The 57671-nt window shown below is 43.6% G+C and carries 44 protein-coding genes (1 of these 44 only partly in view); 14 read left to right on the top strand and 30 right to left on the bottom strand.

Annotated elements, in window-relative coordinates; genetic code table 11:
• Positions 1-89: 89 nt before the first annotated feature.
• Entirely contained in the window at positions 90-1544 is a 1455-nt protein-coding gene (locus BLP92_RS10295) for a phospholipase D family protein (protein WP_090842874.1), read from the top strand.
• A 461-nt stretch (positions 1545-2005) separates the two neighbouring features.
• Here the strand turns inward: BLP92_RS10295 and BLP92_RS10285 are convergent, their stop codons facing one another.
• The gene (locus tag BLP92_RS10285) at positions 2006-2920 is read right to left on the bottom strand and encodes a phosphotransferase family protein (protein WP_175444247.1); all 915 of its coding nucleotides are present in this window, start codon (positions 2918-2920) and stop codon (positions 2006-2008) included.
• A 171-nt stretch (positions 2921-3091) separates the two neighbouring features.
• Positions 3092-3823, bottom strand: a complete 732-nt coding sequence (locus tag BLP92_RS10280; RefSeq protein WP_090842871.1) for a YqcI/YcgG family protein — start codon at positions 3821-3823, stop codon at positions 3092-3094.
• Between the two features lie 102 nt (positions 3824-3925).
• On the opposite strand from BLP92_RS10280, the gene BLP92_RS10275 reads away from it, so the two are divergent.
• Positions 3926-4975, top strand: a complete 1050-nt coding sequence (locus BLP92_RS10275) for an AbrB family transcriptional regulator (protein ID WP_090842870.1) — start codon at positions 3926-3928, stop codon at positions 4973-4975.
• Positions 4976-5001: 26 nt separating this feature from the next.
• On the opposite strand, the gene BLP92_RS10270 is transcribed toward BLP92_RS10275, so the two are convergent.
• On the bottom strand, positions 5002-5610 hold the full coding sequence (locus BLP92_RS10270) for a serine/threonine protein kinase (protein WP_090842869.1): 609 nt from the start codon (positions 5608-5610) through the stop codon (positions 5002-5004).
• Positions 5611-6047: 437 nt separating this feature from the next.
• Here BLP92_RS10270 and cypC point away from each other — a divergent pair, with 437 nt between their 5' ends.
• Positions 6048-7316: a CYP152 family fatty-acid peroxygenase CypC gene (cypC, locus tag BLP92_RS10265; RefSeq protein WP_090842868.1), complete on the top strand. Its 1269-nt coding sequence runs from the start codon at positions 6048-6050 to the stop codon at positions 7314-7316.
• A gap of 38 nt (positions 7317-7354) precedes the next feature.
• Here the strand turns inward: cypC and BLP92_RS10260 are convergent, their stop codons facing one another.
• Positions 7355-7936 carry a YusW family protein gene (locus tag BLP92_RS10260; protein ID WP_090842867.1) on the bottom strand — a complete coding sequence of 194 codons (582 nt, stop codon included), beginning with the start codon at positions 7934-7936 and terminating at the stop codon, positions 7355-7357.
• 308 nt (positions 7937-8244) lie between these two features.
• On the opposite strand from BLP92_RS10260, the gene BLP92_RS10255 reads away from it, so the two are divergent.
• From BLP92_RS10255 to BLP92_RS10240, 4 genes are all read left to right on the top strand, one after another.
• Positions 8245-9282, top strand: a complete 1038-nt coding sequence (locus BLP92_RS10255) for an arabinan endo-1,5-alpha-L-arabinosidase (protein ID WP_090842866.1) — start codon at positions 8245-8247, stop codon at positions 9280-9282.
• A 137-nt stretch (positions 9283-9419) separates the two neighbouring features.
• Positions 9420-10622, top strand: coding sequence for an iron-containing alcohol dehydrogenase (locus BLP92_RS10250; RefSeq protein WP_342028387.1), 1203 nt, complete (start codon positions 9420-9422; stop codon positions 10620-10622).
• A 113-nt stretch (positions 10623-10735) separates the two neighbouring features.
• Positions 10736-12064, top strand: a complete 1329-nt coding sequence (locus tag BLP92_RS10245) for an FAD-dependent oxidoreductase (protein WP_090842865.1) — start codon at positions 10736-10738, stop codon at positions 12062-12064.
• Positions 12065-12812: 748 nt separating this feature from the next.
• Positions 12813-13568 carry a GTP pyrophosphokinase gene (locus BLP92_RS10240; protein WP_090842864.1) on the top strand — a complete coding sequence of 252 codons (756 nt, stop codon included), beginning with the start codon at positions 12813-12815 and terminating at the stop codon, positions 13566-13568.
• A 312-nt stretch (positions 13569-13880) separates the two neighbouring features.
• Here the strand turns inward: BLP92_RS10240 and BLP92_RS10235 are convergent, their stop codons facing one another.
• Genes BLP92_RS10235 through cobA form a run of 5 tightly spaced genes read right to left on the bottom strand, consistent with a single transcriptional unit; the run spans position 13881 to position 19275 of the window.
• The gene (locus tag BLP92_RS10235) at positions 13881-14621 is read right to left on the bottom strand and encodes a sirohydrochlorin chelatase (protein WP_090842863.1); all 741 of its coding nucleotides are present in this window, start codon (positions 14619-14621) and stop codon (positions 13881-13883) included.
• Positions 14590-15648, bottom strand: coding sequence for an anthranilate phosphoribosyltransferase (locus BLP92_RS10230; RefSeq protein ID WP_090842862.1), 1059 nt, complete (start codon positions 15646-15648; stop codon positions 14590-14592). The genes BLP92_RS10235 and BLP92_RS10230 overlap by 32 nt, the downstream gene beginning before the upstream one ends.
• 17 nt (positions 15649-15665) lie before the next feature.
• Entirely contained in the window at positions 15666-15986 is a 321-nt protein-coding gene (gene nirD, locus BLP92_RS10225) for a nitrite reductase small subunit NirD (protein WP_090842861.1), read from the bottom strand.
• Between the two features lie 28 nt (positions 15987-16014).
• Entirely contained in the window at positions 16015-18438 is a 2424-nt protein-coding gene (nirB, locus tag BLP92_RS10220; protein ID WP_090842860.1) for a nitrite reductase large subunit NirB, read from the bottom strand.
• A 33-nt stretch (positions 18439-18471) separates the two neighbouring features.
• Positions 18472-19275: a uroporphyrinogen-III C-methyltransferase gene (gene cobA, locus BLP92_RS10215; protein ID WP_090842859.1), complete on the bottom strand. Its 804-nt coding sequence runs from the start codon at positions 19273-19275 to the stop codon at positions 18472-18474.
• A gap of 507 nt (positions 19276-19782) precedes the next feature.
• Here cobA and BLP92_RS10210 point away from each other — a divergent pair.
• Positions 19783-21219: a phospholipase D-like domain-containing protein gene (locus BLP92_RS10210; protein WP_090842858.1), complete on the top strand. Its 1437-nt coding sequence runs from the start codon at positions 19783-19785 to the stop codon at positions 21217-21219.
• A gap of 382 nt (positions 21220-21601) precedes the next feature.
• Here BLP92_RS10210 and BLP92_RS10205 read toward each other — a convergent pair whose 3' ends face one another.
• Positions 21602-22633, bottom strand: a complete 1032-nt coding sequence (locus BLP92_RS10205; protein WP_090842857.1) for an arabinan endo-1,5-alpha-L-arabinosidase — start codon at positions 22631-22633, stop codon at positions 21602-21604.
• A 263-nt stretch (positions 22634-22896) separates the two neighbouring features.
• On the opposite strand from BLP92_RS10205, the gene BLP92_RS10200 reads away from it, so the two are divergent.
• Positions 22897-24243 (top strand): ABC transporter substrate-binding protein, encoded by a 1347-nt coding sequence (locus BLP92_RS10200; RefSeq protein ID WP_090842856.1) that lies wholly within the window; start codon positions 22897-22899, stop codon positions 24241-24243.
• 62 nt (positions 24244-24305) lie between these two features.
• Positions 24306-25796, top strand: a complete 1491-nt coding sequence (locus BLP92_RS10195; RefSeq protein ID WP_090842855.1) for an alpha-N-arabinofuranosidase — start codon at positions 24306-24308, stop codon at positions 25794-25796.
• Positions 25797-26340: 544 nt separating this feature from the next.
• Here the strand turns inward: BLP92_RS10195 and BLP92_RS10185 are convergent.
• From BLP92_RS10185 to BLP92_RS10170, 4 genes are all read right to left on the bottom strand, one after another.
• Complete coding sequence (locus BLP92_RS10185) at positions 26341-27813, bottom strand: methyl-accepting chemotaxis protein (protein WP_175444246.1); 1473 nt, start codon at positions 27811-27813, stop codon at positions 26341-26343.
• A gap of 272 nt (positions 27814-28085) precedes the next feature.
• Entirely contained in the window at positions 28086-29510 is a 1425-nt protein-coding gene (locus BLP92_RS10180; RefSeq protein ID WP_090842852.1) for an ABC transporter substrate-binding protein, read from the bottom strand.
• Between the two features lie 285 nt (positions 29511-29795).
• Positions 29796-31241, bottom strand: a complete 1446-nt coding sequence (gucD, locus tag BLP92_RS10175) for an alpha-ketoglutaric semialdehyde dehydrogenase GucD (RefSeq protein WP_090842851.1) — start codon at positions 31239-31241, stop codon at positions 29796-29798.
• A gap of 56 nt (positions 31242-31297) precedes the next feature.
• Positions 31298-32452 (bottom strand): mandelate racemase/muconate lactonizing enzyme family protein, encoded by a 1155-nt coding sequence (locus BLP92_RS10170; protein WP_175444245.1) that lies wholly within the window; start codon positions 32450-32452, stop codon positions 31298-31300.
• Positions 32453-33410: 958 nt separating this feature from the next.
• Between BLP92_RS10170 and BLP92_RS10160 the strand changes: the two genes are divergently transcribed.
• A complete protein-coding gene (locus BLP92_RS10160; RefSeq protein ID WP_090842848.1) occupies positions 33411-34073 on the top strand; it encodes a FadR/GntR family transcriptional regulator in 663 nt (220 codons plus the stop codon).
• Between the two features lie 93 nt (positions 34074-34166).
• Complete coding sequence (locus tag BLP92_RS10155) at positions 34167-35078, top strand: hypothetical protein (RefSeq protein ID WP_090842847.1); 912 nt, start codon at positions 34167-34169, stop codon at positions 35076-35078.
• Between the two features lie 49 nt (positions 35079-35127).
• Here the strand turns inward: BLP92_RS10155 and BLP92_RS10150 are convergent, their stop codons facing one another.
• The 15 genes from BLP92_RS10150 to cysQ form a co-directional block, all read right to left on the bottom strand.
• Complete coding sequence (locus BLP92_RS10150) at positions 35128-36303, bottom strand: sn-glycerol-1-phosphate dehydrogenase (RefSeq protein WP_090842846.1); 1176 nt, start codon at positions 36301-36303, stop codon at positions 35128-35130.
• Complete coding sequence (locus tag BLP92_RS10145) at positions 36304-37422, bottom strand: GntR family transcriptional regulator (RefSeq protein ID WP_090842845.1); 1119 nt, start codon at positions 37420-37422, stop codon at positions 36304-36306.
• 116 nt (positions 37423-37538) lie between these two features.
• On the bottom strand, positions 37539-39026 hold the full coding sequence (gene araA, locus BLP92_RS10140; protein ID WP_090842844.1) for an L-arabinose isomerase: 1488 nt from the start codon (positions 39024-39026) through the stop codon (positions 37539-37541).
• A gap of 27 nt (positions 39027-39053) precedes the next feature.
• Positions 39054-40715 carry a ribulokinase gene (locus BLP92_RS10135; RefSeq protein WP_090842843.1) on the bottom strand — a complete coding sequence of 554 codons (1662 nt, stop codon included), beginning with the start codon at positions 40713-40715 and terminating at the stop codon, positions 39054-39056.
• Between the two features lie 22 nt (positions 40716-40737).
• Positions 40738-41436, bottom strand: a complete 699-nt coding sequence (araD, locus tag BLP92_RS10130) for an L-ribulose-5-phosphate 4-epimerase (RefSeq protein WP_090842842.1) — start codon at positions 41434-41436, stop codon at positions 40738-40740.
• Positions 41437-41628: 192 nt separating this feature from the next.
• Positions 41629-42591 (bottom strand): glycoside hydrolase family 43 protein, encoded by a 963-nt coding sequence (locus BLP92_RS10125; protein ID WP_090842841.1) that lies wholly within the window; start codon positions 42589-42591, stop codon positions 41629-41631.
• A 20-nt stretch (positions 42592-42611) separates the two neighbouring features.
• The gene (gene arfA, locus BLP92_RS10120) at positions 42612-44111 is read right to left on the bottom strand and encodes an arabinosylfuranosidase ArfA (protein ID WP_090842840.1); all 1500 of its coding nucleotides are present in this window, start codon (positions 44109-44111) and stop codon (positions 42612-42614) included.
• Between the two features lie 7 nt (positions 44112-44118).
• Complete coding sequence (locus BLP92_RS10115; protein ID WP_090842839.1) at positions 44119-44754, bottom strand: YesL family protein; 636 nt, start codon at positions 44752-44754, stop codon at positions 44119-44121.
• A 43-nt stretch (positions 44755-44797) separates the two neighbouring features.
• Positions 44798-45649 (bottom strand): carbohydrate ABC transporter permease, encoded by an 852-nt coding sequence (locus tag BLP92_RS10110; protein ID WP_090842838.1) that lies wholly within the window; start codon positions 45647-45649, stop codon positions 44798-44800.
• A complete protein-coding gene (locus BLP92_RS10105; RefSeq protein ID WP_244516764.1) occupies positions 45649-46572 on the bottom strand; it encodes a carbohydrate ABC transporter permease in 924 nt (307 codons plus the stop codon). The genes BLP92_RS10110 and BLP92_RS10105 overlap by 1 nt, the downstream gene beginning before the upstream one ends.
• A gap of 71 nt (positions 46573-46643) precedes the next feature.
• Positions 46644-48053, bottom strand: a complete 1410-nt coding sequence (locus BLP92_RS10100) for an ABC transporter substrate-binding protein (RefSeq protein ID WP_090842836.1) — start codon at positions 48051-48053, stop codon at positions 46644-46646.
• Positions 48054-48678: 625 nt separating this feature from the next.
• Entirely contained in the window at positions 48679-49488 is an 810-nt protein-coding gene (locus BLP92_RS10095; protein WP_090842835.1) for a Cof-type HAD-IIB family hydrolase, read from the bottom strand.
• Between the two features lie 20 nt (positions 49489-49508).
• Positions 49509-50531 carry a zinc-binding alcohol dehydrogenase family protein gene (locus BLP92_RS10090; RefSeq protein WP_090842834.1) on the bottom strand — a complete coding sequence of 341 codons (1023 nt, stop codon included), beginning with the start codon at positions 50529-50531 and terminating at the stop codon, positions 49509-49511.
• A 992-nt stretch (positions 50532-51523) separates the two neighbouring features.
• Complete coding sequence (locus BLP92_RS10080) at positions 51524-52237, bottom strand: Na-translocating system protein MpsC family protein (protein ID WP_090842832.1); 714 nt, start codon at positions 52235-52237, stop codon at positions 51524-51526.
• 216 nt (positions 52238-52453) lie between these two features.
• Positions 52454-53275 (bottom strand): 3'(2'),5'-bisphosphate nucleotidase CysQ, encoded by an 822-nt coding sequence (gene cysQ, locus BLP92_RS10075; RefSeq protein WP_090842831.1) that lies wholly within the window; start codon positions 53273-53275, stop codon positions 52454-52456.
• Between the two features lie 454 nt (positions 53276-53729).
• On the opposite strand from cysQ, the gene mgtE reads away from it, so the two are divergent.
• Both mgtE and BLP92_RS10065 read left to right on the top strand, forming a co-directional pair.
• Positions 53730-55088, top strand: coding sequence for a magnesium transporter (gene mgtE / locus BLP92_RS10070; protein WP_090842830.1), 1359 nt, complete (start codon positions 53730-53732; stop codon positions 55086-55088).
• Between the two features lie 219 nt (positions 55089-55307).
• The gene (locus BLP92_RS10065) at positions 55308-56537 is read left to right on the top strand and encodes a nitrate/nitrite transporter (protein ID WP_090842829.1); all 1230 of its coding nucleotides are present in this window, start codon (positions 55308-55310) and stop codon (positions 56535-56537) included.
• A 201-nt stretch (positions 56538-56738) separates the two neighbouring features.
• Here BLP92_RS10065 and nasC read toward each other — a convergent pair whose 3' ends face one another.
• Positions 56739-57671, bottom strand: the end of a protein-coding gene (gene nasC, locus BLP92_RS10060; RefSeq protein WP_090842828.1) for an assimilatory nitrate reductase catalytic subunit NasC. Its footprint extends 1215 nt past the window's final position; the window shows 933 of its 2148 coding nt (coding positions 1216-2148); its start codon lies beyond the right edge, outside the window; the stop codon is at positions 56739-56741.

Here is a 57671-nt window from a genome sequence, read left to right as displayed (position 1 = left end):
GTATTTCCAGCTGTTCAAGTATAAATTACCCCCTTTCTCTAAGACAAAAACGCTATAATATAATCAGCTTATAAAAGAAGGAGAATTTTATGCGGAAAACAGTATGGATTATGATCGCAGCCATGGTTGGCCTGCTGTATTTAGGAGTCATTACATATCATCAGTTAAAACCCCTGCCGGAAGGTACAGCCTTTGTAGGGGAATCTTATATGCTGGCGGAAGAGGAAATTTCTTTTCTGACAGATGTGACTTACGGAACGGAGATAGAAGATGAAGTATATGAACACGAAATATTTGATGAAATTTTTTCACTTATTGAGGAAGCGGAGCACTTTCTTGTAATAGATATGTTTATGGTCAATGAATTTTCCAATGAAGACCGGGACTACCCGGAATTAAGCAGTGAATTTACGAGACGCATAAAAAATCAGATGGAAGAATACCCAGAGCTGAAGGTAGTGTTTATTACTGACCCTATTAATACCACCTACTATTCTCATGATGCCCAGCACATAGACCCGCTGAAGGAAGCTGGTGCAGAAGTAGTTTATACGGACCTTACCCGCCTCCGGGATCCAAACCCTATTTACAGCGGCTTCTGGCGTATCGGTCTGCAGTGGTTCGGCCAGCGCGGATTCACCTGGCTGCCGAATGCATTTGGGGAAACTGCTCCTGATGTGACGGTACGCTCTTATTTAAAGCTGGCAAATATTAAGGCAAATCACCGAAAAACAATTATGAGTGAGAACACAGGAATCATTACTTCCGCAAACCCTCATGATGCCAGCGGCTTTCATTCCAATGTTGGAGTAAAAGTACATGGAGAAATTATAAAAGATATGGTCAAAGCAGAAAGAGCAGTCGCTGCTTTTTCCGGAGGAGACCTCAGCCGTTTCCCGACGGAAGCTGAATTAGAGGAATGGATAGAATCTGCTGACACTGAAAACCGTCCGCTGCAGGCGCAGATATTAACGGAACGAAGAATTGAACAGGCAGCTATTAAAATTATGAATGAAGCAGAAGCAGGAGATATTATCTGGTGCGGAATGTTTTACTTATCTGACCGTTACATTATTGAGGCAATGCAGGAGGCAGAGGCGCGGGGCGTAGAGATTCGGCTTATTTTAGATCCGAACCAAAATGCGTTTGGCCAGGAAAAAATCGGCCTGCCAAACATTCCTGTTGCAAGAGAACTCCTGCTTCGAACAGATGGAAATCTGACTGTCCGCTGGTATGACACTCAGGAGGAACAGTATCACTCCAAAATTCTTTATGCAGACCGCGGTGATGTCCGTAACGTTATCACCGGAGCCGCGAATTACACTACAAGAAATCTGGGCAACTATAACCTTGAAAATAATATAAGTATTACAGCTCCTGCTGATACTGCTTTCATGCAGGAGGTTGATGATTATTTTATGAGGATGTGGGAAAATGAAGACGCCCATTTTACTGTAGAGTACGAAGTATACTCCGACGCGATTACGCCTTTTAAATATGTACTTTATACCCTGCAAAAATCCTTAAGGTTTACGACTTATTAAATAAAACAGATGGAAGGTCTCTGCAGATAATTGCAGAGACCTTTCAGCATGCTTATAAAGTAAGAAATTTCTTATATTTACAATTTGCTATGTATAAGGTTCTCCTCCGCTTTCCGACGGAAGCTTGCCGTGGGGTTTGTCTTCAGCTATTTGCAATGCCTGCCGGCATTGCAAAGGATCTCAGCCTGCACTTAAATCCCGCTGTCCCCGCCGGGCGCTATGGAGAAAAGTTATTACCGGAGAAAAAGCATTCTCTTCTCTGCGGTTTCGTATAAAAACCATTGTCTCCCTTAATTATGCTGCAGTCGCAGAAGAGTCGACTCCTGGAGGATTTGAACTCTCTCCGGAAAGCGCCCCTTCGGAGACAAAAGCATAAAATCGTATACTTATACAAAAATAGTACTTTTTCAACAGCCTGGAAAGGTCTCTGCAGGTAATTGCAGAGACCTTTCCATTGTTAATTAATCTTTGAACCAGGTTTCCAAAGACCGCTTTAATCCAGCATGACACCAGCGAATCACGTGAGTCTCTCCCTTATACATAGCATATCTGCCGACAGCTGCACTCAGGAATACTGCTTTAAAGATTGCCAGCTTTCTCGTTTCCTCGTTTATCGGACCGTAAATATCAAAAAAATTACGGTGAAACTCCTGGGGAACTGCCTGATACAACAGCGCCAGATCCGAAGCAGGATGGCCAAAATGTGCATCTCCCCAGTCGATAATACCTGATATTCTATTTTCTGCAGCGATGATGTTTTTAGGATGCAGGTCTCCGTGCACAAAGTGTGTACTCTCCGGATTTTCCCACTCCGGAATTTCTTTTAAATAAAAATGCGCCATATCTATTGTACTTTTATCACATATCGAAGCAATTTCTGTAAAAATTTCTTCCAGCATCGGTTTACGCTTCTGCGAAGACAGTCTTTTCAGTTCATCTGGGATCAGAGACATTTCTGCAGCTGGCAGCTGATGGAGACTGCTTAAAAATGCTGCAAGGTTATTTACTTCCTTTGAAAGCAGATTTACATCATGTTCTTCTGCCAGTTCTTTACCCGAAACAAAGGAAAAGCCTACAAACGGAAAGTCCTCTCCTTCCTGCTGCCCGTAAAATAAAGGGGCAGGCACCTCATAGGGAGATGAAAAAAAATTCTTTTGAAGATAAGTAAGTACTTTATTTTCATTTTCCATCGCATGCAGTCCTTTTTCCTGCCGTGGAAACCTAAAGACGAGCTCTTTGTTTACACGGTAGACGGTAGTATCAAACCCCGTTCCTGCATGCTCAATAGAAATCGGTTTTAATTCGGGAAAAAACCTTTCTATTTTTTCCTGCGCTTTCTCGATAGATACTGGGTGGGTTTCTTCCCAATCTTTCATAAAATTGCTCCTCTTCATTCAATTTATCCTATGTATTTTAAATGCAGCCGTCCCTATGCATGGAACGACGAGTAATAATTAAAGAACCGTTCCCGATTATCATACAGGAACGGTTCTTCATTATGGTTTTCAACAGCCATACCTGGAAATTCCTCCTGCAGCTTCTCCGACTTATTTTTCTACACGGAAAGGACATTTCCCTTGAACAGGCTCTGCATCGTCTCCAATGAAAAATTGTTTCCATTCATTATGTGTCGGATCTCCATAATGACTAATGTCCGGATGTTTGGGGAGCTGATCCCATACTTCCACTCGTTCTCTTACCTTTTCCCTGGACATAATGCCGCCTTTTTCCGTACCTTCCAGCCCCTGAAAAATTTTACGGGGCTGAAAGCCCAGAATTAAGCTGTTTCCCAGGTCTCTTGTTTTTCTCTGCTTATAAGCTGGGGCATTTCCAAAAACAAAGATTGGTTCCTGTTCAAAATGAAAGTCCCATAAATAATGCTCAGGATCCTTCGGTTCGCTTTCAGGCCAATTCTTCTTATCCTGTTTGTGCAGATACTGAAGAATTTCCCAGAAATAACTGCGGTAATATTCAATACTTTTTTCTTCATGCTCCGGCTCCACAAAAACGAATAAACCGTGCCGTGTTTTATTTTGAGGATCATCGAACAGCTTCAAAAAATCACTTACGATATGCGGCAGATCTGACCAGTCGTCCTGCGTAATATACCCGTACCGTAATTCTCCCATTTTTTCACCTTTCTGTCCAAAATAACACGGAAAATCTTTACGTGTTACGATAGAGCGGAAAGTCTGGTATTCTTCCTGAAACCACTGGGGCATCTCATTATTATTTTGTATTCTATCCTGCGTAAGCAGCGGGGATGTATTAGTTTTCATTATGTTCCCTCCTATACGTTCCTTGTACAGATATTCCCACTATATGTAATGTATAAACAATTTCATACAGTGAATCATTGAGAATAAAAAGAGGTGAAACAAATGCATATCCCTGCTTGGAAAAATACATTAAAAGCTATAGGAACAGGTGCCGCAGGCGGGGGTTTGTTTACCATGCTTCAGCTCCCTTTGCCATGGCTTCTCGGCGCACTGGTATCAACCTCCATTTGGAAACATTTTTCAAATGTACCTGCTCCAGTGACTCCTGCGTTTAGAAATATCGCTTTCCTTATGCTGGGAATCTATTTTGCTCTTTTTATTGATCCGGGAAAAGTTATTGATATAATTCCCGTCCTTCCTTTTTATCTGTTATTTACTATTATTATTATTTCTCTCTGTCTATGGACAGGTTATTTTTTGGCCCGTAAATTGTTGATGCAGAAATTAACAGGGGTACTTGGACTTGTCCCTGGCGCTCCTTCCGCGGTTATCTTAATGAGCGATTCTTTACACGCAAATACTCCTTTCATTCTGCTGCTGCATTCTCTTAGAAAGATAATTGTATTATTTACTGTGCCATTTGTACTTTTCCTTTTCTTTGTCGACATGAACGCCCCTTCAGAACCTGAAGCACTTGTTAATCAAAACATGGAAGGAAGCTATTGGTGGTATGCCTTCGCTCTCGCCTTTTCCACTCTATATTACTTAAATAAAAATTTATTCTTAGCAGGACCGCCGGTTATTATGGGCTCTCTTATCTTTTTCGGAGTGGATCCTGCTCCTTATCCCGAGGCTGCCCTTGCAGCTGCGCATCTCTTTCTCGGAACATATCTCGGCTCGAAATTGAAACTTACTGATATGAAGCAGAGTGGCGCACCAGTATTATGGTACACAGGAGCTGTCCTGTTGTTAATAACATTATCGGCAGGCTTCGGACTGCTTCTTTCCGCTGTTACTTCTGTCGATCAAATCACCGCGGTGATGAGCCTTATGCCAGGCGGGCTGCTCGAGGTGGGCATTATCGCTGCAGGTACAGGAGGAGACCCAGGGGCAGTCCTGATGCTTCAGTTTGTCCGCTTTTTAATTATATTTTATGGACTGCCTCCCCTGCTGTTCTGGTATTTCAGCCGCAAACAAAAAGTTCCCGTTTAGATGTTTTTATCTAAACGGGAACTTCTTCAGATTTTAATCAATTTGCGCTTATAGAGCAGCCTGATAGAATCCAGGAGCACAGCCGGCATCCGCTTTGGGAAGAGGCGTTTCGTATAATATTTGTGATAGGCAGCTTTTAAGTCATTCCATTGGTTACAATCGTTCTGCTGGTTAAAGCGGGCAGGGTCGATAATCATTATTTTTCCCTGAGGAGTAAGAATTAAATTGTGCAGGTGAATATCAGAAGGATTCAAATGTCGCCTGCTTACTTCGAGAAGTGCCTGATCAATCTCCATAATAACGTGCTGGTCAATCACGTCTCCCCGTGTCAGACACTGGAACAATGTCTGGCCCTCGATATAGTCAATAACAATATAATTATCCCCCGCTTCATAGAGCAACGGAAAGCTCGGAATACTTTCAAGCTTTTTATATATCTCCGCTTCCTCTTTGGCTAAATGTGAAAACTGCGGATAGTAAATCTTTATTACTTTATCTGACTCCAGGATACGAAAAGCGCATGCACTCCTTCCGGTCCCCAGGTGAATAAGAGTTTGATCTTTAACAGCTACAACGAAGTTCTCTCCTCGTTTTTCATACCGGACGCTGTGCGCAAGATCTTTATACCCTTTCATTTTTCTTCACCCTCCATAGTTTACAGAATTCAATTCAACTATCAGTTTGCACCGTTTACTTAAAACGTATCATTCCTCTTCTTTTGTTTCCGCTGCTTCGTAACTTTAAACTTGGTATATTAACGCGGAAGTATAGAGACAGTCTGGACGCAATTGAAATATAAAGAGATAACATTCTATTTTTTAAGCGTATTCCTTTGCGGTAACGATGTTGCTTTTATTCAAGGATTTTTCTTTGTACATGTAATTATACCTCCTCTCTTACAAATACATCTCCGCGCAGCTCACAGTAATTATGTGAAATTCTATAAAAATCACTGTTTTTTGTTATTATTTTTCCTTCTATGGAAATAGTTACTAACATCAAGATAAAAACAGACGAAAAACAAGATGTTTTTATCTAATAAACAGCTAAAAAATATAAGGAGGTTGTTTGCATGAGCAAAGAAGAAAATAATCAAATGCCTCAGGAGGAGGGCCTGGATAACACTTTAAAAGTGTTAAAGGAAGGGTATCAGTTTATTATGAACAGACGTCACACGATGCAGAGCAATGTTTTTGAAACGAAGATTCTCGGCGAAAAAACCATCTGTATGTCCGGCAGCAAAGCCGCTGAAGTATTTTATGACAGTCAAAAATTCCGCCGTGCAGATGCTGCTCCAAGCCGTTTGAAGAAAACACTCTTTGGAGAAGGCGGGGTGCAGGGTCTCGATGGAGAAGCGCATTTTCACCGAAAAGCAATGTTTATGAACGTGATGAACAGTTCCACCCTTGCTGAAATTCGTACATTAACAAATAAATACTGGGAGAAAGAAGCCGCGAAATGGGAAGAAAAAGAGAAAGTGGTTCTGGCAGAAGACAGCAAAAGCATCCTCGCACAAATTGCCTGCGAGTGGGCTGGCGTGCCGCTAGAAGAAGAGGATGTAGATAAAACTGCGCAGCAGCTGGGAGATACTTTTGAAGCATCTGCTGCAGTCGGTCCTGCCCACTGGAAAGGACGCCGCTCCCGGTCAAAATTAGAAGATTGGATCACCGAGCTGGTGAGTGAGATAAGAGAGGGAACGCGTAATGTGCCGGAAGATCGTCCTCTTTATCAGTTTACCTGGCACAAAGATCATGAAGGGAAATTATTAGATGAAAAAATCGTAGCTGTAGAAATCCTGAACCTTCTTCGTCCTATGACGGCGATCTCTGTTTATATTGCTTTTACAGCACAGGCGCTGGAGCAATATCCGGAAGAAGCGGAAAGATTGAAAGATGGCGAGGATGGAAAACTGCAGAGATTTATTCAGGAAGTGCGGCGCTTTTATCCATTTTTCCCTTTCACCGCAGCACGTGTAAATCAAACATTTACCTGGGAAGGATATGAATTTGAAGAAGGCACGCTGACTCTGCTGGATTTATATGGTACAAATCATCATCAGGAAGACTGGACGAATCCTGCCCTCTTTCAGCCGGACCGTTTTAAAGAGTGGGATGAAAGTCCTTTCAATTTCATTCCTCAGGGCGGCGGAGAGTTTTCCATTGGCCATCGATGTGCAGGAGAATGGATCACCATCGATATATTGAAAGAAAGTGTAAACTTTCTTGTGAATAAGCTTCATTACGAGCTTCCAGAACAAGACTTATCTTTCAGCATGGATGATATTCCCAGCATACCGAAAAGTAAAATGATTCTCACAAACGTAAAACGCACTTCATCTTAAAAGTACCCCCTTGAGTCCGGCTCAAGGGGGTTCCGTTTTTATTCGTCTGTTATTTCCAGGGATTCGCCGTCTGAAAAATCCATTTCCATCTCAAAGGATGTAACGTCCTCTTCTGCTGTTTCCAGATACTGCAGTATTTCACTCCTCGCTTCTTCCTCTGTAGAAGCAGGGTACACTTGTATTTCCTGGAGCATTTCTTCAATTTGATTTATTGCTTCCGCATCTTCCATCTCATTCTCTTCTCCATTCACCATTTCAATTCTCCCTGCAGGATCCTCCTGCTCCACTTCGTATTCGTAAATCATTTGTGCATTATCGTCATATTGTACGTCCAGGAAAAAGCTGTCTACTCCATATTCATAAGAAGATTCTGCTTCCTCCCCTTCCACATTTTCTTCATTTTCATTATCCACATTATTTTCATTGTGATACCAGTTGTTTTCCTCTTCTTCCTCCAGGTTCATCGGTTCTTCTGTTTCTTCATTGTTTTCTTCGATTTCATTTTCTGTATACATCGCGTTATTTTCAAACTCTTCGTTTTCATTTGAAGTATTCTCATTTCCACAAGCAGCAAGCATTGTAAAAGCACCGGCAGAAGTAATAAATAAAGTTTTTTTCATTATTTATAGCATCCTTTCTCACTGATTTTTATGAAGGAATAAATATATTTAAGTACATATACTTAAAATACCCCTCATTAATTTACAATTAAACATTTTCTGCATGTACGAAAGTAACAGTTTCCGCAAAAATTCGTCCTATTTTCAGAAAAACCCAAAATTATATTCATGAATACACATTAAAAGACCTATAAATTCATACGTATTATTTTAAATATTTAGAAATGTAAGCGTTGACACATACGTATAAGTTGGCTTATCTTTATTACATGCAAGACACCATCATAATAATTAAGAGGAGGAATAACATGGCTAAATGGATAACAGTTGTCACTGCAATTGTGTTATCACTGGTTTTATCTGTTAGTGCTTTTGCTGCACCCGGCCAATCGTCAAAAGGGAACGCGCCAGCAGAAGGAAAAATTCAGATGCAGGGGGATATCGGAGATTTTGTTCCTGATGAGGTGGATGACCCTGCCCACGATCCCGCTATCATTCGTGATGGCAACCAGTACATCGTATTTTCTACAGGCATACTTCGTGATACAGAAGATCCCGGAGGAATATACATCCGCACTGCAGATAAGAGCATGGCGAATCCATGGGAATCAGTAGGAGAAATCCCTGCCCCTGAATGGGTAAAAGAATATAATCCCGAGCATCTATGGGCACCGCAGGTAGTGAAAGCCCAGGGAACGTTCTACTTATACTATGCAGTTTCTGCTTTTGGAACAAATAATTCCGCAATTGGTGTAGCAAGTTCTAAGACGCCAGCAGATCCGGATTCATGGGAAGACCACGGCCCAGTGATTACTTCTTCTTCTGGGGAAGTGGACTATAACGCAATTGATCCGCATGTATTTAAAGACAACGGACAGTGGTGGATTACGTTCGGCTCTCACTTCAGCGGCATTAAGCTGCAGCAGCTTAGCTCCATGACGGAAGCGGAAGGCGAAGTGCATACACTTGCCAACCGTCCAGGAGTAGAACATAACCCTATTGAAGCTCCAACTATTTATGAAAAGAACGGCTACTACTACTTATTCACTTCATGGGATCAATGCTGTCAATTTTTGGACAGCACGTACAAGATTGCTGTAGGCCGCGCAGATAACGTAGAGGGGCCTTATTATGATCAGGATGGTGTTCCTCTTGCTGAAGGCGGCGGTACAATCCTGCTTGAAAGTGAAGGGAACCAGGTTGGCCCAGGAGGTCAGGATGTTTTCTTTGATAAAGGAAGAGATTATTTAATTCATCATTACTATGACGGTGACGCAGATGGTGTCATCCGCATGCAGATTCGTCAGCTCGTATGGGAAAATGACTGGCCGCAGTTAACTGAATAGTTATAGGAGAAGGGATTTCGGCTGTTGCCGGAGTCCCTTTTTTAGTGCAAAGTACAGATAACTAATAATAAAACTCCCTCTTCCATACTGAAGCTATATAAGCTATCTTTAAAGAAATATACAGGAGGTGAGGCACTTTGTTTTACCAAATTTACTGCAGAGCTTTTCAGAAAATGTTTTATGCTGGCTCTCCTTTTCTTCCCTGGCGCCAGCCTGAGCTACTGCAGGGAAAAAACAGCATGCTGGAGCTGCCTTTATTACTGAAGCAAAAGAAACTCTCCCATCCGTTAATCGTCACCGACAAGGGCGTAATGCAGTCATCTATATTAACACCCCTGCTGGAAGCTTTAAAAAATTCCGGCATTGCTTTCACTATTTATGATGAAACGGTGCCGAATCCAACCATTGAAAATATCGAACAGGTGAAGAAGCTGTATGAAGCTTATTGCTGTGACGCGATCATTGCAGCAGGAGGCGGGTCCCCTATCGACTGTGCCAAAGGTGCAGCGGCACGAATTGCCAGGCCTCAGACATCTATTCCAGCGATGCGCGGCGTACTCAGAATCCGCACACAGCTGCCGCCGTTCTTTGCTGTACCGACTACCGCAGGCACAGGCAGTGAAGTAACGGTAGCGTGCGTTGTCACCGACAGCAGCACACACGAAAAATATGCCTTAATGGATCCGTCATTGATCCCGCATTATGCGGTACTTGACCCACTGCTCACAGTTACCATGCCTCCTTCTGTCACAGCGGCTACAGGGATGGATGCTCTGACACATGCAGTCGAGGCGTACATCGGCAGAAGCAATACTGCAGAAACCAGAGCTGCTGCCAGAAAAGCGGTGAAACTTGTGCTGACAAATTTAGAAGACGTTTACCATAATGGAGAGGATATAGAAAAGAGAGCAGCGATGCAGGAAGCTGCATATGCAGGCGGGGTTGCTTTCACTCGTGCTTTTATCGGGAACGTTCATGCAATTGCCCACAATCTGGGAGGATTATACGGCTATCCCCACGGACTCGCTAATGCTGTACTCCTTCCCTGCGTTCTCCGCCAGTACGGAACAGTCATTAATGAAAGACTTGCAGAGCTTGCTGATTTAATACCGTTGACTGCACGAACTGCTTCCCATGCTGAAAAAGCAGAAGCGTTTATAAGCAGGATAGAAAAGATGAACAAAAAAATGAACATTCCAGAGACCATTGATGTGCTGAAAGAAAAGGATTTCCCTGTAATTACGCAAAGAGCTCTTAAGGAAGCGAACCCGCTCTATCCAGTACCGAAGATTTTTTCGGAGATAGATATGTATGAAATACTGCAGAAAATAAGAAAGTGATCACTTTGTGAACAATTGAGCATTTAGATTGCTATTCCTCTCAGGAGTGACTATACTAAGGTTATGAATTGATTGTGATTTATTTCACATATTATCCTGAGGAGGAATTTAACATGAAAATAGCAGTTATCGGAAGCACTCACGCTGGAACAGCAGCGGTTACAAATATGGCTACACTTTATCCGGAAGCAGAAATCACAGTGTATGAAAGAAACGACAATATTTCCTTTCTTTCCTGCGGCTTAGCTTTATATGTAGGCGGCGTAGTAGAAGATCCAAAAACACTTTTCTATTCTTCTCCTGAAAAGCTTCAGGAACTCGGAATCAACGTGAAAATTCAGCACGATGTGAAAAACATCGATACGGACAAGCAGACCATTGAAGCTGTAAATCTCGTAACCGGCGAAGAAGTTGCTGATCGGTATGACAAACTTGTAATGTCCACCGGCTCCTGGCCTGTAACTCCCCCTATCCCGGGAATTAATCTTGAAAATGTACTACTTGCGAAAAATTACAGCCACTCCAATACAATTATTGAAAAGGCAAAAAGTGCGGAGCATGTAACTGTAGTGGGCGCAGGCTATATTGGTGTAGAACTTGTAGAAGCTTTTGAGAAAGCAGGCAAGCGCGTTACCTTGATTGACGGTGTGGACCGTATCCTGAACAGATATCTAGATGAAGAATTTACAAGACTCGTAGAAGCAGATTTTGTAAACCGTGGAATTGAACTTCGTCTGGGAGAGTCCGTAGTGGAATTTTCCGGAAATGAGGAGGTCCAGGCAGTAGTAACCAATAAAGGACGCGTCGAAACAGACCTTGTCATTATGTGTGTAGGTTTCCGTCCAAACACAGAGCTGTTAAAAGGAAAAGTCGACATGCTCGATAACGGCGCAATTAAAGTCAATGAATATATGCAGACAAGTGATGAAAATATTTACTCTGCCGGCGACTGCTGCGCAGTAAAATACAATCCGACCGGCCAGCACGCTTACATTCCGCTTGCGACAAATGCAGTCAGAATGGGCACACTGGTTGCTAGAAACATTGTACAGCCGACCATGAAAAACGTAGGAACACAGGGCACCTCCGGTCTTCACATCTTCGACCTGAATATGGCATCTACCGGCTTAACAGAAACCTCTGCCCTTGCGCTGGACATAAATGTGAAAAGTATCACAATTAATGAAAAGCATCGTCCGGAATTTATGCCGACTTCTGAAGATGTCCAGCTGAAGATTTCCTACGAGCCGGAAACAAGAAAAATTCTCGGAGCCCAGGTGATTTCCAAAGCAGATGTGACGCAGTCTATCAACACGCTCAGCGTATGTGTACAAACAGGCATGACGATTGATGAACTCGGCTTTGTGGATTTCTTCTTCCAGCCGCACTTCAACCAGCCGTGGAACTTCCTAAATAAAGCAGGCCTTGCAGCAGCGCAGTAACAATTATGCTTTTCAAAGTAAAGTTCGTCTCTTATCATGAGAGGCGGACTTTTTATTTCCTGGGAAATAGTTTGTTTATTTTCAGCAGTGCGCTACCCGTTGTCCCAGTAAGCACAAATTGTATAATAAAGTGGCAGCTGAATCTCGTCCTATTTAGACCAACCTTTATTTTGCTCTTAAGATTAGCGATGAGTTTTCAAGTGTCAGATAAAGCTCTTATAACGATGAATTAGCAAAAAAATCAGTTTTGTACTTCTGAAAGTCGAAAAAGGACATTCTTAAGAGAAAATCACCTGCTAAAATCAAATAATGGCCGTCACTTCTCAGAGAATCCTCTCTATTGAGAGATAACCTGAACTACTCCCCCTCGCAGCTGACAGTTCTTTATGCAGAATAAAATATGTGTATTCGTGTTAATAGCGAAGGGGTAAATGCTGAGAGGATTAAGCACAGTATGAGAGATATTAATCGAAAATAATAAACTGCCTTCTATCGGAAAGGTTATTATTTCATGGCGGTGTTTCGTAGAAAACTTCCCCACACACCATGTGAATATTTTCACAAAAACTCCATACCTTTCCACATTTTTTTGCCTTTTTCTCTCCCTGTAAAGGTTATAATAAATAGAGATACAGCTCCCATTTAAGATAAAATGGAACCTTCCTTTCATATACACGTAAACATAACATCAGCAAGTTCAAGAAATCAGGCAAGCCCCTTTTCCACTTACATAAGGAGTGAATGATATATGCCCAATCAGCCAGCATTAAGTATGGACCAGCTGAAACAGTTTAAGCAGATTAAAACAGAAATGACCCGTTTCATGATGACCTATCAGTTTGCACTGGATGAACTAATGACAAAGATTGAAATTCTGCAGCAGGAATTTCATTATATGAATGATTACAACCCGATTGAGCACGTGAACTCTCGCTTAAAGTCCCCGGAAAGTATGCTTACCAAGCTTTATCGCAAAGGCCACCCGTTGACTCTTGCTTCTTTAGAGGAAAATATTAATGATATTGCCGGGGTGCGGGTAACCTGTTCGTTCCGCAGTGATATCTATGAAATCAGCCGTCTGCTTCAGGGCCAGCAGGACATTGAAGTGCTGGAAGTCCGGGATTACATAAAAAATCCGAAAGCAAGCGGCTATCAGAGCCTGCACCTTTTATTGAAAATACCAGTTTTTATGTCCGACCGGATTAAAAATGTTTGTGTAGAAGTACAAATCCGTACGATCGCCATGGATTTCTGGGCAAGCCTGGAGCACAAGATTTTTTATAAATACAACCGGGAAGTTCCGGAGAGACTAAAAAATGAGCTGAAGGATGCTGCCGCCTCCGCTGCAGCATTGGATCATAAAATGGAAAAACTGCATATAGAAATGAAGGAGATAAAAGACCAGGATGAGGAGGAAGAAACCTTTGAACTGCTCTTAAATAACAACCGCTTCCGTCTGCCCGAAGCCTTTCTGGACGTAAGCAAGGATTCAACAGAGGAATAGAGCAGCACTTGCTTCTTACCACATAGCTCTGTTAAAGACTGGGATTGATATAAAAGGTACGACTGCGGCTCCTTCACCTGCCGCGGAGAAGCTGAGGAGCTCATCCACGGCAAGCCGCCGGGATGAGCGTTGTTTGAGAATTTATTTTGGCGGACGTTTTTTTTCGCAAAATTAGTCCAGAACAAGCTCTTAGGTAAGCATCTCCGAAAGTAAAGCAGTATTCTTACTTCTTTTTACCAAAACTTTTCTTTTTAAGGTAGATTTCCGTTTAGAAAAGGGTGCCCTGTCATATGACAGGGCACCCTTTTTCACTTAAGAAGCTTTCTTTTCTTTTTTCAGGATATCAGAATGACAAAGTATACGGTCTGCCAGTAGATCCGCAAAGTTTTCGCTTAAGCCGTAACAGCTGGCGAGATCAATCTCTGCTTTTTCAGGAAATTCTTCGATTGTTTCGGCGATTTTTTTATACATTGTACCGGAAAATAAAAAATTCGGTACTACTAAAATATGATCTTCTTTTGCGGCTAATGATTCCAGCCCCTGCTTCAGTGTAGGTTCCGCCATTACCATATAAGCATTTTCTATCCTCGCTTCCGGATAATACTGCAGGAGATCAGCTGCCAATTTTTCCGAAGATTCATTTCCTTCGGGAAGACTGCTTCCCTGGCTCACAAGAAGAATAGAAGAAGGTTTTTCTTTGAGACGAATCTGGTCAATTATCGCGTGTACCAGCATACTGTGAGTCCCGAGTGGCTCTCCGTATCGAATCGTAATATTCGGATACTTTTCCCATGCTTCAAGAAGTTCTTCCGGAATATCGTGCTGGAAATGACGAGCTTTCGATAAAATAACAGGAATTGCAATGATTTCTTCAGCACCTTCCGCTGCGCAGGAATCAATTCCATCACCTATACAAGGTTCCGCTAATTCCAGGAAACAAGTGGTGATCGGTAAGTGCGGCAGTTTCTCCTGTACCTTTGCGGTCATTTCATGAAACTCCCTTACTCCATCCTCATCACGGCTACCGTGCCCAATCAATAGAATATGTTTCATTACTTTTCTCCCTCCAGGTGAGTAAGTGCTTCCACGTTACCTGCGATCGAAGCTGTTCATCTGCCAGCTCGATGCCGGCCTTAATAGACGGCGTGTGACCAAACAAATAATAACGAACGCCTGCATTATAAGTGACAAGATCATGTGTATCGTTGTTTCCTTGTCCTTTTAATACCTTTTCAATCAGGGCTACCTGCTGCAGCAGACTTAACTCTTCCAACGATTTATTACGCCTGGCTGCGATGCCAACATCCTCCGGATTTAAATCGAAGGAACCAATACTCCGCTGTGTTACATGATATAAAAAGCTTTTGCGGTGAATTGGCAGATCCTCTGAGCCTTCCATTCCCTGCACCATGTACATATTTTTAAAGTTTAAGCCTCGCAGGACTTTTGCATTCGTTTCTACGACCGTCCGATGAAAAATACCAACCAGAATAGAGGCGGCTCCGGTAGGATTAAGCATCTTCTCCATCGTGTTAAGGAAGGTACGTACTCCAATTTGTTCACGTACCGGACGCAGTGCAGCAAGCGGAGGACACAAAAGTTCAGTATTTCCGAATCCTATACCTAAGCTTTCGATGGTAGCAGCGATCGCCGGGGCCTCGGCATTTACATTAACTCCTAAAGCTGCCACAATGTTTTTCAGCGACACAGCATGCTTAGGCGGGAGTGAGGCACCTGAATGCAGATAGATCGGGATTCCTTCTTCTGCCAGCAGCAGCGCTGTTGGAATTGTTACTGCAAAAGAATTTCTTCCCGTATAAGGACCGCCAAAATCGATTAAACGCTTTTGTGTTAATGGAGAAAGCGGAATTTTTTCTGTCGCTTCTCGGAATACTTCCGCAAATGCAAGTACTTCCTCCGCGGTTTCTTCCTTCAATCTTTCAGCTACCAGAAAAGCCGCCGCCTGTGCTTCTGTTGCATCCCCATTTCTCATAGAAAGTGCTGCCTGTCTTGCTTCCTTATAAGATAAATTCTGCGACATTTTATTGCCCCGCGCTACCTTTTTTAACCACTGGTGCATACTGTGCGCCTCCTGCTCTATACCGTAATAAAGACGTGATCGTTTTTAATTTCTGTCTCGTACGTTTCTACGCAGCCTTCGTCCGGGGCAGCCGCCTGGCCGTCCTTCACAGAAATTTTCCAGTTATGAAGAGGGCAGAAAACATGCTCCCCGCTGACGATCCCTTCTACCAACGGTCCTTTTTTATGCGGACATTCGTTTTTAATGGTGTAAAATTCATCTTCCTCTAAACGAAATACGGCAAGTTTCAAGCTTCCAACAACTACTTCTTTGCTCATTTTTACTGGGAAACTTGATACATGCCCAGCATCCACCTGTTTATTGATTAACTCCTGCATAAAGGTTCCTCCTCCTGTTTTTGCTTTCTTATGAAGTTACATTTGCTTCAAAGTAGTCCTGCTTGATCTTTCCGTCGTTGATTATCTGCTGCCAAGGTTCATTAAACTGGGCAATTGCTGTATCCATACGCTCTGCAAGTGCAGCACGCTGCTCTTTATCTTCTACTACAACAGACTTCACGTGCTCCAGGCCGAGTCGTTCGAGCCAGTGGGAAGTACGTTCCAGATAGCGGGCAGTTTCGCGGTAGTACTGCATATAAGCACTGATCATTTCCATCACTTCTTCATCTGTTTCAAGGGTACAGAGCAGATCTCCCTGTCTCAGATCGATTCCTCCGTTACCGGCTACATACATTTCCCATGCGCCCTGCAGGCCGACGAGGCCGATATCTTTTATCCCTGACTCTGCGCAGTTACGCGGACAGGCGGAGACTCCCATTTTTACTTTGTGCGGTGTCTGCAGCCCCTGGAATCTTTTTTCAATATCGATACCAAGCTGAATCGAATCCTGCGTACCGAAGCGGCAGAAATCCTGCCCGACACAAGTCTTCACTGTTCGCACCGACTTTCCGTAAGCGTGCCCGGAAGGCATGCCGAGATCTTCCCAGATGCTAGGCAGATCTTCTTTATTTACTCCCAGAAGGTCAAGGCGCTGTCCGCCGGTTACCTTTACCATTTTGACTTTATACTTATCTGCTACATCCGCAATTTTTCGGAGTTCTTCAGGATTTGTTACTCCTCCATACATTCTTGGTACTACAGAGAAAGTACCATCGTTTTGAATATTCGCATGCACCCGCTCGTTAATAAACTTGGAATTCATGTCATCATCTGACTCTGTCGGATGGGCCATACCGATGTAATAGTTGATCGCAGGACGGCATCCCGAACAGCCTTCCGGTTCTTTCCACTCCAGCACGTTCATTACTTCTTTGACGAGCGTCAGCTTTTTGCTGCGGATTTCTTCGAGTACTTCTTCGTGGGAATAATCTGTACATCCGCACATTGGCTGCTTTTTATCCGCTTCGCTGAATGCTTCGCCCAGAGTATGTTCCAGCAAGTCTGAAACAAGCGGCTTACAGCCCCCGCAGGATCTTCCTGCATTTGTATGCGCCGTCACCTCTCCTACAGAGGAAAGTTCTTTTTCTTTAATTGCTGTGACGACATCACCTTTACACACCCCGTTACATCCGCAGATCGTCTCAGAAGCGTCCATCGCTACGACCGGACTTTCCGCCCCGGCAGAATGATCCTCTGATGGAAGAATCGCCACTTTATTCATCTCAGAAATATCCTGACCTTTCTTCATCATATCAAGCAGCCTTGGAGAGTCTTTTGTATCTCCAAATAACACGGAACCAATTACTTTATTGTCACGCACTACGACTTTCTTATAAATTCCTTCGAATTCATCGTGTACCCTGATGGCTTTCGTATCCGGCTTGTCTACAAATTCCCCCGCAGAGAATACATCCACCCCGGAAACTTTCAGCTGTGTATAAAGCAGGGTTCCCTCATATCCTTTTCCAAGGGATTTTTTATCACCGGTTAAATATTCCGCCAGTATTTTTCCCTGTTCATACAGCGGAGCTACAAGGCCATACACTGTATCACGATGCTGCACGCACTCGCCGACTGCATATACATTCGGTGCGCTTGTACGCATATAATCATCTACTACGATGGCACGATCCACTTCCAGGCCGGCTTCTTTCGCAAGCTGCACATTCGGCCGGATTCCGATTGCCATTACTACAAGGTCTGCTTCAATGGAGGAACCGTCCTTAAATAAAAGTCCTGTAACGCGGTCTTTTCCTCGAAGTTTCACTGTCTGTTTTTCCATGAGAAAGTTCATACCCTGGCTTTCCAGTTCCTGACGGAGCATTTTTGCGGCTGGTTCATCCAGCTGGCGCTCCATAAGGAAATTCGGCAGGTGCACCACATCTACTTCCATATCAAGGTTCAACAGCCCGCGTGCCGCTTCCAGTCCTAACAGCCCGCCGCCGATAACAGCTGCTTTTTTATACTTTTTAGAGGACTCAATCATCGTTTCACAGTCCTGAATATCACGGAATGCAATAACCCCTTCTTTATCTGCTCCATCAATCGGAAGCATAAATGGATTTGAACCTGTCGCAAAAAGCAGCGTATCGTATTTCACCGCTTCTCCTTTATTTCCGTAAACTATCTGCTGTTCTGTATCCACTTCTACCGCTTCTTCTCCCTTGCGAAGGGTAATGCCATGCTTTTCGTACCAGTCGTAATCATTCAGCACGATATCTTCTACACTGCTGTCTCCCTGCAGTACTTTAGAAAGCAGGATGCGGTTATAGTTTGGATATGGTTCTTTTCCGAAAATCGTAATCTCATACATGGAAGGATCTCTTTTAATAATTTCTTCCAGCGTTCTTATTCCGGCCATTCCGTTACCAATCAATACAAGTTTCTTCATTGAGTTGATTCCCTCCGTTTTATATAAAATTAATTACATTACATGTTCAAAAGCTGCTTGTTCTATGGCTCTTGGTTTATTTTCATACCAGGAGAGCTTATGATGAAGCTTCACTACGTTCCCTATCATGATGATCGCCGGTGAAGTTAAGCTGACTTGTTCTGCTTTCACTGCGGCTTCGCCGAGTGTCGTAATATAGGTGGTCTGCGCGGCTGTAGTCCCTTCCTGAATAAATGCTACCGGTGTATCAGCGGCCCGGCCGTGGATCAAAAGCTCCTGCTGGATTTTCGGAAGGTTTTTCACCCCCATGTAAATTACGATGGTGTCTACCCCTGCTGCCAGATCTTTCCACTGGACTCCGGGTGCTGCTCCGCTGTTTTTAGCACAGGCATGGCCTGTCACGAAAGCAACGGAAGAACCATAATCCCGATGTGTTAACGGAATGCCAGCGTAAGCTGGTGCAGCGATGCCGGAAGATATTCCCGGAACAATTTCAAAAGGAATGCCTTCTTCCACACAAAGCTCCGCTTCCTCCCCTACTCTTCCGAACATGGAAGGGTCCCCGCCTTTGAGACGCACGACCAATTTTCCTTTCTTTGCCCGATCTACAAGTGCTGCCTGAATATCTTCCTGCTTCATTGAATGGAAGCCGGACCATTTTCCACAATACAATTTCTCTGCCTGCATCGGCACATAGTTCAGCAGGGCCTTATTTACAAGCCGGTCGTACACCACGCACTCTGCGCGTTCCAGCAATTCTTTTCCTCTTACAGTAATTAAATCCGGATCTCCAGGGCCTGCTCCCACTAAATATACTTTTCCTTTTTTATGTTCCACTTGGTTTCGCCCCTTTTTGAGATCTTTTTGGTACTCTTCTTCAGAGAATGCACTAAGCTGCTTCTATCATTTAAGAAGTCGTTTGAAATAAAGTGTTAATAAGAATTAAAATGAATTACTCTGTTAATTCTCCCGGTTTCCAGGAGATGCTGAAAATTAAGTCAGAAGACAACAGCTTTTTATGAGTTTCTCATTTTATTTTCACGACTGCTTATTACTGAGGCAGCCCCTCCTTTGTTCTGTTATTTGTCATATTAATATACATGCAACCAGAATACTTCTTTATTGTAAGAAGTTCTCACAAGGAAAATATCTGAATATTCTCGTAACTGCTGAGCCCCAACGGATAGCGTTTTTTAATTAAATTCACAAGAAAGTGCTTACATTTTCATTGTTTATTTCTTTAACTGTTTTTCGGCTTTTTCTCCGTAGGGAAAATCCGGGTGATAATTTTATGCAGGCGAGGGTATGGAATAAGAACGACAACTGTTTTAGAAGAGGTGTTTTATGCTGAAGAAACTGATGATCAGTGCAGCCCTGCTGATTGGCATATATTTTATTTATGCATGGATCACAGGCGCACTGCTTTTTCAATTAACTGTGCCCGCACCGGAGGATATAACGGAGGAGAGAAATATAGATCGTTTTTATGGAGAAGAAGCTTCTATAGAAAGAATAGGTCTTTTAGAAGGAAGGCAGGAATCGAAGGCTTACCGGAATCGAATGAAAGCAGAAGCTGAAGAAACGCTCGATGTAACGATGTTTAAAGTAACGGATGGCTTTGCAAGTGAAATTTTCTACTCCTCTCTTGTAGAAGCAGCGGATAGAGATGTAGAGGTACGTCTGCTTCTGGACGGTTTATTTCATAATTTAAGAGGAGAAGAAGCTGGAATTATTCACGCTTTTGCAGCACACCCGTCGATAGAACTCAGGTTTTACGAACCGCTTGATCTTGTCCGGCCCTGGACTTGGAACAACAGACTCCATGATAAGTTAATTATTTCTGATAATAACCTGGCGATGATTACCGGCAGAAATATTGGAGACCGCTATTTTGCGCCTGCAGATTACGAAGGTGCAACGAATGACCGAGATGCTGTATTATTCGTCCCGGAAAACCGCGATCCAGCCGGCACGGCCCTGGAAGAAATGCAGACATACTTTGATCTGGTCTGGAATCATGACTTTTCTCAGCCGGCGTCCGATAATTTAACAATCGAAGACGAAGAAGCTGGAGAAAGAAAATTAGCAGAGCTGAGAGACACTTATGCTTCTTATACAGCCACTCATGAGCATCTCTTTTTAGAAGAACTCTCGTGGGAAGAAAATACACACACTGTACAGGAAGCTTCCTTTATCCATAACCCTGTAGAAAGAATGAATAAGGAGCCTTGGGTGTGGGAGGATTTAACAAATTTAATAGCAGGCGCAGAAAGTTCTGTTTATATGCAGAGTCCTTTTGTTATTCCTTCAGATAATATGAGACAGCACTGGGGTACAGCAGAAAATATTGAAATTACCCTGTTAACAAATTCTTTGGCGGCCACTCCTAACCTTCCTACGTATTCCAGGTATGGCGGCAGCTACAGGGAAGAGCTTGCTGCTTCTTCTATTAATTTATATGAGTATCAGGGACCTGAACAGTCCATTCATGGGAAATCTTATGTAATTGACGATAGGATCAGTGCCGTTGGTTCTTTTAATCTGGATCCCCGCAGTGCGTATATCAGCACAGAGAGTATGCTTATCATTGATAGCGAAGAAGTCGCCGCAGCGTTGACACAGCAGCTGGATGCTTTGATAGACGAGGAAAGTTTAGAAGTAAAGGAAGATGGTTCCTATGAGGAAAGTGAGCAAGTGGAAGAAGCGGAAGTTCCATTTTCAAAAGCAGCTGGCAGAAGACTCTGGGCTGCCGTCACCTATTTCTTTGAACACCTTTTTTAGAAAACGTAAAAAACACGGGAAAGCTGGTTTGCTTTCCCGTGTTCAAGCATTTATAAAGCAGACTACCTTGAAAATAAAAGTTCCGCTAAAAAGAAGTAATACTGCTGCTTCATTTTCGGAGAGGCTTACCCAAGGGCTTGTTCTCGACTAATTTCTCTCACAGGGCACGGCTTCCATCGGATCCACAGACAGCATGGCAGAGACCGCCATGCTGTCTTGAAGAACCAGGATCGATTCCGCTCGTGCTTCGTGACCTTCCAGAAGGTCACTTGGATTCTCGAACGGCGCTGCCCCTTTGGGTGTCCTCTCCTTCGTTCCACAGTAGTATTAATTTTCATACTTCATGGTGCAAAAATTTTGCATGAGTGTCTCTGTTAAAAGTTTATTCTAATACCGGCCAGCCGTCTTCCCAGGAAAGCTCTCTTACCTGCATGCGGATGACTCCATCAGCATCTCCATCGTAATAATGATGTACGAGGTAATCCTGTTCTTCTTCACGATAAATGTCCTGTCCGCCTGGCCCTATCTGTGCCCCTTCGCTTTCCAGCAGGATGTTGCCTCCTCCTTCACTTAACAGCGTCCCGTCTTCATCTTCATAAGGCCCTTCCACAGATTCAGCCCGGCCATAAGCTATTTTATAAGTGCTGTCTGTACCGGAGCAGCATTGATCCCACGAGGTAAACAGATAATAGTATCCGTCTCTTTCTATAATAGTAGGTGCTTCAATTGCATTGTGTTCGTCTTCCGGCCTGGAAGCGATCATAGAAGTTTCTTCTGAAGCAGTAAGAGGGTCCTCCATCCTCGTCAGCTGAATCCCGCTGAAGTGAGACCCAAACACCATCCATAGATCTCCTTCTGCTTCAAATACATGCGGATCTATCGCATTGTAATCTGTCTCCCCATAACCGGAAGTAATGACAGGTCCCTGATCTTCCCAGCTTTCTGGATCACCAGGAGTTTCAGAGACCGCTGCCCCGATTGCAGAGTTGTTAGACCCAAACGAAGAAGCTGCATAATATAGGTAATAAGTCCCTTCATCTTCATGAACCTGTGGAGCCCATAAATGATTTGGCTGATATTCTTCCACCCATTCCGGCGTTGGTATTTCCCCAATGGACTCCCATGGTCCGGCCACCGTTCCTGAAGATTCTCTGACAAAAATCCCCCCAGGATCTGCCGGATCTCTTTCTATTCCTGTAGAAAATACATAATAGGTGCCATCTTTTTCTGTCATTGCCGGGTCATGCGCGGGATCATCTGTCTCTCCCGGTACATAGTCTCCTGTATCCCCTTCCATCGTAAGCATCCCGGCTTCTGCTGCTGGTTCTCCTGTATTTTCTTCTTCTGATTCCCCGGCACACCCAGCAATTAACACCACACAGATGCTTATTGTAATTTTTTTAAACAAATTCATCCCTCCATTTTTAATTTATCGTCTATTATACACAACATATACGAATAAGTTAATTTTGATATGCTGATTAAATTTAATTTTAGATAAATATTTATTAGATAAAATCAATATATAGTAAAATAGTCAGAAAATAAATTAAATTCTCTCCACCCATTGTTTTCCAACTTTGAAAGCGCTATAATTAATTTGTACATATACGTATAAGTTTTATTTTATATTTGAAAATAAAATCTTATTACGTACAATTTAAGGAGGAATGTATAATGAAAAAGCTTAGCTGGTCACTTTTATCCCTCCCATTACTGATAGCAGGATGCGGTGGCGGGAATGCGGAGGAAGGTGCCTCTGAAGAAGTTACCCTGGGAGAAGACGCAGAAGATGCGACGGAACTTACCTTCTGGACATTTGCCGATGTGCACATTGGCATTTATGAAAGCGCTTTAGAGAGATGGAATGAAGAGAATCCTGATAATCAGATTACGTTGAAAGCAGAAGTGTATCCATATGACCAAATGCACAATAACCTGCTTATGTCACTTCAATCCGGAAGCGGTGCTCCTGATATTGTAGACATTGAAATTAACAGGTTCCCCGATTATCTGCAGGGAGAGATTCAATTTGAGTCTATGACAGAGCATGTAGAGCCGGAGCTGGAGAACTTCGTGGAATCCCGATTCGATATCTACGGGGCAAATGGAGAATATTACGGCCTTCCTTCCCACGTGGGGGCAACAGTGATGTATTATAATGAAGAAATCATGGAAGAAGCCGGCGTGGATATTGACTCTATTGAAACGTGGGACGACTATGTAGAAGCAGGAGAACAGGTCACGGCGAATACCGATGCAGTAATGACGACCTTTGAGACAGAAGATGTATTCGTATACTGGTCCATGATCAGTCAGCAGGACTCTGACTTTATTGATGAAGATGGAAACTTGACACTGGATAATGAAGTCAATGTCGAAACCCTTGAATTTATCCGAGACATGATTCATGAGCGTGAGATTGCTCAGGTAGCTCCAGGCGGGATGCATCATGCGGAAGAGTACTATGGATTTATGAATGAAGGCGGCGCCGCTTCTGTTATGATGCCAATGTGGTATATGAGCCGTTTTATGGACTACATGGAAGACCTTGATGGAAAAATCCAGATCCGGCCGCTTCCAATGTGGGAAGAAGGCGGCAACCGTTCTGCGGGAATGGGCGGTACCGGAACAGTCGTTACAAATCAGACGGAAAATGCAGAACTTGCCACTGCTTTCCTCGCTGAAGCAAAGCTGTCAGAAGAAGGCAACATTGCTCTTTGGCAGGACTTAGGATTTGATCCTCCACGGCATGATGTCTGGGACGATCCGGCAATGATGGAAGCGGAAGAATATTTTGATTTCTTCCACGACGATATTTTTGATATTCTGGTGGAAATCCGTGACGAGGTGAACCCGGTAAACATTACTTCGGATACTCCTTCAGTAAATAATGAACTTACAACGAACATCTTTAATGAATTATTCCGCTCCAACGATATGACGGTGGAAGAATCTTTGGATAGAGCGATTGAAATGATTGAATCAGGACAGACAGAAGAACAGATGGAAGAAGAAGAATAACAATTTGTTCCGGCAGGAAAGATTCCTGCCGGACTACATAGATTTTGAGGAGGCACTTACGAATGGCACAATTAAACATTAACTATGATAATACAAAGGGTATGATTAACAAAAATATTTACGGACACTTCTCCGAGCACTTAGGACGCTGTATTTACGAAGGCTTTTGGGTAGGGGAAGATTCATCTATTCCAAACACCAAAGGAATCCGCAATGATGTAGTGGAAGCACTTCGTAACATCAATATTCCAGTACTTCGCTGGCCCGGCGGCTGTTTTGCTGATGAATATCATTGGAAGGACGGTGTCGGCCCGCGTGAAAACCGAAAGAAAATGATCAACACACACTGGGGCGGCGTGACAGAAAACAATCATTTCGGAACTCATGAATTTATGCTTCTGTGCGAAATGCTTGATACAGAACCTTACGTGGCAGGTAATGTCGGCAGCGGCACTGTCCAGGAGATGTCTGAATGGGTGGAGTATATGACGATGGATGGAGAATCTCCAATGGCCGACTGGAGAAAAGAAAACGGGCGTGAAAAGCCATGGAAACTGAAATATTTTGGCGTAGGCAACGAAAACTGGGGCTGCGGCGGTAATATGCGCCCCGAATATTATTCAGATCTTTACAGGCAGTATCAGACGTATGTGAGAGATTACGGAGAAAATAAAATTTATAAAATTGCCGGCGGAGCAAATATAGATGACTATAACTGGACGGAAGTTCTCATGAAGTACAGCACGCCATTTATGGATGGATTGAGCCTTCATTATTATACGATTCCAGGCCACTTCTGGAAGGGAAAAGGAGCTGCCCTTGATCCTTCAGAGGATGAATGGTACAAAACGATGAAAAAAGCTTTCTGGATGGATGAACTGATTACACGCCACTCCGCGATCATGGATCAATACGATCCTGATAAAAACGTCGCAATTATTGTGGACGAATGGGGCACTTGGTTTGACGTGGAGCCAGGAACAAACCCTGGATTTCTTTATCAGCAGAATACGATCCGGGATGCCCTTGTCGCAGGTGTTCACTTTAATATTTTCCATAAACATCATGAGCGGGTGCAGATGGCAAATATTGCGCAGACAGTGAATGTACTGCAGGCAATGATTTTAACAGACGGAAGTGATATGCTTCTGACACCTACGTATCATGTATTCGACATGTTCAAAGTACATCACGACGCTGCTTACGTACCGGTTGAGGTAAGCTCTCCTGTCTACAGTAATGATGAAAGAGAAATTCAGCAGCTGAGTGTTTCTGCATCGAAAAATGAACAAGGAGAATTAAATATCAGTATCTGTAATATTGATCCAAATAAAGAGGTTCCATTATCCATTTCTTTAAGAGGTTTAACAGACACCCCTTCCAAGGTCCAAGGAACGATCCTTACTGCAGAGGAAAATAATGCCCATAACACTTTTAAGGATCCAGACACAGTGAAACCTGAAAAAATGGAAGGACTCGATCTTTCCGGCGAAACACTGAACGTGCAGATTCCAGCTAAATCTGTTTCTGTTATAACGGTATCTGCGAAATAATGAACCGAAAAGTAGGTGTGTGATATGAGACACTGCAAGAGCTGTGGTCATGAGCAGACGATTAACCCGGATGATTACACAGATCAAGCCGAGCACGGTATATCAGAGAAAGAACAGGAAAGGCGTTTAAAAACCTGCCTCTCCTGTTCTTCCTTGGAAAACTACACCTGTAAGCATTCAGGTTACATTGTCTCTTATATCGCTTCCCGGCCGGATCAGCACTGTTCCCACCCTGAAGGAAGTAAATGGTAAATAACAGCCGCTCCAATTCTTTCACAGAATTGGAGCGGCTGTTGGTTTATTAAGTAAGAATTGCCTGCATTTATGAATTTCGACGTATAGGGTTCTCATTCACCTTCACACGGAAGCTTGCCGCGGGACTCTTCTTCAGCTATTTCTAATACCTAAAAGTACTGGAAAGGCTCTTCAGGATGTACTTTGAAATTCACAGATGTCTACGCCGTTCACTATTGAAAAAAATTCTGAAAATCCACGATGAGTTCTTACTATTTTATATAAAACCCGCACCGGCTTCTTTTCTATTTTAATTATCAGCCAAACTGCGTATTGTCTGTTCTGTAGTTTTCATCTGCTCTCCAATTGAGCCATTCTGTACATTTAAGTTTTCAATGGTAGCACTGACTTCCTGAGCTCCAGCAGAAGCCTGCTCAATAACAGATGCCAGGTCAGAAGTTGTTGCATCTATTCTGGCCGCTGTAGCTTCTGTCATCTCTGCCTGCTCATTAAATGATACCACTGTTTCCTGAATCTCTTTCATCACAGAACCGAGTTCCTGAAGAGCTGTATATACATTTGCTGTTTTTTCTTTTTGCAGGGAGAGTGTAGAACGGCTATCAGTCATTTGCTTTAGTGCTTCATCATTCGTACTATTTACGTCCCGCAGGTTCGCAGTAATTTTTTCTGCTGCGGTATTGGATGTCTCTGCCAGTTTACGAATTTCATCAGCAACCACTGCGAAACCCTTTCCGGCTTCTCCCGCACGAGCAGCTTCTATCGAAGCGTTTAAAGCAAGTAAGTTGGTCTGCTCGCTGACCTGAATAATATCCTGAGACAGTGTATTTGTTTCTTTTATCTTTTCAGTAAGTCTTTGAAAGTTCAGGTTCAGTTCACTTAATTTTCTTTCGTAAATCTCCATCTCCTGATTTAACTTTTCAGAATGATCTGCTGCTTCTGCTGTTCTGGTCTCTGCTGCCTTTGAAGTATTTGTAAGCTGGAGCGCACCTGTGCGGATATGCTGCATATTCCCCCTCATTTCTTCCGCATCCGTAGAAATAGTTTGAATCTGCTGACTCTGGGAAGTACTTCCTATTGCAATCTCATTTACCGCGCTTGCCATTTCTGACTGCGACTGAATATTTTCCTGTACAATAGCACTTACTTCTGCAATATTCCCCACAAGCTGATTCACCTGGGTCTGCAGTGTTTTTCTTGATTGTTCTTTTTCCTGCGTATCCTTTTCACTCTGTGATAAAAACATTTCCAACTGCTTCATCTGCTTCGAACTAAGCGAGACAATCGCATAAGCAAGGATGGAAGCTAAAATATAGGTGAGTAGGATCGTAGAAAAGTTTTCCTGGAGGACCATTGAATCCACCGTACTGAATACACTGTTTAAATAATGCCCCACCATACCTGCTGCAGCTCCGATGATCAGCACATAACGGAATAAATGTATTGCAGCTAAAAATAGTAAGAAGAAGTATATTACGGTTATTGTCATGCCTCCGCCAGTAAGGAAAATCCCTGTATAAGTGAAAATATAACTAAGCAAAACAAGGATTAAAGGAAACCACCCTGGTTTTTTCACCACATAAGTAAAAATAACAAAAACAGCAGTAAGAACAACTATCTCTGTAATATAAATAAATGTTGTCCCTATGTCTTGTTTAAATAAACTCATTAACCCAGCTGCAAGCAGCGTAAAGGTAAATAATCCAAAAGCTAAATAGTTTTTCTGCTGTAAATCTTGTTGCTTCATTTGCTGTACTGTTTCCATGTTCATCCCCCATAAATACTAGTATGTAACTATTTCCTCTAAAACAAATAGTACTTTGTATTATATCGGTTTAATTTGATGGTTGTTGACACATAAAAGCATTTTCTAATTAAACATTTATAAAAATGAACCCTGCAGCAGGCCAACTCTAATTTTGAGAATAAAAAGGGCGTTCAAAGTAAATTATTATAATAATATAAAATCCCCTGTCCCAGGTTAATTACCTGGGACAGGGGAAAGTGTGAAAGGCGTATAGTCAATTACCTGCTGCTTTAATCCACCATTCTGCTTCGGACTGCCTCTGCTGCTGCATCCAGCGCTTCTTCTGGTGTGCTGCTCTGATCACGCAGGACGGAGTGCATTACGTTGGCGTGTATTTCCTGCTGGGCGTCCGGGGTGTATTCTGTAATATTCAAGTCATTAATTTCATCACGAACTTCAAGAAGAATTTCAAAGATATCATCATGGAAATAATCATAGAAGCGGTTGTCTGCCATCATTTCCTCTGAATCCCATACATCATGGCGCGGTGGATCAAATCCTAAAATCTCCCACAGCTTAATGTTACTTTCTTCCGTCAGCTTAGCGAATGCCAGGAAGTCTTTTGCAAGTTCCGGATCTTCCGCCTGATTTGTAACAACTGTCCCGGTACCGCCCATTCCTGCAGAACGATTGCCGCCTTCTTCCCACATCGGCAGTGGACGAATCTGCATTTTCCCGTCAAGATCCTCCATATAATCGAGGAACCGTCCCATGTACCACATTGGCATTACCAGAGAAGCTGCCCCGCCTCCATTCATAAATCCATAGTACTCTTCCGCGTGGTGTGCCCCTCCTGGAGCAAGTGATGCGATTTCCTCTTCATATACTAAATCGTGAATAAACTGCAGCGTATCTACGTTAATCTCATTATCAAGAATCATTTCTCCGTTCTCATCAAAATAGTCTGAGCCGCGCTGGCTGATCAGCGGCCAGAAAGTCCAGTGCTCATCTGATTCTACCGTCGTCATGACCGCATCTGTGTTTTCTACTACCGCATGCCCCGCTTCTACGTAATCATCCCATGTTTCGATGGAATCAATATCCACGCCGGCTTCTTCCATAATTTCTTCATTGTAATACATGACTGTGGCACCTACATGCGTTGGCAGCCCATAGTACTGTCCATCTTTTGCGTAAATATCAAATCGGGATTCCACAAAGTTTTCCAGCTCCGGCTCTACATGCTCGTTCATTGATTCCAGCTGCACGTCTCCTAAAAGAAAGTTTGCAAACTGTGCGATTTCAATATCAGCGATATCCGGTGCCCCTGATCCAGATTGAAGCGACAGCAGCAAATTATTATGCATCTGATCAAATGGATAGGTTTCGGCTGTCAGCTGAATCGGCCGGTCCGGATATTCCTCATTCCATCTGTTAACCGCATCTTCAAAGAATCCGGAGTGGAGCGCCTGGAAGTTCCAGAATGTTAATTCTGTTGCACCTTCAATATCATCCCCAACTACGACCTGCTCTTCCATTCCTTCTTCCCCACCAGCGGCATCCCCGCCGCCAGCCGCTTCTTCATTTCCTTCATCCATGTTTTCTTCTTCTGCATTGACACTCTCTTCTGCATTTAATTCTTCATTATCCCCATTTCCTCCGCAAGCAGCTAAGAAAAGCAATCCCGGCGCCACTAATAATAATGCTTTTTTCATTATTTCCCCTCCTTAATTTAATAAAGCGCTTACATTTAGGTAAATAAAAATATTACCCTGAATGAAATAATCTAACAGGCCCTTTTGGGCAGAAGCGGGTCGCACCCCCTTAAACAAAGTATAAAATTCAGGCAGCGTCAGCGGAAGGCGAGCCGTGCGGAAATCCTCCCTCTGACATAATGCGTTTCTGCCTTATCCGAATTTAGCTTTTCTTTAGGGTACGCAGTCTATTCAAACCTGGGACCCCATACTTATCAGATATAAACGTAAAATAAATGAATGAATCTACCCTTTTACAAACACTGTTTTAATAGAAGTAAAGAATTCTTTTGCTGCTTCTCCCTGCTCCCGGGAATGGGAACTGGAGTCTTTCATTCCTCCAAAAGGCGCCTGCAGCTCCACCCCTGCTGTTTCTGCATTAATTCTTACTAATCCAGCGTCTACATCCTCAATAAATTGAAGCATGGAACTTATATTTTGTGTATAAATCGAAGCACTCAGGCCAAAATTCGTATCATTTGCCAATTCAAATGCTTCTTCTATATTTTCAAATGTCAGCACACCGATAACCGGACCGAATATTTCCTCCTGTGCAATCGCCATATGAGATTTCACTTCATCAAACACTGTCGGTTCTACAAAATAACCATCTTTATACTCTCCACTGGTCCACCGATTTCCGCCATACACGAGCTTTGCGCCTTCTTCTTTACCTTTTTCAATATACGCAAGTACGGAGTTCATCTGCGCCTCCGATGCGCAGGGTCCCATCCAGACTCCTTCCTGCAGCCCGTCTCCAATATTAATATCCTTCATTCTTGTAAAGAGCTTCTGCATAAACGCTTCTTTCACGCTGCTGTGGATCAGCACCCTGCTGGTAGCTGTACACTTCTGCCCGGTAGAACGAAAAGCACCGCTGACTGTTCCTTCCACCGCTTTATCCAGATCTGCATCTGCAGCAATAATTACAGGATTCTTACCTCCCATTTCAAGCTGATACTTTGCCCCTCTTGCAAAAGCCGCCTGGCCAATTCCTTTGCCGGTAGTATCAGAGCCCGTAAAAGTAATGCCTGCTACTTTCGGATGTTCTACAAGCCCCTGGCCGATTACCGAGCCCGGTCCGGTAACCATATTCAGTACACCCTCCGGCAGTCCCGCTTCGTAAAAACAGTCCATGATTTTACCTGCTGTCACTGCAGTTTCCGTTGCCGGCTTAAACACTACAGTATTTCCATAAATTAATGCCGGTGCAATTTTCCATACAGGAATCGCTACAGGAAAGTTCCACGGAGTAATGACTCCCACTACGCCGAGCGGTGCACGCGTCGTGTACATAAAAGCTCCGCTGTCTGTGGAAGGAATAACATCGCCGGTTTTCCTCATGCCCTCTCCAGCGTAATAACGAAGGATGGCAGCTCCGCGCATTGTTTCTCCTTTGGCTTCCGGAAGTGTTTTTCCCATTTCTTTTGTCATTGTTTCTGCAATGTTGTCCACGTTCTGCTCCAGAAGATCTGCCGCCTTATACAGATAGCTGCCCCGCTCTGCACCTGCGAGCTTTTTCCATGCTTTTTTTGCATTCCAGGCTGCTTCTACTGCTTCATTTAAGTCCTGCTCGTTTGACAGCTGAATTTCACCCACTGTCTGCTGGTTTACAGGATTCACCACTTCCTTTGTATCTCCTGATCGGGAAGCTTTCTGTTCCCCAGCAATGTAATTTAATTGTACCGCCACACTTAATTCCTCCTTTTATCTATTTCTAGCTTCTCCTGCTGCAATGGAAAGAAAGTTTAGAAATTTTCTACCGGCTCTCTTTTTTCCCAGCCGTCCCTGAAAAGCGCGAGGAAATTTTCCCGCTTGTACGGGTGTTTGCTGATTTCTTCAAGGTTTAAATCTGTCCCCCAGCCCGGACGATCGCTCACTTCAATGTATCCATCTTTAACATCCAGGGTATGCGTTAATATATCCTGCGTCCACGGTGCATTAAAATCATCAAATATTTCATGAATAAAGAAGTTCGGCGTTGCCGTGTTTAAATGTGCACATACGATAGAGCACAGCGGGCCCTGTGCACTGTGCGGAGCAATTACCCCGTTAAACGCATTTGTCATCCCTGCTACCTGCTTGGCTGCTGTCAGACCCATAAACTGCGGCTCCAGCTGAATAATATGCACCTGATTATGTGAAAGCAGCTCTGCAAATTGTTCTTTACAGTAATAATCCTCGCCGCAGGCTATTGGAACAGGACTCCGTTTTGCTACTTCGATCATTGCAGATACACTCTGCGGCGGAACAGGCGCCTCAAACCAGGTTGGACTGTAAATGGCCATCTCCTCTGCAAACCTTAAAGCTGTGTGAACACTGAAACGATTATGTCCTTCAATCAATATATCTACATCTTCTCCAACAGCATCTCTGACAGCTCCGATTAAATCGATTGCTAATTTAAAATCCTGTCTGTCCACTGCCTTCCATGAAGAGCCAAAGGGGTCGAATTTTAAAGCAGTGTAGCCTTTTTCTATTACTTTTTTTGCCATACTGTAGAAATTTTCAGGAGTCCGCTCTCCGGTATACCACCCATTTGCGTACACCCGCAGATGATCGTGGCATTTTCCTCCCAGCAGCTTGTACACCGGCACTCCAAGCTTTTTCCCTTTAATATCCCAGCATGCGAATTCAATCCCCGACAGTGCGGCGCCTTGAATCTGTCCCCCATCTGAAAATACATCCCGGAACATCTTTAAAGAATGCATTTCTACATCAAATGGATCTTTCCCTATCACGTATGGCTTTAATTCATGTATAGCCGCTTCAACAGTTTTTCCAAATCCATTAAGCGTTGCTTCCCCGATTCCATGAATGCCTTCGTCAGTTTCCATTTTTACAAAAACCCAATTTTTCCATCCGTTGCCTACAATGTACGTTTTAATATCCGTAATTTTCATCTGCGGACCTCCCAGTAAAATTAAGTAAGCTTGTAATTTTTCCAAATACGATAAATTCATCTGATGTATTTTTAATATATTGCAATCATATGATAAATATTATAGGATGTAAATATGAAATTAAGAATTTTCTGATAAATTAATGTTTTTTGTGGTATTTATCCGCAATTGTGCTTCATGACAAATGCTGAAGGAGGCGTTTGCAGCTACTGAATTCTTTCCTGAAACAAAAATTAGTATGATGAATAATCACATTTCTTAATGATTATGTTAAACCAGGAGACTGATCATCGTATGAAGCCTTGCAGCAATCGAAGAAAAAGGAACTGCAGTCGCTCTTTAAACAACGCAGTATTGCAAAAGACACAGACAATGAAAATTACCACTGCTGCGAAGCGAAGGCGGAGACGCTGAGAGGATCAGCGAAGTTCGAGAATCCATTCTTCCGAAGAAGAACTTCGGAAGAATTAGTCGAGAACAAGCCCTCCAGCAAGCCTTCGCCGAAAGTAGAGCAGCAATAAGAACTCTCCTGTTTTAAAAAAGAGTTTTGTTTTCATAGTAGTCGCCCATGAAGCAAAAAGCTTCACCACAGCCAATGAAAACTTCTGCTTTTGCGAAGCGAAGGCGGGGACACTCAGAGGATCAGCGCCGTCTGAGAATCCATTTCGAAAGCGCGCAGCGATAGAGAAATTAGTCGAAGACAAGCCCTCGAGTAAGCCTCCGCCGTTAGCGCAGCGACATATAGAACCAGCCACTGTACTTTTGATTTCATGGTAGTCTTCTTAGAAAATGCCTATCTCTATTTCACCTTTAATTAAACTTTTTTAGTGGATACCCCTCTTCACTGACCCTGCCGGGCGGGTGCGAAGTTTTCGAAGAGCTGATAAGCTATAGAAAACAAAGGAACTCCTCATAAACAGTTCAGGCAGTTCACTTTTTAGAAATAAGGTGTTTAAAGATGAAAAAGAAGCTAATTTACCAAGTAGTATATGAAGCAATAGAGAAAAAAATCAGAGCAGGTGAATGGAAGCCCGGAGATAAAATTCCCACCGTTCAGCAGCTTTCAGAAGATCTGGGAGTCGGTGCCTCCTCCGTAAGGGAAGCCATCCGTATTCTCAGTCAGCAGAAAATATTAAAAGTAGAACAGGGACGCGGTACTTATGTAGAGCAGGAACTTGGAGAAAAGCCGTCTGAACAGCTTGATTTTTTAGAGAAATCCTCTATTGAACAGCTTTCCAGAGCCAGATTGATCATAGAACCCGAACTTGCAGCTTTAGTCGCAGAAGATGGAACGATGGAAGAATTAAAAGAAATACTGAAGTACGCCCGCTTGATGGAGAAAAAGTTTTTAAAAGGAGAAGACTTTTTATACGAAGATATTAAGTTCCATGAATTAATTGCGAAAGGCGCTAAAAATGATATCCTGCTGGAAATGGTGACGATTATCGGAGATCTGCTCTACGAAAGCCGCAAACATTCCATGCGCATAAAATCCCAGAATGAAAAAGCAGTCAGCTACCATATCCTTATTGCCAAAGCGATTAATGACCGAAACCCTTCCCAGGCACGGAGGCTGATGAAAGCACATATAATTGATCTGTTAACTGACTTAAAATATTAGTTCTCTTAAGTGCTGTAAAAAAAACAAAAGCTGCTCATTTTATTCTTTATAAAAACATACTTTACTATTCTCATGAAAAGGCTGGTGATCAAGATGCTTAGAGCAAGAGAATTTCTTCACAAAATGGAGTTTCCTGTGCAGGATGGCTATGATTTAATCTCTTCTACACAGACGTTTGACGACGGCGGACAATACCGGATTGAAATTCCCTCTGTCGAAGGAGCTGCAACGATGGAGGCTGTAATTACAGAAGCAAAAAAACTCGGAGTAAAAGTGAACCGCGTGTCTCAGGGTAGCGGCATTATGCTGTTAAGCGACAAAGAAATAGCGGATATGGTGGAAATGGGCAGACAGGAAAGCATAGAAGTTTGCCTCTTCATTGGTCCGAGAATGAACTTCGACATTGGCGGGAGTGCGTACAGTGATTCCGGGAATCTGCTTGGATGGAGGCATTCTGGAATGGACCAGCTTGCCTACGCCCTGGAAGATGTGTTCCGCGCAGTAGACCTTGGAATCCGCAGTCTTCTAATAGCTGATGAAGGACTTCTCTGGCTGATTGACCAGGCGAAAATGAACGGCGATCTGCCGAAAGAACTTGTATTAAAAGTATCGGCCCTCATGAGTCCTCCCAACCCGGTTACAGGGAAAATCATGCAGGAATTGGGCGGCACTACGTTAAATATTCCCGGAGACCTCACTCTGCCTAAAATAGCTGCATTTCGAGAAGCATTATTTGCCCCGCTCGATTTATATATTGAATCTCCTGATAATCTCGGGGGGTTTCTCCGCTATTATGAACTTCCGGAGATTGTGAGGATTGCAGCTCCCGTATATTTAAAATTCGGACTTCGCAATGCTGCAAACATTTATCCTTCAGGTGTCCATCTGGAAGCAGTATCGGTCAGTCAGGCGAAAGAAAAAGTACACCGGGCAGCTGTCGGCATAGAAACCTTAAAAAGGTATGCGGAAACAGTGCAGTCTACTTCTATTACCTACGCTCTTTAAAGCTGAAAAAGCAGCAGGCGCTGCTCTATTGATTGAGCGCCTGCTGCTTTTATGTATTGGAAGCTCTTTTTTGTTCATTCAATAACCGCAGCATGGTATGCCGATCCCGGATATGATGTGCTTCCTGCAGCCCTTCTTCCACCCAGGACTGCGCAATTCCAAGTTCCTCTGCCGTAGTTTTTCCGCCGACAAGCTTTAAAATACGGCGTACTTCTTCCCCTGAAGGAATTTCCTCGAGGATATCAGCCACACTGTTTTGCTCTTTTGCAGGGCTGTTATCTATAATCCACTGCTTATTATTATGATAATGCTCCGCAATAATACCACATGCTGCGCCGACTTTTTCCCCGTGCAGGAGCTGCTTACGGTCCTCTTTCAAGAACTTCATTTCCCAGAAATGAGAAAGGTGGTGTTCCGCTGCAGAAGCCGGGTGGGAATGTCCAAACAGTGACATTGCCATACCAGACTGAATCAGCGCTGCAATTAAATACTCCATTCCAGCTGCATCCCGTACTGCTATTTTTTCCGCATGGTTTACACAGTTTTCCAGCGCCTCTTTTGTCATATGATAGGAAGCATCACAAAAAGGCTCATCTGCAGTTAGTCTGCTGAATTTCCAGTCAGCAAGCGAAGTATATTTACCAAGCATATCTGCAAATCCTGCAGCCACCATTGCCTGCGGCGCCTCCACGAGAATGTCTATTTCGGCAAAAAGTCCAATAGGAGCCTGTGTCTGATACGTCTTTTTCACTTTATTCATTACAATCGGAGCGCCTTTTGAATTAAATCCGTCTACAGAAGGTGCAGTCGGTACAGAGAGAAAAGGAATCCCCATCTTATAGCTTGCAAAGCGGGTAATGTCGTGCAGTGTCCCTGCACCCACAGCAATCATACAATCCGCCTCTGCAGGCGCCTCCACGAGCACATGCATAATCGCATGTTCATCTGCCAGCACATCTTCCTGTTCATTTTCCGGTACCAGGGAAACGGTATAATTGATTCCTGCTTTATCTAAAAGAGTTTCCACCGCTTCTCCTGCTGCTTTTTTTGTATGTTTATCATAAACCACGTGAGGGCGGGAAAGCTGCTTCTTATTTAAAAACGGCGGCAGCTTTTCCAGAATTCCGCTGCCGATTTCAAATACTTCTGTAGGAAGAGGCTCATGCTCTCTGCCGCATGTACAATTGTTTTTATGCTGATTGTACCATTCATGAAAAGACTGCATTTATTTCACCTCTTTTACACTCACTCGATCTGTAGAATGACGGACCACCATTTCCGGGGGAAAGACTACCGGCTGAATTGCCTGAGAATCTCCTCCGTTTTGTTTAGCGTCAATAATATTCATAATCGTTTTGGCTGCTTCAATTCCCATTTCTTCCTGCGGGTGTTTTACTGTGGTCAGCTTCACTTCAGAAGCTACAGAGAGAGAAGAATTATCATAGCCTACGATAGAAATATCACGCGGCACCACCAAATTCATTTCTCGGATGACATCCAGAAGCTGCAGCGCCATTTGATCGTTGTAGCACACGATTGCGGTAGGAGCATCTTTTGCTTCCTGCAGCTTTTGCCGGAACAATTGCTGCGGCAGTGTATTCTTTGTTTCTGTGGTATAAGTAACAATGTTCTGCGGACTGAGAACGACACCTGCCTGCCGGTGCGCTTTAATAAATCCTTTCATCCGCTTGATACCCTGAATATCATCATTTTTAAAGAAACCAAGAATGCGTTCGTGGCCAAGCTCCAACAAATGCTCTGTCTGCACTCTCCCTCCTTCTACGTCATCCATGATAACGTGGGAAGGCTCCAGTTCTTCATAGTAAGCATTAATCATTACATAAGGGATACCAAGACGTTCGATATTTAAATAATAATTAATGTTCGGATTTGGCAGCGCGCTTTTCGTCGGCTCAATAATTACACCATCGAATTCCTGGGAAAGCACAGCTTCCAGACAGCGGCGTTCCTGATCTATATCGTTATTTGTGCTGAATACAGTAACCTGATAACCGTTTTGACTCAGCATTCTTTCCGCCCCGCGAATAATCGTTGGGAAAATATAGTCCGAAAAATAAGTGGTAATCACTGCAATGTTCTTTTTCTGCAGGCTCCGGGAACCTCTGTCTGCGGAGCGATCCGCACAGAAGGTCCCTGCTCCCTGCTTTTTGTAAATCCAGCCGTCATTCGCAAGCTCATCTATCGCTTTTCGAACTGTATGCCTGCTCACACCGTATTCTTTCATCAGTTCATTTTCAGATCCTACTTTTTGATGCGGTTGAATAAACCCCTGCAGAATCTTTGATTTTATTTGGTTTTTTACGTAATTATATTTCGTTTCCATACAGCACCTCGTATCTTTTTAACTTATCCGTATAAGTATTTTAACACGTTTCAATAAGAAATACATGTAAAAAAAGTTTATTTTACGAGGGTTTTAAAATTATTTTTTTAAATGTATTATTTTTTCCATACAAGTTCGTTCCATTTCAACGTATCTTTCAACTGATAAATTTCTGTATTTTTATTTATAATCACTGCTTCGATACCAGACATCTCTGCCCAATCAAGCAGCTGATCGACGGAAGCTGTAAAAGAAAGAACCGTGTGATGCGCTCCTCCTGCATGAATCCAGGCTTCTGTAGCAGTTGATAATGATGGCTGCGGTTTCCAGAGTAACTTCGCCACGGGAAGGTTTGGAGTATCCTGTGTCGGCACTACCGCGTCTACTTCATTAATGACCAGTCGGAAGCGGTGACCAAGATCAATCAGTGCTGCATTTACTGCATGACCTCCCACCCCATCAAATACCATCCTTGCAGGATCTGCCTTACCGCCGATTCCGAGTGGATGCACTTGTATTTCCGGCTGATTCTGCGCCACTGTCGGACAAATTTCCAGCATGTGTGATCCAAGAACCAATTCATTTCCAGGCTCTAAATGATATGTGTAATCTTCCATGAATGTTGTTCTTTCATTATTTGTCATTACCTTCATCATCCGCAGGAATGCTGCAGTTTTCCAATCACCTTCACCGGCAAACCCGTAGCCTTTTTCCATCATGCGCTGGGCAGCCAATCCCGGAAGCTGCGGCATGCCGTGCAGATCTTCAAATGTAGTTGTAAAAGCGTTATATCCTTCTTCATCAAAGAATGCCTGCAGCCCTAGTTCAATTCTTGCCTGATCCAGTACATTCTGCTTCTTGGAAAGATCTGAAGTTACAGCAGAGGCAATCCGGTACTGGTTTTCATATTCTTTGTACCGCTGCTCGACTTCGCTGTCGGAAAATCCGTTCATGTACTCAACGAGATCTCCAATACCGTAGCCGTCCACTGTCCATCCGAATTTAATCTGTGCTTCGACTTTATCGCCTTCTGTTACCGCTACCCGGCGCATGTTATCTCCAAACCTTACTACTTTCACTTTTTGATTTTCCGCATGGCCTACTGCTGTTTTCATCCATTCCTTCACTCGCGTCTGTACATCTTCATTGGACCAGTGGCCAACGACTACTTTACGGTTAATATTCAGACGGGAAACCATAAATCCAAATTCCCGGTCTCCGTGTGCGGACTGATTCAGGTTCATGTAGTCCATATCAATGGAATCCCAAGGAATGTCACGATGGTACTGTGTATGCAGGTGAAGCATCGGCTTCTGCAGGATTGTTAAGCCATCAATCCACATTTTCGCCGGAGAGAAAGTGTGCATCCAAGTGATAACACCTGCACAGTCCTCATCTACATTGGCGTCCCGGATTACATTACGAATTTCTTCCCGCGTAGTTAATACCGGCTTGATTTTAATTTCGAAGGGAAGATCTGCTTTGTTCAGGCCTTCGACGACTCCCCTCGTCTGTTCTTCCACCTGATCCAGCGTTTCCCTCCCATATAAATGCTGACTTCCTGTTAAGAACCAAAACGTATATGCTTGCTTTTTAATACCCATAGCTTTCTTCATCCTCTCCCTGGCTGATTAACGCCACTGCTTCAGGCGTCGCATAACATCGTTCTCTCCGCGGCCGAAATAATTATACAGCCGGGAGTATTCCTGATATATTTTTTCGTACATTTTTACGTTTTCTGGAACTGGAGTGTAATATTCTTTTTTAATTTTCCCCATTTTTTCAGCTGCCTCATAAATACTGTTATAGCCGCCTGCTTCTGCCCCAGCTGCTACTGCGCCAAACATGGCGGCGCCGAGTGCAGGTGTCTGCACAGAATCTGCAATTTTGATGACCCTGTTTGTGACATCCGCATAAATCTGCATTAACAGCGGATTTTTCTGCGGAAGTCCGCCGCAGGCATACAGTTCGTTTACGGGAACGCCATTGTGATCGAAAGCATCTATAATCATTCTTGTTCCGAATGCCGCACCTTCCAGGAGTGCCCGGTATACTTCTTCCGGTTTAGTAGAAAGCGTAAATCCTAGCATCATTCCACTCAGTTCTGTATCCACCAGCACAGACCGGTTTCCGTTCCACCAGTCAAGTGCGAGCAGTCCGCTTTCTCCTGGTGCCAGTTTGGCAGCCCTTTCTTCCAGAAGTGCGTGGACGTTTGTTCCTCGCTCCTGCGCTTCCTGAAACACATATTGTGGAGCGGCATGGTCTACATACCACCCAAAGATGTCACCCGCTGCCGACTGACCGGCTTCGTAACCGTAATATCCCGGAATGATGCCGTCTTCTACTACACCGCACATTCCTTCTACTTCCATTTCTTCTTCTTTTTTCCCCAGCACCATATGACAGATAGAAGTTCCCATGGTCATCACCATTTTTCCTTCTTCCACTACACCAAGTGCCGGCACAGAAGCATGTGCATCCACGTTTCCGACTGCCACTGCCAAACCTTCCGGAAGCCCTGTAATTGCTGCCATTTCTTCAGTGAGACCGCCAGCTTTTGTACCCAGAGGCACCACTTCACCTCTTAATTTTGTTTCGATTATATCTTCTAAGCGGGGATCAATATCTTTGAAGAAGTTCTGAGAAGGATAGCCGTCTTGTTTGTGCCAGCAGGCTTTGTATCCTGCCGTACAGCTGTTGCGGAGGAAGCTGCCGGTAAGCTGCAAAATCACCCAGTCTGCCGCTTCTGCAAAAAGGTCGGCATTTTCATATATGTCCGGTGCTTCTGCAAGCGTTTCGTAAATTTTCGCAAGCATCCATTCTGACGAAAGTTTTCCGCCATAACGCTGAAGGAAGCGTTCATTCCGTTTTTCCGCCAGTTCGTTGATCTCATTTGCATAAGGCTGTGCCGCATGGTGTTTCCAGAGTTTCACCCAGCTGTGCGGATTATTTTTATATTCGTCCTTCCAGCACAGGGGCACTCCTTCCGCATCGATAGGAAGCATCGTGCTGGCAGTGAAATCAATGCCAAGCCCTGCTACATCTTCAGGATTTATGCCGGAAGTTTTCAATACAGCCGGTACAGCCTGTCTGATAACATCCACATAATCTGCAGGATGCTGAAGCGCCCATTCATGACCAAGTTTAATGTTTTTATTGGGGAGCGTCTGATCCATTACGCCGTGCGGATATTCCACTACATGGTCCGCAATTTCATTCCCATTTTCAAGGGAAACGAGAACTGCCCGTCCGGACTGCGTTCCGTAATCTATTCCCACTGCGTATCTGGTCATGACTCAGGCTCCTCTCTAATAATTATTTCTGGCCGTAGTATGCATTCTTTCCGTGCTTTCTTAAAAAGTGCTTATCAAGCAGCGTCTGGTCCATGGAAGGAGCGCCTGCATTTATCTGGTAAGTCGCAACCGCCATTTTAGCAACTTCTTCCAGCACCACTGCATTGTGCAGTGCGTCCGCCGGATCTTTTCCCCAGTTGAACGGTGCATGGCTGTGAACGAGTACCCCAGGCACCTGGTTCGGTTCGATACGTCGCTCTTTGAATGTTTCAATAATTACTGTTCCAGTATCTTTTTCGTACTCGCCTTTGATTTCTTCCGGTCTCATTGGACGGGTACAGGGGATCGTTCCGTAGTAGTAATCCCCGTGAGTGGTACCGAGCGCCTGCAGGTCTCTTCCGGCCTGTGCCCAGCTGGTCGCCCAGGAAGAATGTGTATGCACAACTCCTCCGATATCCGGAAAGTGCTTATACAACTCAATGTGGGTCGGAGTGTCAGAAGAAGGTTTTAGACTGCCCTCCACTACTTCTCCTTCAAAGTTCACTACCACAATGTCATCTACTGTTAATTCTTCGTAACCGACCCCACTCGGCTTGATTGCAACGAGGTTATTTTCGCGGTCAATGCCGCTTACATTTCCCCAGGTAAAGGTCACAAGTCCATAATGAGGAAGCGCCTGATTGGCTTCCAGGACTTCCTGTTTTAATTTCTGCATATCCATAGAGGCTTTCCCTCCTTTTTTGTATTAGGCTGCTGTGAAAAAAAATTCCATTCGCTGCTTCACTCTCGGAGAAGACTTGCTGGAGGCTTATTCTCTACTAATTTCTCTCACAGCGTCCTCGCTTTCGTTCCGCAAAAGGCCGGTTCTATGACCTTTTAAAAATGTGCGGGGAAGATCCCATACTTTGTAAAACTACTTCGCATCCGGTACTGGTTTGCCGAAGACAGGAAAGCCGTTCTCATCCCATTCGATAACCTGCGCTCTTGTATGACGATTTGGATCATAAAGAGGATCTCCCTCAATTTCTTTATAATTTCTTGCATGGTAGATCAATACATCTTCTTTGCCATCTTCACTCACCGTAAAGCTGTTGTGTCCCGGACCATACTGTCCGTTTTCTTCACTCGTTTCAAATACTGGGTGATCGAGTTTTTTCCAGGAAGCTGGATCGAGAAGATCTGCGCCTTCTTCTGCATAAAGCAGTCCCATGCAGTAATTATAATCTGTTGCACTGCCGGAGAAAGTCATAAACAGTTTCCCGTTTCTATGCAGCACTGCCGCGCCTTCGTTTACAAGAAAGCCGATTTTTTCCCAGTCATATTCCGGTGTGGAAATCATTACCTGTTTTTCTTTCAGGGTCCATGGGTTCTCCATTTCGGCAATATACATGTTGGAGTTTCCTTCGATATCCGGATCCTTCTGTGCCCACACATAATAGCGGGTGCCGCGGTGTTCAAAGGAAGTCGCATCCAGACAGAAAGATTCCCAGTTGGAAACTACCTGCCCTTTTTCCACCCACTCACCTTCCAGCGGGTTTGCCGCGTCACATTCAAGTGCGTACATACGGTGGTCGAACAGCCCGTCTTTTGTTTCCGTGGTTCTCGCTGCAGCGAAATAGATGTACCATTTCCCATCGATAAAATGAATTTCCGGCGCCCAGATGTTTGCGCTCAGCGGTCCAGATTCATATTTGTGCCATACCGAAACCGGTTCAGCATCCCGAAGTCCTTCTATCGTTTCTGCTCTGCGGACTTCAATACGGTCATATTCCGGAACAGATCCTGTAAAATAATAAAAGCCGTCTTCATGCTTGTAGACCCATGGATCTGCACGCTGTTCGATAATAGGATTGTTATAGCTGTAGTTTCTGCTCATTGAAAAATCTCCTTACAAGCTTATTTTTTCAAACGAATGACGTTCCACGAAGTGTGGTTAATTTTTGCTTCTATTCTGCCGTCCTTTAATTCAGACTGCCCATTTTTATGCGGCTGTACTGCTTGATTCTGTGAAGTATTGACCGCTTTTAAATCATCATTTTCCAGAACAATATGTTCTACAATTCTGTAATCCTCAAATCCGCTTACGTTAATATTTACGAGGATATCTTCTTCCAGGTGGCGGTTTAAAGTGAAGACTGTTACCTCTTCATTTTCTTCGTTATAAACAACAGCACTGTCAATGTAAGGTACGTCTGTGAAGTCTTTAGTATCAAACTTTGGAGATACGACTACCGGCTGGAGGGAAGTTCCTCTTCCGAACACAGAAGTGTGCATGTATGGATAATAAATTGTCTGCTTCCAAGCAGAGCCCATGTTATCCGTCATTATCGGAGCGATTACATTCACAAGCTGTGCCATGCATGCCATTTTTACTCTGTCCGCATTTTTCAAGAAAGTAATGAGAATACCGCCGACGAGAAGCGCATCTTCAAAGTTATACACGTCCTCCAGCTGCGGCGGTGCTATCTGCCAGGGCTCCATTTTCTCGTCATTCTCATTGGAATGGTACCAGACGTTCCATTCGTCAAAGCTGAGCATCATCGTTTTCTTGCTGCGCTTTTTCGCTTTAATATAATCACAGATGGAAGTAACTGTTTTAATAAATCGTTCCAGCTCCATCGTATTTGCTAAGTAATTTTGTGAATCATTATCACGGTTTCCGAAATACTGATGAAGAGATACATAGTCTGCTTCTTCATACGTATGATCGAGCGTCACCGCTTCCCACTCCGGGAATGTAGGCATGCTGGAATTAGAGCTGCCGCAGGAAACAAGTTCAATATCCGGGTCGACCAGCCGCATTGCTTTTGCTGTTTCTTTCGCAATCCGTCCGTATTCCACCGGCGTCTTCTGTCCTACCTGCCAAGGTCCGTCCATTTCATTTCCAAGACACCATGTTTTTATGTTATGCGGCTTTTCATAGCCGTGCTTTTTGCGGAGGTCACTCCAGTATGTGCCTCCTGGATGATTACAGTACTCAATGAAATTCCTTGCTGCGTCTACGCCTCTTGTACCTAAGTTAATTGCCATCATTACTTCTGTGCCGGCTTTCTGTGCCCAGTCTGCAAATTCATTTGTTCCAAAGTCGTTTGTTTCTATCGTGCGCCAGGCCAGTTCCAGTCTGTTCGGACGGTCTTCCTTCGGTCCTACGCCGTCTTCCCAGTTATACGCGGAAACCATGTTTCCACCTGGATAACGTACGATCGGCACCTGCAGCTCCTTTACGAGTGAAAGCACGTCCGTGCGAAAGCCCTGCTCATCTGCTTCCGGGTGCCCTGCTTCATAAATGCCTCCATATACTGCGCGGCCTAAATGTTCAATAAAAGAACCATAGACACGTTCGTCCACCTCGGCAATTTTATATTCTTTATCAATAATCATATTTGCTTTCTTCATATATTTCTCACCCTTTCAAAGTAAGCTCGTTTTGCTGCAGCTGCTTATATTCCAATTTTTCAATCGTGCGGTTAAAAAACCACATCAGCAGGTATGCCATCAGACTTCCGGAGAAAAATAAAATAACGGCCGGGAAGGAGAGAGAAAGATATATTCCCGCCCATATCAATACACCGAATAATACAGAAAGATGTATTTTTCCAAGAATGAATTGAAAAGTATGCTTTAATATTTTCCCCATACCACCTTCAAAATGCACGGAAATCGGAAGGATTGTGGCTAACACCAGCAAGTACATAACTACTAACAGCATGTAAGCAATTACTACATAGTAAGGAACACTTCCATTGGAAGCCTGGATAATATGAAAGTTCACGTATAGTACCGCGCCTGCTGCTGCAAAGATCCATCCATAGAGATTTGCGCGAAGAAATTCAGCTTTATACGTTACCCAGAACGGCTTAACTACCTTTCCCTGCTGTCCTTCACGAACCCAGCGGCGCGCTACCGTAAACATAGCAACGGTAGCCGGGAAAAACCCGAGGACCCCAAGACCTGCGATCGTGAGTCCCAGCCACATAACGTTAAGCAAAGCCAGTTTGGTGATATAACGGAACAATTCATCTATCTTTTCCATTACCATGCTGCTTCATCCTTTCCCTTAGTAACTTTCGCTTTAAAAACTCTTATCCTTTTACCCCTCCGGAAGTTAAGCCAGCAATAAAGAAACGCTGGAAGAAGAGGAAGAGAATGATAATTGGAATAATCGCCATGACAGAACCTGAGAAAAGAATCTGATAGTTGTTTCCATAAGGTGTCAGTAATGTAGCCAGCCCTACCGGCAGTGTGAACATATCATTTGAACGAAGTACCAGGAGCGGCCACAGGAAGTTATTCCAGCTTGTCAGTCCCTGCAGAATCGCCATCGCCGCAAAAGAAGGAAGCATTAACGGCGCCATAATACGGGCGAAAATCCCGAATTCTGTACAACCGTCCACCCGGCCGGATTCCATCAATTCCTTTGGAAGACCAAGACAGTACTGCCGGAAGAAAAAGACAGCAATTGGAGCCACAATCAGCGGCAGCATCACTGCAAAGTAGGAGTCCACCAGTCCTAATGAAATCATCATTGTAAATAATGGAAGCATCAGAATCTCAAATGGAATCATAAGTATCAGAAGCACCAGAATGAAAATAAATCGCTTTCCTTTAAACTCATACAAAGCAAGCGCATAGCCTACCATTGAAGAGAAAAACAGAGACAGCACAATGAGGAATGCCGAAATAATTAAACTGTTAATATACCACTGCCAGTAAGCACCGCCTTCTCCGCCAAAGAGAGCAACGAAGTTTTCCGTGTTCCAGCTGCTTAAAAATAATTCAGCAGTTAAACCGAAACGCATTAGGTCTGATGCCGGACTAAAGGAAGCAACGACGAGAGCGATAACAGGAAAAAGAGCAACTAAAGCGATAATGCTGAAAAGAAGCACCATTCCTGTACTGATAAGTTTTTCCTTTCCAGTTTTGTTTTTATTCATTATTCATCATCCTTTTTAAATGCGCCTGTGAGATAAAGCTGTATAACACTTACCACGAAGATAATTGCAAGAAGCACAATTCCGATTGCAGCTCCAAAGCCCATATCGTTTCGCTGAATACCTTCCTGATAAATATATCCGACTACTGTTAACCCGATATTTCCGGGAGAACTGGTTTCAAAGAATACGAAACTTTCTTCAAACATTCTGAAACCATTAATCGTAGTGATCGTCGATAAGAAAATAAAAATAGGCTTGATTGCCGGGAAAGTTACATTGCGGAATTTCTGCCATGCATTTGCGCCGTCAATATCAGCCGCTTCATATAAATCCTGGCTTACGTTCTGCAAAGCAGCAAGATAGTAAAGAACGTTTACACCCATCCAGCGCCAGGAAGCCAGTGTTACCATCAGGAACATTGCTGTTCCAGCACTGTAACGCCACTCTTTCGGTTCCAGGCCAACTAATTGCAGCACCTGATTTGCAAATGCCGAATCAGAATCCCCAAAGATCATTCTGAAGATTGTACCGGCAACGATAACTGATGTTAATGCAGGAATAAAAATCGAGGCTCTGAAGAAATTTGTCCATTTCATCAGGCGGTGATTTAAAATAACTGCAAAAATCATCGGCACGAGCGTCAGTATAATTACTGTCCATATAACATAGACCGTTGTATTCTGAACAGCCGTGTAAAACGTCGGATTAAACACTCTTTCAAAGTTTGCTGTGCCTATATATTGTGTCTGCCCTGGGAGCACCCGCTGAAAACTCATGTTAAATGCGCTGATGAAAGGGTACAGCGACAAAAATAGGAAGGAGATAATAAAAGGAGAAACAAACAGGTAAGGCGCTATCTTTTTTGAGTAGAGTAATCTGGATCGCCTTTTTTTAGGCGAGTTTACTTCTATCGTTTTTTCCACGATCAATGCCTCCTAAGCAATGAGATCCCAGAGGAGAGGTTCTCCCCTGAGATATCTTCACTGCAAAATAATTATTCTACAACACGCGAGCGAACTGCTTCGGCTGCTTGTTCAAGAGCTTCCTGCGGTGTCTGGGACTGTTCACGCAGCACAGAATGCATTACGTTGGAATGAATTTCTTCCTGTGCATCCGGTGTTAATTCAGTGATATTAATTTCCGCGATTTCATCTCGCACCTCAGTTAAGATTTCAAAGATATCGTCATGGAAATAGTCGTAGAAACGGTTGTCTGCCTGCATTTCTTCAGATTCCCAAACATCGTGGCGCGGCGGATCAAATCCGAGGATTTCCCACAGCTTAATGTTGCTTTCTTCTGTCAGCTTAGCAAATGCAAGAAATTCCGCTGCTAATTCAGGATCTTCACTTTGATTTGTAACAACTGTACCTGTTCCACCCATACCTGCGGAGCGGTTGCCGCCTTCTTCCCACATAGGAAGCGGACGGATCTGCATTTTGCCGTCAAGATCTTCCATGTAGTCGAGGAAACGACCCATGTACCACATTGGCATCATCAGGGAAGCTGCACCGCCTTCATTCATGAAGCCATAATATTCTTCTGCGTGATGGAATCCACCTGGTGCAATTTGTGCAATTTCATGCTCATGTACAAGGTCAGAAATAAACTGAAGCGTTTCTACGTTTACTTCATTGTCTAAAATCACATCGCCATTCTCATCAAAATAATCTGATTCACGCTGGCTGATCAGCGGCCAGAAAGAAAAATGCTCGTCTGACTCTACCGTCGTCATCACTGCGTCTGTATTCTCTACTACCTGCTGACCTGCTTCCACATAGTCATCCCAAGTTTCGATCGAATCAATATCAACGCCTGCTTCTTCCATAATTTCTTCGTTATAGTACATCATTGTTGCTCCTACGTGATAATCCATGCCGTAATACTCGCCGTCTTTTGCATAGATTTCAAAGCGGGAATCAACAAAATCATCAATAACTGGTTCAATATGTTCGTTTAACGGCTGCAGCTGAACATCTCCCTGCAGATAGTTTGCAAACTGAGAAATTTCAATATCAGCAAAGTCCGGCGCACCGCTGCCTGACTGCAGGGAAAGAAGCAGGTTGTTGTGCATCTGGTCATATGGATAAGTTTCTGCTGTCAGCTGGATAGGACGGTCGGGATATTCTTCATTCCATCTGTTTACTGCATCCTCAAAGAATTCCGAGTGGAGTTCCTGGAAGTTCCAGAACGTAAATTCCGTAGCCCCTTCAATGTCCTCACCTACTACAACTTCGGCATCTAATTCTCCGCCTTCACCACTTGCTTCGCCGCCTCCGGCGTTCCCATTATTTCCATTATTCTCTGCGTTATTGCCTCCGTTATTGTCTCCGTTATTGCCTCCGTCGCCTCCACAGGCAGCTAACACTAAACTCACAGAAGCTAACATCAATAAATGCTTTTTCATCTTTTCCCCTCCTGATTAAATTATCTTATTTCTGTTATTTCCTACCATACGTATGAGTGTTCCGTGCTCAAAGGCTGCTTAATTTTTATTTGTTATAAATTAGTAATAACAAACATATATATGAAGCGCTTTCAAGTAATAGAAACATATACGTATGAGTTAATTTGTATTATAGATTATAATTTATTTATCCGCAAGTATGTATTTAAAATTTTCTAAAATTATTTTAATCATTGCCTTATGTACTTAGGTTAGGAGACTTTAAGACAGCTGCAAGTTCTGTCTGCGCAAGGAATATAGAAGTTTCTTTTTACTTGTACGTAATATTTAAGATGTCATACGTATAAGTTTACAACTAATGGGTTTTTTTAGGCGTTTTGGAAACGAAATTATCCTGTACGGATGATTATAAAAGAAAGAATCATTTATTGGTGTATGCTTTTCTTACACAAATATCCTCATTCTTTCTTAATATAAATGAGGAAATAAATACTCCCTGCTTCTTTTTTCAAGCTCCCCTGCAAATTATAATTTCAGTAAAGAGAGTACATGATACCTGTATTCATCTGCTAACTCTTTACAGCCTGAAAAGGTGGAAAGCTCCTTTACGCTTCCCACCTGCTTTCTAAAGTATATGTTTTTCGATTGCGTCTTTTATTCCATCCTCATCGTTGCTTGCAGTTACTTCATCTGCTTCCTGTTTTACTTCGTCCGGCGCATTGCCCATGGCGATCCCAATGCCGGCAAACTTCAGCATATCGACATCATTGTAGTTATCTCCAAAAGCAAGTGTTTCTTCCTGCCTTATTTCCAGCTTCTCCAGTACTTTTTCTATCGCTGTCGCCTTGGACGCCTCTTCAGGGACGACTTCCAGATTGTTTTCTTTCGATTTATGGACAGTTACCCCTGATAATTCTTCTTTCAATATTTTTTCGAGCTTTGCTAATTCTTCCGCATTTCCAGTACAGAGCATTTTATAAACCGGAGGCTCTTTTTCTACATATTCATCGAGGTTTTCTTTTACGGGAGGCACATTGACGGTGGCTTCCTCCCGTTTCATCCATTCATTCTCCGGATCATTTACTCTCCATTCATCCTGTCCGTACAGCGCACAGTGCACGTCTTTACACTGCTCTTTTACTGTTTGATAAACCTTCTTCACAGAGGCAGGAGAAAGCTTCACCCCGTAAATTATCTCTGCATCTTTTTCAGCAGAGGAGAGGACCAGCGCCCCGCCATAAGAAATCATCGGTGTCTCGATCTCCAGTTCCTCCTGCATAGGAAGCATGCCGCTGGGAAGCCGGGCGGAAACAAGTACGAAAGAGATGCCTTTCTCTACTGCTTTTCGGATGGCCTTTTTCGTAGCCGGAGTAATACTTTCATCGGAATTAAGAAGTGTACCGTCAATATCACTAAACACTGCTTTTATCGCCATAGCTTCCTCCCGTGTCTCTTTTATTTTTCGATTACAAGCTTTCCTATCATTTTACCTTCTTCCAGTAGCTGATGGCCTTTCCGGAAGTTCTCTGCATCAAAGCCTTTTAATCGCTCTGTCATCGTTGTGGCCAATTCTCCCTTTTCAACTAATGAAGCGGCATCTGTTAACAGATGATGCTGTTCAATCATGTCTGGTGTGGTGAAAAGAGGCCTTGTAAACATAAATTCCCAGGCAAAAGTAATACTTTTTTGTTTCAGAAGCGCCAGGTCGACTTTTTCCGCGGTGTCTACAATTGCACAAATATAAGACTGCGGTGCGGCCACTTCCACCATCGCTTCCCAGTGCATATCTGTACTGTGGAGACAGAAAATATAATCTACTTCATTAATAGAAAGTTCCTGCAGCTGTTCTTTAAAATTATGATGGTGATTAATCAGGTGATCCGCACCTCTTGCTTTTACCCACTCTTTCGTTTCATCCCGGGAAGCAGTTCCAATCACCTGAAGTCCCGCCTGTTTCGCAATTTGAACGGCAATCGATCCCACTCCTCCGGCAGCACCGATAATCAGCATAGTTTTCCCTTTATTTTGCTCCGGATCTTTTGATACATGCATGCGCTCGTAAATCGCTTCCCAGGCAGTGATCGTCGTAAGAGGCAGTGCGGCAGCTTCCGCAAAATCAAGATTCGACGGTTTTTTTGCTGTGATACGCTCATCCACTAAATGAAATTCACTATTGGTCCCCTGCCTTCCAACCGAACCTGCATAATAAACTTCATCCCCGGGTGAAAAAAGAGAGACCTCTTCTCCTGTCGCAACGACTACTCCTGCAGCATCATAGCCGAGAATTTTCGGCTCTTCCAATTTTTCTTTTACAGACCCCCGCACCTTGGTATCTACTGGATTGATAGAAACAGCTTTTACTTCTACCAGTATATCTCTTCCTTGTGGTGAAGGCTTTTCTACCTCTATATTCTGTAAACTTTCTTCATTCTCTGCCGGCAGAGATTCAAATAATCCAACTGCATTCATTTTCTGCATTTTACCACTCCTTTTCTACTTTTTTATATTTCCTGTTTTAAACATTCTTAATCCGGGAATTGTTATGGTTTGGCAACTATTTGACTTATACTGACTTTTGCTTTAGGATAGGAAGTACTTAGAAAACATTAGCGTTTCTAAAAAGTCCGGGTAAACACTTTATAAAATTTTGCAGCAGATTTCCTGTACGGCAGGAACATCATGTAATGAATAAAATAGTGAGCCAGTAGGTTAAATGTTACAGACAGTTGTGCTGTATGCAAAGCCGAAAAGATTTCCCTTGCGTGAGCTGGGTTCTTTTCGGCTTTTTTTATTTGAATTTGAACGAAAGGCTGTGAGATGTGTGAGATTTTTCGTCGATCACCATAAACAACGTATTCATCGAAAAGTCTGTGCAGGTGACAGCTGCGACTTTAATGATTCTCCCGCAGAAAAGCGGGAATTTACAGATTCCAAATCTTATGTAACAGACTTGGAGGAGAAAAAAGGGTACAGCAAGTGCAGTCACTGCGAAACCTTTTCTCTTGCGATAGATTAACACTGAATATAAGGTTGTATGCTTCAGACGATAGCGCTGAATGCAAAGCCGAAAAGATTTCCCTGCGGAGGGGGTCTTTTCGGCTTTTTTGATTTACAGTCCGAATGAAGAGAAACGAACTTTCTTTCCTGTCCAGACTTCCCTTTTCAATATAACTAGAACAGAAAGGCTGAGATTTGAATGATATTTTTTATCGACCATGACAAGCGTCGTATTCATAAAAGCATATGCATGGGGGAAGAGTGCGATTTTACCGATACCGCTCCCGAAGAAAGAGAATATAGTAATTCCAACACATATATTCTTTCATTGGAGAAGGAAAAAAATTATTCCAAATGTCCTGAATGCGAAGCTTTTTCCCAGGCCATAGGTTAAAAAGCAGCTGTTGCAGACCGCTCTGGAGCAGCTGCTTTACTGAATAATGTCACAAGCCGCCTTATTCACGGGAGTGTCCTTAGCCCTTAGGCGTCTGTTTTTTTGTCTGCAGCGTGATGACTGTATAGCCAAGATCATTTTCAAAATCCCAATCCACAAAATAATCGTCCACATGTCTTTTTAATGTTTCTTCCAACCCTACTTCTATTAAAACTCTTCGTTCCAATGGCCGTTTGGCCAGCTTAAGATCTTCAATCACACCTCTTTTGATTAACTCTTTTTCGATTCTTACCAGAATTCCTGAACGCTTGACTAATATCGTCCGGTCATTCAGCCAGAACACCTCCGTCACCACAGGCGTTTTTTCCGCGTTTTTACTGGCTTTTTTTAATTTCTCAGTAAGTTCCTCCCGGTTAACATCCTCCGGCCACGGCCACTCTTTTTCCTCCTGCTGCCCCTGCTTTAATACTCCAAAAATGACCCCTGTCTCATTTTCCAGCTGCCAGTCTGCATAAATTTCCCGTACATCCAGCTTTGCCTGATCCCATAACTGATGTTTTATTTCCTGCTGCATCTCCTGCATCAGCATATCTCTTGTTTCCAGCACTCGCTCCGTTTCATTTTGCTTTAATAGTATTTTCTCCATAGGGGCCAAAAATCCCCGCAGATGCACAGTAAAAAAAGGCGGCTTCAGCGTAACATATACAGAAGTCGGCCCTTTCCCAAAATTCGTACGAAGCATGGAAGTAATATATCCTCCCACCTCTGCCTCTAGAGGACGGTCTTTTGTCATATCTTTGTTTCTCCCCTTTCGAAGTTAAAGCTCTCTCTTAATAATAACCATACTCCTGGACTTAAAACAAAATTCTTCTATTATTAAAGCGTTTTTAGTAGACGAATATTTGCTGGAGGGCTTGTTTTCGAACAATTTAATTGAAGTGCTGCTTTCGATCATTATCATCAAGTAATATTAACAGAATCCTTCTTTATTCTAAGATTATACCTGCACTTACATACTGCTGTGCTGAAGGAGCCAAGCTGATTTCGCAATAAAATACGGATTTAACAGTTCATCTTTATTATATTCCATCTTTTGCTTTGAATCTGCGACTACTACCGCTCCCCCCGCTTCCTCTACGATAAGCTGCCCGGCTCCAATATCCCACTCCATCGTAGGTGCCATCCTGGGATAGAAGTCAGCCTTGCCTTCAGCAATCAGACACAGCTTTAAAGAGCTCCCTGCGGAAATAGTAGTGACCTGCTCAAATTGCTGCTCCAGCTCTTCCAGCATTTGTTCTGTCGCTTCAGAAAGATGGGACCGGCTCACAACTGCTGCCACTCCGTCCGGCTCCTGGTTGGGCAGTTTATCTCCTGCTTCTAAAAGAGCGGCTGTATCTGGCAGCACACGAGAAGCTGCATTCTCAATTTTCCAGCTTCCTGCCCCTTTTTCTGCCACGTAAAGTGTATCAAGTGCAGGAGCGTAAATACAGCTTAGTACAGGTTTTCCCTCTTCAATCAATGCGATATTTACCGTAAACTCACCGTTTTTTTTAATAAATTCTTTTGTCCCATCAAGGGGGTCTACCAACCAGAAACGCTTCCAAGCTTGCCGGACAGTCACTTCCGGCATCTCTCCTTCCTCACTTAAAATCGGAATCAGCGGATAGGCTTTTTCCAATCCTGCCGCAATGACCGCATGCGCACGTTTATCTGCCCGTGTAAGAGGCGAATCGTCCTCTTTTGTTTCTATTCCCATTGACTCCCCATTATATACTTTCATGATTTCTTCTCCTGCCTGAATCGCAAGCTCTGTTATATATTTTAATTGCATTTTCCTGCTCCCCTTTGATTGATTTCTGCGCAGCCGGCGCAAGACCTGACAATCTGTTTAAATAAGCTTATTAATAATATGCTGACAAAACTATACGACAGAAAATACTCCAATTTTCAAAAACCCTAAAAATCTCTCCTAAAATTGCGGAAACCCACGCTTATTATATACCACGTTCCTTTCTTGACACGTCGCCCTCTATTTTATCACTCTCACTTCGCCCGCCCAACTAATACCCAAACTATGTTTCACGTGAAACCTTTGTCAATTTACCCCTATTAATTCCCATGTTTTTCAAAAGATTAACACTGCTGTTTGAAGGCTTCTTCCCTGAATGAACGTAAACATGTTATCTTGGAAGCGGGAAAGGGAATAGAATAAGCTAGTAAACACTTCTCGTGAAAATATTCAGCTTATGGCTGAATGAAACTATGCGGGATTGGAGGAAGCGAGAATGCCTATGAATATGACTGAAAATGAAATCACGCTGGCAATCATCAAAGCGGTGCAGGAAGGAAAGAAAAAATCCTTCCGGGATATTATTGATGAGCTGCAGCCATATGATATGTACCAGCAGTATCAGGCGATTCCGTCTAAACATAAATATAAATTTCTTTATTACTTATCGATTGAACAGCTTACAGAATTAATGGAAGAGCTGGAACTGGACGACAAGCTGGATGTGCTGCACCGCCTGGGGATAGAGCGCTCCACAAAAGTACTTGATTTGATGGAAAATGATGAACTCGCCTCCTTCCTTTCAGACCTCGAGCCTGAAAAAATTGAAGAGCTTTTATCAGAAATGAAGCCGAAAGAATCGCAGATGGTTCAGGACCTGATGAACTATCCGCCGGAAACTGCAGGAAGAATCATGAATAACCGCTTTGTATGGATTAAGAAGCATTATACGATTGGTGAAGCGGTAGAAAAGCTGAAAGAATTTGCAGAGCTTGCAGAATACTTAAACTATCTTTATGTAATTGATGAAGATAAGAAGTTGGTCGGAGTTGTTTCTTACAGAGACCTTCTTCTAGCTGACAACTCTCAAAAAATTGAAGATGTCATGTATGGACGAGTTGTAAAAGTAGACGTATATGAAGACCAGGAAGAAGCAGCAAAGCTTATCAGCCGGTATGACTTCGTTTCTCTTCCCGTGATTAAAGAAGACGGCACGCTTGCCGGCATCATTACAGTCGATGACATTATTGATGTTGTCATTCAGGAAGCAAACGAAGATATTGAAATGCTTTCCGCTTCCGGTAAGGCGATTGATTTTAATACGAAGCCCTGGGTGGCAGCCTACCGCCGCCTCCCCTGGCTGATCATTCTGTTATTTGTCGGGCTTGTTTCCGGGGGGATTATCAGCGGCTTTGAAGAAACGCTTGATGCCGCAGTCGCTCTTGCTTTCTTTATGCCGATGATTGCCGGTATGACTGGGAATACAGGTACGCAGTCTCTTGCAGTCGTCGTGCGGGGGCTCGTGTCTGAAGATCTGACGCTGAAACAGGCAGGAAAGCTGATTTTCCGTGAAATGTGGGTAGGAATTTTTATCGGGATTACCTGTGGGATTCTCATTTCAATTATTGCCTTTTTCTGGCAGGGAAATATCGTCCTTGGCATGGTTGTAGGAGTATCACTACTGCTCACATTGATTATTGGTACACTGGCAGGTACGATTATTCCCTTGATTTTATACAAGCTCAACGTAGACCCGGCCATTGCCTCCGGTCCATTAATTACTACTATTAATGATATACTTTCTCTCCTGATCTTCTTTGGAATTGCCACAGCATTTCTTTCACAGATCGTTTAAATTCTCTGCAGCCTGCGCTGGCGTAAAATCAGCACAGGCTGTTTTTATTTGGCTTTCCCTGCGTATTTACCTTTCTCCAAGATAAATAAGACGGAGAAATTTCAAACGAATGAATTATCTGATTTTTGAAAAAAATACGTAACATTTCCTTACACATGTGATGATTTTCACAACGGCACCTGCAATAATAGAGTCACTACAGCAAAGGAGTGTTACTATTTGAAATTAGCGAACTTAAGGAAAAGTGGTCATGCCCCGTCTCTGTTATCTGCCTTTTTATACTTTGATATCAGCTTCATGATCTGGGTGCTTCTCGGAGCACTGGGGGTGTACATCACTGCAGACTTTGGTTTGACGCCAGGTCAAGTCGGCTTTATTGTAGCCATCCCGATACTGGCTGGTTCGGTTTTCCGGGTTATTATGGGAATACTGACCGACAGGTTTGGTCCTAAAAAGACTTCCATCGGTGGAATGCTGGTTACGATGATTCCACTGGTATGGGGATGGCTGTTTGGATTCTCTGTTACAGAGCTTTATTTTATCGGTATTTTGCTGGGTGTAGCTGGCGCAAGCTTTTCAGCGGCACTGCCCATGGCAAGCCGGTGGTATCCTCCTCATTTACAGGGAGTGGCAATGGGTATTGCCGGTGCCGGTAACAGCGGAACCCTGCTGGCGACTTTGTTTGGTCCCGGTCTGGCAGAAATTTTCGGCTGGAACGGTGTGCTTGGCTTAGCGCTGATTCCTTTAACACTTGTGCTCTTCACTTATATTTTCCTGGCAAAAGAACCACCAAATCAGCCGAAGCCAAAGCCGATCAAAGATTATTTCCTTGTGCTGAAAGAAAAAGACGCCTGGTATTTCTGTGCATTGTACAGCGTTACCTTCGGCGGCTTTGTAGGACTTGCCAGTTTCTTAAGCTACTTCTTTGCTTCCCAGTACAGTGTTTCCGGGGTGATGGCAGGTTATTTTGTTACTATCGTTATTGCTTCCGGAAGCTTTTTAAGACCGGTAGGCGGCTTGATTGCCGACAAAATCGGCGGAGTAAAGTTACTTCAGTTCTTATTTATCGGCGTTGCAGTATGCTTTCTCGGAGTGAGCTTCATGCCCCCGCTTGTATTGGTAATCGCTATGCTATTTATCGGGATGGGCTTTCTCGGAATGGGCAACGGCGCCGTGTTCCAGCTTGTACCGCAGCGCTTCCAGAAAGAGATTGGGATGGTGACCGGTATCGTTGGTGCAGCAGGTGGTATCGGAGGGTTCTTCCTTCCAAACGTGCTCGGCACGCTGAGAACGCTGACTGGCACTTATTCCAGCGGATTTCTTGTTCTCGCCTTTACTGCACTTGGCGCTTTTGGGTTATTATATGTAGCGCATCTCGGCTGGAAAAAGGAATGGAAACTGAAGCGCGAAAGAGCTGCTTCAGGGCAGGAAACTTCCGTTCGCGCTTAGCTTGAGTATTTTAACGGAGAAAAGGCTGTTCCTTCACGGAGCAGCCTTTTCATCGTGTTTATGAAATAAGGGATTTCTTTTATTTTATTTATCATTTGCTATGTATCGGTTCTCCTTCGCTTTCCGTCGGAAGCTTGCCGACCGGCATTCAAAGATAATGGCAGAACACGGTCTGCTGTGTTCTGCCATTATCTGAATAAACTAAACGAAGCTCGGCTCGTGCCTTCTGATCTTTACAGCAGATACTTTATATCCCGGCATGCCGCAGTTTGGATCTAAATCCTTTGGAACGAGCATATTTACGTTCTGATCTTCCGCCCAGTGGAACGGCACAAAGATCGTATCTTTTCGTATATGTTCAGAGATTCTGCTTCTTACTACGATGGTACCCCGTTTGGATTGTATTTCTACCAGCTCATTTTCTGGAATCCCGTATTCTCCTGCCGTTTCCGGATGAATTTCCATAAAGGATTCATAAAAATGCGCTGCAAGGTTTGTACTTTTACGCGTCTGCACCCCTGTTAAATAATGCGACATGATACGTCCGGTCGTTAAATACAGTGGATAATCCTCACTGACCGCTTCCTTTTTGAGCTCTGCATCATTCGACACGACGCTTAATACGGCTTTTCCATCTGCCGTTGCAAAGGACTCCTCAAACAAACGGTGCGTACCTTTATGATCGAGAGAAGGACACGGCCACAAAATTCCCTGTTCTTCACGAATACGATCATAGGTGATCCCATAGTAATCTGCCCTCCCGCCTTTGCTGGCGGTTCTTAATTCGTTGAATACCTCTTCTGCAGAAGTGAAAGGAAAATACTCTTCTTTTCCGAGCACTTTTGCAATATCACAAAGAATCTGCCAGTCATGTCTGCTTTTGCCTTCCGGCTTTTTATTCGCTTCGCGGAGCGTTACACGTCCTTCTACGTTCGTCATCGTTCCTTCGTCTTCTAAATAAGAAGAGGCCGGCAGAATCAAATCTGCCATCTGTGCAGTTTCTGAAATAAATAAATCAATTGCCACGAAAAAATCGAGGGATGCGAGTGCTTCTTTGACGAAGCTTGCATTCGGTGTGGAAACAATAGGGTTCGAGCACATGAGCAGCATACTGCGAATCTCTCTTTCATGCAC

The sequence above is a fragment of the Alkalicoccus daliensis genome, assembly GCF_900103955.1.
GTDB lineage: Bacteria > Bacillota > Bacilli > Bacillales > Salisediminibacteriaceae > Alkalicoccus > Alkalicoccus daliensis.
Note: the sequence above shows the minus strand (reverse complement) of the source record. Positions and strands in the feature narration are given on the sequence as shown.

What these genes read in the sequence shown, in the direction of transcription:
- BLP92_RS10280 (WP_090842871.1), bottom strand. Translation starts at nt 3,823, where the DNA reads ATGAAAACTAATACATCCCCGCTGCTTACGCAGGATAGAATACAAAAT.
- mgtE (WP_090842830.1), top strand. Translation starts at nt 53,730, where the DNA reads ATGCCTATGAATATGACTGAAAATGAAATCACGCTGGCAATCATCAAA.
- BLP92_RS10210 (WP_090842858.1), top strand. Translation starts at nt 19,783, where the DNA reads ATGCTGAAGAAACTGATGATCAGTGCAGCCCTGCTGATTGGCATATAT.
- BLP92_RS10235 (WP_090842863.1), bottom strand. Translation starts at nt 14,621, where the DNA reads ATGAAACATATTCTATTGATTGGGCACGGTAGCCGTGATGAGGATGGA.
- BLP92_RS10230 (WP_090842862.1), bottom strand. Translation starts at nt 15,648, where the DNA reads ATGCACCAGTGGTTAAAAAAGGTAGCGCGGGGCAATAAAATGTCGCAG.
- BLP92_RS10110 (WP_090842838.1), bottom strand. Translation starts at nt 45,649, where the DNA reads ATGAATAAAAACAAAACTGGAAAGGAAAAACTTATCAGTACAGGAATG.
- BLP92_RS10095 (WP_090842835.1), bottom strand. Translation starts at nt 49,488, where the DNA reads ATGGCGATAAAAGCAGTGTTTAGTGATATTGACGGTACACTTCTTAAT.
- BLP92_RS10080 (WP_090842832.1), bottom strand. Translation starts at nt 52,237, where the DNA reads ATGACAAAAGACCGTCCTCTAGAGGCAGAGGTGGGAGGATATATTACT.
- BLP92_RS10205 (WP_090842857.1), bottom strand. Translation starts at nt 22,633, where the DNA reads ATGAATTTGTTTAAAAAAATTACAATAAGCATCTGTGTGGTGTTAATT.
- BLP92_RS10170 (WP_175444245.1), bottom strand. Translation starts at nt 32,452, where the DNA reads ATGAAAATTACGGATATTAAAACGTACATTGTAGGCAACGGATGGAAA.
- nirB (WP_090842860.1), bottom strand. Translation starts at nt 18,438, where the DNA reads ATGAAGAAACTTGTATTGATTGGTAACGGAATGGCCGGAATAAGAACG.
- BLP92_RS10145 (WP_090842845.1), bottom strand. Translation starts at nt 37,422, where the DNA reads ATGGAAACGAAATATAATTACGTAAAAAACCAAATAAAATCAAAGATT.
- BLP92_RS10260 (WP_090842867.1), bottom strand. Translation starts at nt 7,936, where the DNA reads ATGAAAAAAACTTTATTTATTACTTCTGCCGGTGCTTTTACAATGCTT.
- araA (WP_090842844.1), bottom strand. Translation starts at nt 39,026, where the DNA reads ATGGGTATTAAAAAGCAAGCATATACGTTTTGGTTCTTAACAGGAAGT.
- BLP92_RS10160 (WP_090842848.1), top strand. Translation starts at nt 33,411, where the DNA reads ATGAAAAAGAAGCTAATTTACCAAGTAGTATATGAAGCAATAGAGAAA.
- BLP92_RS10195 (WP_090842855.1), top strand. Translation starts at nt 24,306, where the DNA reads ATGGCACAATTAAACATTAACTATGATAATACAAAGGGTATGATTAAC.
- arfA (WP_090842840.1), bottom strand. Translation starts at nt 44,111, where the DNA reads ATGAAGAAAGCAAATATGATTATTGATAAAGAATATAAAATTGCCGAG.
- BLP92_RS10270 (WP_090842869.1), bottom strand. Translation starts at nt 5,610, where the DNA reads ATGAAAGGGTATAAAGATCTTGCGCACAGCGTCCGGTATGAAAAACGA.
- cysQ (WP_090842831.1), bottom strand. Translation starts at nt 53,275, where the DNA reads ATGCAATTAAAATATATAACAGAGCTTGCGATTCAGGCAGGAGAAGAA.
- araD (WP_090842842.1), bottom strand. Translation starts at nt 41,436, where the DNA reads ATGGATATGCAGAAATTAAAACAGGAAGTCCTGGAAGCCAATCAGGCG.
- BLP92_RS10100 (WP_090842836.1), bottom strand. Translation starts at nt 48,053, where the DNA reads ATGAAAAAGCATTTATTGATGTTAGCTTCTGTGAGTTTAGTGTTAGCT.
- cypC (WP_090842868.1), top strand. Translation starts at nt 6,048, where the DNA reads ATGAGCAAAGAAGAAAATAATCAAATGCCTCAGGAGGAGGGCCTGGAT.
- BLP92_RS10150 (WP_090842846.1), bottom strand. Translation starts at nt 36,303, where the DNA reads ATGCAGTCTTTTCATGAATGGTACAATCAGCATAAAAACAATTGTACA.
- nirD (WP_090842861.1), bottom strand. Translation starts at nt 15,986, where the DNA reads ATGCAGGAGTTAATCAATAAACAGGTGGATGCTGGGCATGTATCAAGT.
- BLP92_RS10255 (WP_090842866.1), top strand. Translation starts at nt 8,245, where the DNA reads ATGGCTAAATGGATAACAGTTGTCACTGCAATTGTGTTATCACTGGTT.
- BLP92_RS10180 (WP_090842852.1), bottom strand. Translation starts at nt 29,510, where the DNA reads ATGAAAAAAGCATTATTATTAGTGGCGCCGGGATTGCTTTTCTTAGCT.
- BLP92_RS10115 (WP_090842839.1), bottom strand. Translation starts at nt 44,754, where the DNA reads ATGGTAATGGAAAAGATAGATGAATTGTTCCGTTATATCACCAAACTG.
- BLP92_RS10200 (WP_090842856.1), top strand. Translation starts at nt 22,897, where the DNA reads ATGAAAAAGCTTAGCTGGTCACTTTTATCCCTCCCATTACTGATAGCA.
- BLP92_RS10185 (WP_175444246.1), bottom strand. Translation starts at nt 27,813, where the DNA reads ATGGAAACAGTACAGCAAATGAAGCAACAAGATTTACAGCAGAAAAAC.
- BLP92_RS10275 (WP_090842870.1), top strand. Translation starts at nt 3,926, where the DNA reads ATGCATATCCCTGCTTGGAAAAATACATTAAAAGCTATAGGAACAGGT.
- BLP92_RS10090 (WP_090842834.1), bottom strand. Translation starts at nt 50,531, where the DNA reads ATGCAGAAAATGAATGCAGTTGGATTATTTGAATCTCTGCCGGCAGAG.
- BLP92_RS10240 (WP_090842864.1), top strand. Translation starts at nt 12,813, where the DNA reads ATGCCCAATCAGCCAGCATTAAGTATGGACCAGCTGAAACAGTTTAAG.
- BLP92_RS10155 (WP_090842847.1), top strand. Translation starts at nt 34,167, where the DNA reads ATGCTTAGAGCAAGAGAATTTCTTCACAAAATGGAGTTTCCTGTGCAG.
- BLP92_RS10245 (WP_090842865.1), top strand. Translation starts at nt 10,736, where the DNA reads ATGAAAATAGCAGTTATCGGAAGCACTCACGCTGGAACAGCAGCGGTT.
- BLP92_RS10125 (WP_090842841.1), bottom strand. Translation starts at nt 42,591, where the DNA reads ATGAGCAGAAACTACAGCTATAACAATCCTATTATCGAACAGCGTGCA.
- BLP92_RS10135 (WP_090842843.1), bottom strand. Translation starts at nt 40,715, where the DNA reads ATGACCAGATACGCAGTGGGAATAGATTACGGAACGCAGTCCGGACGG.
- BLP92_RS10285 (WP_175444247.1), bottom strand. Translation starts at nt 2,920, where the DNA reads ATGAAAGATTGGGAAGAAACCCACCCAGTATCTATCGAGAAAGCGCAG.
- BLP92_RS10295 (WP_090842874.1), top strand. Translation starts at nt 90, where the DNA reads ATGCGGAAAACAGTATGGATTATGATCGCAGCCATGGTTGGCCTGCTG.